The 56,217-nt window shown below is 58.5% G+C and carries 58 protein-coding genes; 28 read left to right on the top strand and 30 right to left on the bottom strand.

Features of this window, described 5'->3' with window-relative positions:
* Positions 1-39: 39 nt before the first annotated feature.
* The 3 genes from Q8N04_09620 to Q8N04_09610 all read left to right on the top strand — a co-directional run bounded on the left by Q8N04_09620 (position 40) and on the right by Q8N04_09610 (position 1,720).
* A complete protein-coding gene (locus Q8N04_09620) occupies positions 40-609 on the top strand; it encodes a hypothetical protein (protein ID MDP3090925.1) in 570 nt (189 codons plus the stop codon).
* Between the two features lie 119 nt (positions 610-728).
* Entirely contained in the window at positions 729-1,376 is a 648-nt protein-coding gene (locus Q8N04_09615) for a DUF3365 domain-containing protein (GenBank protein MDP3090924.1), read from the top strand.
* Positions 1,377-1,456: 80 nt separating this feature from the next.
* Entirely contained in the window at positions 1,457-1,720 is a 264-nt protein-coding gene (locus Q8N04_09610; GenBank protein ID MDP3090923.1) for a hypothetical protein, read from the top strand.
* Positions 1,721-1,750: 30 nt separating this feature from the next.
* Here Q8N04_09610 and Q8N04_09605 read toward each other — a convergent pair whose 3' ends face one another.
* Positions 1,751-2,773, bottom strand: a complete 1,023-nt coding sequence (locus tag Q8N04_09605; GenBank protein ID MDP3090922.1) for a TIM44-like domain-containing protein — start codon at positions 2,771-2,773, stop codon at positions 1,751-1,753.
* 197 nt (positions 2,774-2,970) lie between these two features.
* Between Q8N04_09605 and Q8N04_09600 the strand changes: the two genes are divergently transcribed.
* The 3 genes from Q8N04_09600 (at position 2,971) to Q8N04_09590 (ending at position 5,319) form a co-directional block, all read left to right on the top strand.
* Positions 2,971-3,699 carry an MBL fold metallo-hydrolase gene (locus Q8N04_09600; protein MDP3090921.1) on the top strand — a complete coding sequence of 243 codons (729 nt, stop codon included), beginning with the start codon at positions 2,971-2,973 and terminating at the stop codon, positions 3,697-3,699.
* A gap of 190 nt (positions 3,700-3,889) precedes the next feature.
* Complete coding sequence (locus Q8N04_09595) at positions 3,890-4,171, top strand: hypothetical protein (GenBank protein ID MDP3090920.1); 282 nt, start codon at positions 3,890-3,892, stop codon at positions 4,169-4,171.
* A gap of 2 nt (positions 4,172-4,173) precedes the next feature.
* Positions 4,174-5,319, top strand: coding sequence for a glutathionylspermidine synthase family protein (locus Q8N04_09590; protein MDP3090919.1), 1,146 nt, complete (start codon positions 4,174-4,176; stop codon positions 5,317-5,319).
* A gap of 12 nt (positions 5,320-5,331) precedes the next feature.
* Here the strand turns inward: Q8N04_09590 and Q8N04_09585 are convergent, their stop codons facing one another.
* Positions 5,332-6,354 (bottom strand): zinc-dependent peptidase, encoded by a 1,023-nt coding sequence (locus Q8N04_09585; protein ID MDP3090918.1) that lies wholly within the window; start codon positions 6,352-6,354, stop codon positions 5,332-5,334.
* Positions 6,355-7,087: 733 nt separating this feature from the next.
* On the opposite strand from Q8N04_09585, the gene Q8N04_09580 reads away from it, so the two are divergent.
* The 3 genes from Q8N04_09580 (at position 7,088) to Q8N04_09570 (ending at position 9,398) form a co-directional block, all read left to right on the top strand.
* Positions 7,088-7,225, top strand: a complete 138-nt coding sequence (locus tag Q8N04_09580; protein MDP3090917.1) for a hypothetical protein — start codon at positions 7,088-7,090, stop codon at positions 7,223-7,225.
* A 947-nt stretch (positions 7,226-8,172) separates the two neighbouring features.
* Entirely contained in the window at positions 8,173-9,123 is a 951-nt protein-coding gene (locus Q8N04_09575; protein ID MDP3090916.1) for a hypothetical protein, read from the top strand.
* Positions 9,124-9,230: 107 nt separating this feature from the next.
* Entirely contained in the window at positions 9,231-9,398 is a 168-nt protein-coding gene (locus Q8N04_09570) for a hypothetical protein (GenBank protein MDP3090915.1), read from the top strand.
* A 102-nt stretch (positions 9,399-9,500) separates the two neighbouring features.
* Here Q8N04_09570 and Q8N04_09565 read toward each other — a convergent pair whose 3' ends face one another.
* Positions 9,501-9,809: a hypothetical protein gene (locus Q8N04_09565; protein ID MDP3090914.1), complete on the bottom strand. Its 309-nt coding sequence runs from the start codon at positions 9,807-9,809 to the stop codon at positions 9,501-9,503.
* 125 nt (positions 9,810-9,934) lie between these two features.
* Here Q8N04_09565 and Q8N04_09560 point away from each other — a divergent pair, with 125 nt between their 5' ends.
* Positions 9,935-10,225, top strand: coding sequence for a hypothetical protein (locus tag Q8N04_09560; protein MDP3090913.1), 291 nt, complete (start codon positions 9,935-9,937; stop codon positions 10,223-10,225).
* A 181-nt stretch (positions 10,226-10,406) separates the two neighbouring features.
* Here the strand turns inward: Q8N04_09560 and Q8N04_09555 are convergent, their stop codons facing one another.
* From Q8N04_09555 to Q8N04_09490, 14 genes are all read right to left on the bottom strand, one after another.
* Positions 10,407-11,846, bottom strand: a complete 1,440-nt coding sequence (locus tag Q8N04_09555; GenBank protein ID MDP3090912.1) for a sigma-54 dependent transcriptional regulator — start codon at positions 11,844-11,846, stop codon at positions 10,407-10,409.
* A 117-nt stretch (positions 11,847-11,963) separates the two neighbouring features.
* The gene (locus Q8N04_09550; GenBank protein ID MDP3090911.1) at positions 11,964-12,479 is read right to left on the bottom strand and encodes an ATP-binding protein; all 516 of its coding nucleotides are present in this window, start codon (positions 12,477-12,479) and stop codon (positions 11,964-11,966) included.
* Positions 12,480-12,485: 6 nt separating this feature from the next.
* Positions 12,486-14,282 (bottom strand): histidine kinase dimerization/phospho-acceptor domain-containing protein, encoded by a 1,797-nt coding sequence (locus Q8N04_09545; GenBank protein MDP3090910.1) that lies wholly within the window; start codon positions 14,280-14,282, stop codon positions 12,486-12,488.
* Positions 14,283-14,294: 12 nt separating this feature from the next.
* Positions 14,295-15,110, bottom strand: coding sequence for an ABC transporter substrate-binding protein (locus tag Q8N04_09540; GenBank protein MDP3090909.1), 816 nt, complete (start codon positions 15,108-15,110; stop codon positions 14,295-14,297).
* A 163-nt stretch (positions 15,111-15,273) separates the two neighbouring features.
* The gene (locus tag Q8N04_09535; GenBank protein MDP3090908.1) at positions 15,274-17,694 is read right to left on the bottom strand and encodes a PAS domain S-box protein; all 2,421 of its coding nucleotides are present in this window, start codon (positions 17,692-17,694) and stop codon (positions 15,274-15,276) included.
* Between the two features lie 138 nt (positions 17,695-17,832).
* Positions 17,833-18,222 carry a hypothetical protein gene (locus Q8N04_09530; GenBank protein MDP3090907.1) on the bottom strand — a complete coding sequence of 130 codons (390 nt, stop codon included), beginning with the start codon at positions 18,220-18,222 and terminating at the stop codon, positions 17,833-17,835.
* A gap of 53 nt (positions 18,223-18,275) precedes the next feature.
* On the bottom strand, positions 18,276-18,539 hold the full coding sequence (locus tag Q8N04_09525; protein ID MDP3090906.1) for a hypothetical protein: 264 nt from the start codon (positions 18,537-18,539) through the stop codon (positions 18,276-18,278).
* Between the two features lie 79 nt (positions 18,540-18,618).
* The gene (locus Q8N04_09520) at positions 18,619-18,792 is read right to left on the bottom strand and encodes a hypothetical protein (GenBank protein ID MDP3090905.1); all 174 of its coding nucleotides are present in this window, start codon (positions 18,790-18,792) and stop codon (positions 18,619-18,621) included.
* A gap of 266 nt (positions 18,793-19,058) precedes the next feature.
* Positions 19,059-19,817 carry a DUF928 domain-containing protein gene (locus tag Q8N04_09515; protein ID MDP3090904.1) on the bottom strand — a complete coding sequence of 253 codons (759 nt, stop codon included), beginning with the start codon at positions 19,815-19,817 and terminating at the stop codon, positions 19,059-19,061.
* A 76-nt stretch (positions 19,818-19,893) separates the two neighbouring features.
* Positions 19,894-22,179 carry a CHAT domain-containing protein gene (locus tag Q8N04_09510; protein MDP3090903.1) on the bottom strand — a complete coding sequence of 762 codons (2,286 nt, stop codon included), beginning with the start codon at positions 22,177-22,179 and terminating at the stop codon, positions 19,894-19,896.
* A gap of 110 nt (positions 22,180-22,289) precedes the next feature.
* Positions 22,290-24,053 carry a ShlB/FhaC/HecB family hemolysin secretion/activation protein gene (locus Q8N04_09505; GenBank protein MDP3090902.1) on the bottom strand — a complete coding sequence of 588 codons (1,764 nt, stop codon included), beginning with the start codon at positions 24,051-24,053 and terminating at the stop codon, positions 22,290-22,292.
* Between the two features lie 13 nt (positions 24,054-24,066).
* On the bottom strand, positions 24,067-27,084 hold the full coding sequence (locus Q8N04_09500) for a filamentous hemagglutinin N-terminal domain-containing protein (protein ID MDP3090901.1): 3,018 nt from the start codon (positions 27,082-27,084) through the stop codon (positions 24,067-24,069).
* A gap of 551 nt (positions 27,085-27,635) precedes the next feature.
* A complete protein-coding gene (locus tag Q8N04_09495; GenBank protein MDP3090900.1) occupies positions 27,636-28,415 on the bottom strand; it encodes a hypothetical protein in 780 nt (259 codons plus the stop codon).
* Between the two features lie 2,552 nt (positions 28,416-30,967).
* Entirely contained in the window at positions 30,968-31,471 is a 504-nt protein-coding gene (locus Q8N04_09490) for a response regulator (protein MDP3090899.1), read from the bottom strand.
* Between the two features lie 90 nt (positions 31,472-31,561).
* Here Q8N04_09490 and Q8N04_09485 point away from each other — a divergent pair, with 90 nt between their 5' ends.
* Together Q8N04_09485 and Q8N04_09480 are read left to right on the top strand one after the other, a co-directional pair.
* Positions 31,562-31,942: a hypothetical protein gene (locus tag Q8N04_09485; GenBank protein ID MDP3090898.1), complete on the top strand. Its 381-nt coding sequence runs from the start codon at positions 31,562-31,564 to the stop codon at positions 31,940-31,942.
* 119 nt (positions 31,943-32,061) lie between these two features.
* Entirely contained in the window at positions 32,062-32,925 is an 864-nt protein-coding gene (locus tag Q8N04_09480) for an SDR family oxidoreductase (GenBank protein MDP3090897.1), read from the top strand.
* Here the strand turns inward: Q8N04_09480 and Q8N04_09475 are convergent.
* The 6 genes from Q8N04_09475 to Q8N04_09450 form a co-directional block, all read right to left on the bottom strand.
* Positions 32,919-33,833, bottom strand: a complete 915-nt coding sequence (locus tag Q8N04_09475; protein MDP3090896.1) for a hypothetical protein — start codon at positions 33,831-33,833, stop codon at positions 32,919-32,921. The genes Q8N04_09480 and Q8N04_09475 overlap by 7 nt on opposite strands.
* A 74-nt stretch (positions 33,834-33,907) precedes the next feature.
* Positions 33,908-34,357: a hypothetical protein gene (locus Q8N04_09470; protein MDP3090895.1), complete on the bottom strand. Its 450-nt coding sequence runs from the start codon at positions 34,355-34,357 to the stop codon at positions 33,908-33,910.
* Positions 34,358-34,402: 45 nt separating this feature from the next.
* On the bottom strand, positions 34,403-34,834 hold the full coding sequence (locus tag Q8N04_09465; GenBank protein MDP3090894.1) for a cytochrome c maturation protein CcmE: 432 nt from the start codon (positions 34,832-34,834) through the stop codon (positions 34,403-34,405).
* A 51-nt stretch (positions 34,835-34,885) separates the two neighbouring features.
* Positions 34,886-36,064: a hypothetical protein gene (locus tag Q8N04_09460; protein MDP3090893.1), complete on the bottom strand. Its 1,179-nt coding sequence runs from the start codon at positions 36,062-36,064 to the stop codon at positions 34,886-34,888.
* Between the two features lie 27 nt (positions 36,065-36,091).
* Positions 36,092-36,310, bottom strand: coding sequence for a hypothetical protein (locus tag Q8N04_09455; GenBank protein MDP3090892.1), 219 nt, complete (start codon positions 36,308-36,310; stop codon positions 36,092-36,094).
* A gap of 195 nt (positions 36,311-36,505) precedes the next feature.
* Positions 36,506-37,228, bottom strand: a complete 723-nt coding sequence (locus Q8N04_09450; protein MDP3090891.1) for a chlorite dismutase family protein — start codon at positions 37,226-37,228, stop codon at positions 36,506-36,508.
* A gap of 159 nt (positions 37,229-37,387) precedes the next feature.
* Here Q8N04_09450 and Q8N04_09445 point away from each other — a divergent pair, with 159 nt between their 5' ends.
* Genes Q8N04_09445 through thpR form a run of 3 tightly spaced genes read left to right on the top strand, consistent with a single transcriptional unit; the run spans position 37,388 to position 39,895 of the window.
* Complete coding sequence (locus Q8N04_09445) at positions 37,388-37,972, top strand: hypothetical protein (protein MDP3090890.1); 585 nt, start codon at positions 37,388-37,390, stop codon at positions 37,970-37,972.
* A 16-nt stretch (positions 37,973-37,988) separates the two neighbouring features.
* A complete protein-coding gene (locus tag Q8N04_09440; protein MDP3090889.1) occupies positions 37,989-39,290 on the top strand; it encodes a competence/damage-inducible protein A in 1,302 nt (433 codons plus the stop codon).
* Complete coding sequence (gene thpR, locus Q8N04_09435) at positions 39,287-39,895, top strand: RNA 2',3'-cyclic phosphodiesterase (protein ID MDP3090888.1); 609 nt, start codon at positions 39,287-39,289, stop codon at positions 39,893-39,895. Before Q8N04_09440 ends, thpR begins: the two co-directional genes overlap by 4 nt.
* Here thpR and Q8N04_09430 read toward each other — a convergent pair.
* From Q8N04_09430 to Q8N04_09420, 3 genes are all read right to left on the bottom strand, one after another.
* Positions 39,892-40,530 (bottom strand): hypothetical protein, encoded by a 639-nt coding sequence (locus tag Q8N04_09430; GenBank protein ID MDP3090887.1) that lies wholly within the window; start codon positions 40,528-40,530, stop codon positions 39,892-39,894. The genes thpR and Q8N04_09430 overlap by 4 nt on opposite strands.
* A 210-nt stretch (positions 40,531-40,740) precedes the next feature.
* Entirely contained in the window at positions 40,741-41,067 is a 327-nt protein-coding gene (locus tag Q8N04_09425; GenBank protein MDP3090886.1) for a PilZ domain-containing protein, read from the bottom strand.
* 75 nt (positions 41,068-41,142) lie between these two features.
* Positions 41,143-41,469 (bottom strand): PilZ domain-containing protein, encoded by a 327-nt coding sequence (locus Q8N04_09420; protein MDP3090885.1) that lies wholly within the window; start codon positions 41,467-41,469, stop codon positions 41,143-41,145.
* Positions 41,470-42,235: 766 nt separating this feature from the next.
* On the opposite strand from Q8N04_09420, the gene recA reads away from it, so the two are divergent.
* The 9 genes from recA (at position 42,236) to Q8N04_09375 (ending at position 50,743) form a co-directional block, all read left to right on the top strand.
* A complete protein-coding gene (gene recA, locus Q8N04_09415) occupies positions 42,236-43,318 on the top strand; it encodes a recombinase RecA (protein MDP3090884.1) in 1,083 nt (360 codons plus the stop codon).
* Positions 43,319-43,329: 11 nt separating this feature from the next.
* Positions 43,330-43,821, top strand: coding sequence for a regulatory protein RecX (locus tag Q8N04_09410; GenBank protein ID MDP3090883.1), 492 nt, complete (start codon positions 43,330-43,332; stop codon positions 43,819-43,821).
* Positions 43,818-46,472, top strand: coding sequence for an alanine--tRNA ligase (gene alaS / locus Q8N04_09405; GenBank protein ID MDP3090882.1), 2,655 nt, complete (start codon positions 43,818-43,820; stop codon positions 46,470-46,472). The genes Q8N04_09410 and alaS overlap by 4 nt, the downstream gene beginning before the upstream one ends.
* Positions 46,420-47,061, top strand: coding sequence for a Holliday junction resolvase RuvX (ruvX, locus tag Q8N04_09400; protein ID MDP3090881.1), 642 nt, complete (start codon positions 46,420-46,422; stop codon positions 47,059-47,061). Before alaS ends, ruvX begins: the two co-directional genes overlap by 53 nt.
* Positions 46,976-48,010: an endolytic transglycosylase MltG gene (gene mltG, locus Q8N04_09395; protein MDP3090880.1), complete on the top strand. Its 1,035-nt coding sequence runs from the start codon at positions 46,976-46,978 to the stop codon at positions 48,008-48,010. The genes ruvX and mltG overlap by 86 nt, the downstream gene beginning before the upstream one ends.
* 17 nt (positions 48,011-48,027) lie before the next feature.
* Positions 48,028-48,699, top strand: coding sequence for a deoxyribose-phosphate aldolase (gene deoC, locus Q8N04_09390; protein MDP3090879.1), 672 nt, complete (start codon positions 48,028-48,030; stop codon positions 48,697-48,699).
* A gap of 10 nt (positions 48,700-48,709) precedes the next feature.
* Positions 48,710-49,024 carry a PilZ domain-containing protein gene (locus Q8N04_09385; protein ID MDP3090878.1) on the top strand — a complete coding sequence of 105 codons (315 nt, stop codon included), beginning with the start codon at positions 48,710-48,712 and terminating at the stop codon, positions 49,022-49,024.
* Positions 49,025-49,103: 79 nt separating this feature from the next.
* Positions 49,104-50,261 (top strand): phosphopentomutase, encoded by a 1,158-nt coding sequence (locus Q8N04_09380; protein ID MDP3090877.1) that lies wholly within the window; start codon positions 49,104-49,106, stop codon positions 50,259-50,261.
* Positions 50,262-50,281: 20 nt separating this feature from the next.
* Complete coding sequence (locus Q8N04_09375; GenBank protein MDP3090876.1) at positions 50,282-50,743, top strand: RidA family protein; 462 nt, start codon at positions 50,282-50,284, stop codon at positions 50,741-50,743.
* 230 nt (positions 50,744-50,973) lie between these two features.
* On the opposite strand, the gene Q8N04_09370 is transcribed toward Q8N04_09375, so the two are convergent.
* The 3 genes from Q8N04_09370 to Q8N04_09360 form a co-directional block, all read right to left on the bottom strand.
* Positions 50,974-51,816: a hypothetical protein gene (locus Q8N04_09370; GenBank protein ID MDP3090875.1), complete on the bottom strand. Its 843-nt coding sequence runs from the start codon at positions 51,814-51,816 to the stop codon at positions 50,974-50,976.
* A 325-nt stretch (positions 51,817-52,141) separates the two neighbouring features.
* On the bottom strand, positions 52,142-52,381 hold the full coding sequence (locus tag Q8N04_09365; GenBank protein ID MDP3090874.1) for a type II toxin-antitoxin system HicA family toxin: 240 nt from the start codon (positions 52,379-52,381) through the stop codon (positions 52,142-52,144).
* Positions 52,365-52,610, bottom strand: a complete 246-nt coding sequence (locus tag Q8N04_09360) for a type II toxin-antitoxin system HicB family antitoxin (GenBank protein ID MDP3090873.1) — start codon at positions 52,608-52,610, stop codon at positions 52,365-52,367. The genes Q8N04_09365 and Q8N04_09360 overlap by 17 nt, the downstream gene beginning before the upstream one ends.
* Before the next feature lie 247 nt (positions 52,611-52,857).
* On the opposite strand from Q8N04_09360, the gene Q8N04_09355 reads away from it, so the two are divergent.
* Positions 52,858-53,064, top strand: a complete 207-nt coding sequence (locus Q8N04_09355) for a type II toxin-antitoxin system HicB family antitoxin (protein MDP3090872.1) — start codon at positions 52,858-52,860, stop codon at positions 53,062-53,064.
* 577 nt (positions 53,065-53,641) lie between these two features.
* On the opposite strand, the gene Q8N04_09350 is transcribed toward Q8N04_09355, so the two are convergent.
* Positions 53,642-54,898, bottom strand: a complete 1,257-nt coding sequence (locus tag Q8N04_09350; protein ID MDP3090871.1) for an integrase — start codon at positions 54,896-54,898, stop codon at positions 53,642-53,644.
* A 167-nt stretch (positions 54,899-55,065) separates the two neighbouring features.
* On the opposite strand from Q8N04_09350, the gene Q8N04_09345 reads away from it, so the two are divergent.
* The 3 genes from Q8N04_09345 to Q8N04_09335 form a co-directional block, all read left to right on the top strand.
* Complete coding sequence (locus Q8N04_09345; protein ID MDP3090870.1) at positions 55,066-55,305, top strand: DUF433 domain-containing protein; 240 nt, start codon at positions 55,066-55,068, stop codon at positions 55,303-55,305.
* Positions 55,302-55,658 (top strand): DUF5615 family PIN-like protein, encoded by a 357-nt coding sequence (locus tag Q8N04_09340; GenBank protein MDP3090869.1) that lies wholly within the window; start codon positions 55,302-55,304, stop codon positions 55,656-55,658. Before Q8N04_09345 ends, Q8N04_09340 begins: the two co-directional genes overlap by 4 nt.
* 317 nt (positions 55,659-55,975) lie before the next feature.
* The coding region (locus tag Q8N04_09335; GenBank protein ID MDP3090868.1) for a hypothetical protein at positions 55,976-56,217 on the top strand (242 nt) is incomplete at its 3' end.

Raw genomic sequence — 56,217 nt, 5'->3', positions numbered from 1 at the left:
GGCTTGGGGAACGCGGTGCCGGGTTATTCGATAGGACACATGGTTATGTTTGACGGGTTGGATCAATTTCTCGCGTTCATCGGGACGGTGGTCTGTCTGGTTGTGGTGATCGGTGGCGCATACCGGCTCTGGCAGCTCGGGGTGCGTGGATGGTTGAATGCGCTCAACGCGCGCATGGCGCGGGTGTATTGGAAGGTGCCGAAGCACACGCTGGTGGTCTTGCCGGCGCAGGCGGCCAATGTGTGGTGGGAAATGGGGCAGAAGGACGGCACGCCCTGCATGCAGGTGGTCGGGGAGTTTTTCTTTACGAATATCAGCAGTGAGCCGGTCCTGGTGCCCAAGACGTGTTTGGTGGTGTATGGGGCGCGGTATTGGTTCATCCCCACGTCCCATCGGGTGGAAGGGAATATCCTGGTGCGGCAGGCGCAGGGCTATCTGTTTGGCCACACCGATATCCCGTCGCGCGGGTTGACGGAAGGGCGGGCGGATTGGTTGATTCTTCCCCCGGTGAGACAGAAGGGGGAGCTCTTGCAAGGGCGGGCCTGTTTTATCGACGGATATGGGAACGAGCACTGGACCCCGATGATTTCGTTTGCCTATCGGGAGTGACGTGAACTCCGATCGCGTTCGATCGGCAGCCTCGTTGCTCTGAGATGATTCCTTCCGCGGCAGTCGGTTTGTCTGCCGTTCGTCCTGTCCTTTGTTGGATTTGTCGAGAGGGTTGGTTGATGTCCACGCGTCACCTCGGTCTCGCCGCGGCCCTGGCCGGTTGCTTCATGGTTCTGGCGGCTTCTGTCACCTGGGCTGATCCGACCTATGAGCAGACGGCCCGCTATGTGCTGGATGTGGTGAGGGCGTTTCGCACGGCCTATGTGCTGCACGTCGTGGAGCATACGCGCGGAGCGGGCCCCGAGCCGCGCGAGGACTGGGAGCGGGACGCGCATTTCATTCCGCTTCCCGCGCAGTTCGTGAAGGCGGCTGCCGGACAGGTGACGTCGGTGGAGATCGGTCTGATCAGCCTGACGCCGATCAATCCGGCGAACCGGCCGAGAACTCCGGCGGAAACCAAGGCGTTGATTCAGTTGGAGAAGGACCGGCAGCAGAGCTTTCTCAGTTTTGCGGACGGGGATCAGTTCACCGCGGTCTCGGCGGATCTGGCGCTGGTCCGGTCTTGCGTCGAGTGCCACAATCAGCATCCGCAGTCGGCGCGAAAAAATTTCCGTGAATGGGACGTGATGAGCGGGCTCGTGATGCGATTCAGGCGCCCGGGATCCACGCCGGGACTGCCGCTGCCTCTGGGACCATCCCCGAGTCCTTCTGACCTGTTCGAGCAGCCTGTGTCTCCGCCCCCGGTCATGCCGCCCTGGGTGCGCTGACCGCTCCGCTCGATCGACAACCGCTTCTACGGCTCCCGGCTCGGTGGAGACTCGCGTCCGGGACGCGCCTGCTGTCCCGCATGCATTGGATGGGAGCGTTGTTCTATACTCAGCCTATGCCGAGTCCTTCCCATCCTTCTCTCATGGATTCCTTCAACTCTGAATACCGCCGGCGGTTCTATGAGGGCCATCGGTCGCTTGCGCTGCTGATGATCCTCATTGTGTTTCTGTCCCCCTTCGCCGGGCTCTATGTGGCAGGTTTGTTCGGGGCGGTGAGCGGGGTATTCCTGTCTTTCGCGGCCTACTATCTGACGCCGTATCTCTGGCTCACGATCGGCGGGTGATCCGCCGATCGTGCCGTGTCCCGTTGCTGGTTACTGTTGAATCGCCGACAGGAGCCACTTGCCATCCCCGAATCGCATGAAGGTCCAGACTTCGCTGGATTCGGCCGGCTTTTCGTCGCTGCCGTCGATGAGATAGCCCGGTTCTCCGCGTTGCTTCTTCATTGACACGGTATAGTCGCGGGCGCTCCAGTGAAGCCCCACCGTGGCGTACTGCGTCGCATGTTCGATCCAGGCTTCGCGGACGTCAGCCCGTCCGAGGACCACATCGTCGACATGGTTCTCAATGTCCTGACTCGTGTTCTCTGCCAGGGCGGTGGTGAAGTAGGTGAGCATCTCCGGTGTGACGAACCGTTTCAATGCCGCCAGGTCCTGTGTGCTCCAGGCGGTCTGAATGTCGGTCAGGAGCTGCTGAAACGCGGCTTTGTCCGCGGTGGTGATGTCGAGGTCGGTCGTCGCGGGCCGGAGGGCGGTCGCTGAGGATTCCGCCAGCAGGCTTCCGGCGACGGCGCTGCTTCGCGTGATGCCGGACAGCACCGGGGCGGGAGTCCGCCGGACTTTCAGAAAGTAATAGGCGGCGCCGGCTCCCAGGATCATGAGAAACAGGAGGAGGCCGCTGTTGCCGGCTGCGCCGGCTGCCTGGCCGACAGCCTCACCGGCTTCGTTCGTTTTGGCGCTGCTCTCGGTGGCGCCGAAGAGCATGTGGCCGATCCAGGATCCGGCGAGGCCGCCGGCGATCCCGGCCAGAAGGGGATTGCGCTGTAAAAAGGACGGTTGCGAAGCCGGCGTCGGTTGGGCCATGGGGGCCTGACCGGCTGCCGCTGATTGCGGGGCCGTTGTGGCCGGCTTCGGGGTGGTCGATTGTTGGATCGGCTGGGCGCCGTTCTGGTCGTGGGTCCGCGAACCCCGGCTGCCGATGTTGCCGGAGGCACTGCTGCTCCGGGATCCGCTGGAATACCCTCCGCCTGATCCGCCCCGGGCTTTCGCCAGGGAGACGGCCGGGGTTCCGATGAGCGCAAGTACGATGCCTGCTGCGATGACCTGTGTTGTATTCACGTGCAGTTCCTTTCAATCGATGCGAGAGGCTGACTGGATGAGCCTTGTTATCCTACCAGAATGGGTTCAGGAAAGCGGATTATTCGAGAACCTGCGGGCGTGCGTCCGCTCGTCCCGCCGCTTCTTAATGGTTTGCGTGGATTGACCCGTCTTCACAGGACTCGTACGATATCTGCCTCACTCTATGAGGAGGATCTATGGCGCAGATTACTGAAGTCGCTCCGGACCTGTTCCGCATGACGACATTTCTCGAGCCGTTCAATCTGCAGTTCAGCCAGTTCCTCGTGCGCGATGCCGAGCCGCTGCTTTTTCACACCGGTCCTCGCGCGCTGTTTCCGGCGGTGAAGGAAGCGGTGGGGGCGCTGATCGATCCCCAGTCGTTGCGCTGGATCGGGTTCAGCCATTTCGAGGCCGACGAGTGCGGGTCGCTGCCGGAGTGGCAGGAGGCGGCCAGGCATGCCACGGCGGTCTGCAGCCTGGTGGGCAAGCTCGTGAGTGTGGATGATTGTCTTGCGGTCCGGCCCGCCAAAGGGATGGCGGACGGCGAGGTGCTGCAGACGGGCAAGTACCGATTCCGGTTTCTGGCGACGCCGCATGTGCCGCATTGCTGGGACGCGGGGCTGTTGTTCGAAGAGACGCAGCGGACGCTTCTCTGTTCGGATCTGCTTCACCAAGCCGGCAATGGGGACCCGGTGACGGAATCGGATGTCGTGGGCCGCTGCCGGGACGTGCTGGTGGAATATCAAAAGGGCCCGCTGGCGAATTATCTGCCCTATGGCCCGTTCATGGATGCGACCATGCACCGTCTGGCGGCGCTCCAGCCCAAGACGCTGGCGACGATGCACGGTTCGGTCTACGTCGGCGACGGGGGAAAAGCGCTCCAGGACCTTGCCGGAGTCTTCCGGGAGGTGCTGGGCGCTTCGTAACGGTTTCCCCACCGGAAGAACCGGATGATCGGGTCTGTCGATCTCCCTGTTCACGTTCGCGTATTTGGCTCACCTCGCCTGCCCGGAATCCGTGTAAGATGTTCGAGCGTTCGTTTCCGGCAGGCCGTGAGCTTCAGCCCGCCTCCCTGTCCCTTCCTTTTTCTCCTGTTGGTGTATGTGAAAGGTCCCCATGGTAAAGAAATGGCCGGATGGGCCTGTGCCCGGCTCGGTGATTCCTCGTCTGCGGCAATCGACTGAGGTGCGGGTAAGTCTGGCGGCGATAGCCGACGGCATGGGGGAGATGGTGTGGATTGCGGCCGGTCAAGGGCCGGACGTGCCGCTGGTAGCGGACACAGTGCCGGATCACGATCGGCCACACTGTTGCCCTGAGGAAGCCGCGAAAGACGCTTGCGAACGTGGCGGATTTGGCGTGACCGGCGGTCAGTTCTATAAGCCGGAAGAGGGACCGTAGCCATGCACCGTCGCGCGATGGAGCCGCGATCTGACTGGCCCGCGCAACTCGACCGGGTCGGCCTCACGTATCACAGTCTGGACGGGGGCTACTGGCGCGAAGATGCGGCCTATGAGTTCTCCGACTCGCAGATCGATTGCCTGGAATCCGCCACGGCTTCGTTGCATCGGCTCTGTGTCGATGCGGTCGAACGGATTGTCCGCGACGATCGTTTCGCCGATCTCAGGATCCCCGATGGTTGGCGGCCGCGCATCATCGACTCGTGGGAGCGGCAGGAGCCGTCGCTCTATGGACGCTTTGATTTCTGGTATGACGGGGCGGGGGCGCCGAAACTCCTGGAGTACAACGCCGATACGCCGACCTCGTTGATTGAAGCGGCGGTCGGGCAATGGGGATGGCTGCAAGAGGCTTGTCCGGCGGCCGACCAATTCAATCGTCTGCATGATCGATTGATCGGGCAATGGCGTGAGATCCGTCGGCAGGCTTCGACCGATCTGCTCCATCTGGCCTGCTTGGATGGGAGCGACGAGGATCGGCAGACGGTGACCTATCTGGCCGATACGGCGAATCAGGCCGGGTGGCGGGTGCAGACGCTGCCGATTGAGCGGATCGGGTGGGAGTCGGGCAGTCGGCGGTTTGTGGATTGCCGGAACGAGCCTATCTCGGTGCTCTTCAAGCTCTATCCCTGGGAATGGCTCTGTCAGGACGCCTTTGCCGTGGATCTATCCAGGTCTTCGATGCTGGTGCTGGAACCGGCCTGGAAACAGCTGCTCAGTCATAAGGGGCTGCTGGCATTATTGTGGGAGTGGTATCCCGATCACCCGAATCTGTTGCCCGCCTTTTTTTCAGGACCGGGGGGTTGCCCCGCCTATGTTCGGAAACCCTTTTGGTCGCGTGAGGGCGCCAATATCTCGATCGTGAACGGAGATCAAGTCCTGACAACGTCCGGGCCCTATGATGCGGGAACCTCGGTCTTTCAACAGTACATGCCGTTGCCGGTGTTCGATGGATGGCATCCGGTGATCGGGTCCTGGGTGATCGGCGATGAGCCGGCGGGGATCGGGGTTCGTGAGGATCGCGGGTTGATCCATGGGAATCAGAGCCGCTTCGTGCCGCATTCTGTGGTGAAGGGCGTGTCTGTGCTCTGAGGGGGCTTACTCCTAGGTGCCTGGGGCGCTGCCCGTGGTTCCTGTGTTCCTGCCGGTGGCTTCCGTCTTCTTCAAACAACAGTGTGCATACTTTCTCCCGCTGCCGCAGGGGCAGGGCGCGTTGCGGCTGAGTCCCCGGCGCCGCCAGGGCAGGGAGGGGAGGAGTGCTTCCGTATCCTGATGAAAGAGACTCCGCATCAGGGAGTAGAGCGCGGGATCGCGGCGCTTCAAGAGTTCGGGCGAGGTGAAGAAATACTCGGCCAGCACCGCGAAGAATTCGTGTTCGTTGGTATAGGCGTAATCGCTGATGTGGGTACGGCGGGAGGAGGGGTGGGCCAGTTCCCGCGCCACGTATCGGACCCACTGGCGGACCGCCATCCAGGGGACTTCCGGCGGCAGTCCGTATTCGCCGGCTTCTTTTTCGACCAGGTGCGCAAATTCGTGCACGCCCACGTTGTGGGTGCCGGGATGCGGGGAGAATCCTGCCAGCAACGCCGGCTTCGAGAGAATCATCACCCCGCTCAAATGATGCAGGCCGACCATGCCGAGTAGATGTGCTTCCGACCCACCACTAGTGCGGTAGGCGTCATCGAAGGCATCCGGGTAGATCAGCACTTCATGCAGCCGATGATATTCCCAGTCATGGAACCCGAAGATCGGGATAACGGCACTGGCCGCCACCAACACTCGAGTGGTCTCGTCCGCCTCGGTGCGAATGCCGGTGATCCGGACCTCGTCGAGAAAGATCTGCATCAGTTGCCGGAACCTGGTCTTGCCCGCCTCATCGAGCGCCAAAAAGAAGGCGACATGTTTGCGAAGGATTTGTTCCCGTTCTTCGGGAAACGGTTGGCGCATCATCTCCATCCGACGAAGGCAGGGCCGCCGCACCCATCTGTAGGCCAAGGGACAGAGTCCGAGCAGGGGCCACAGCAGAGGGAAGAGCCAGGTCATCCATCCTGCCGTTCCTGCTGCCAAGATGGCGGCGATGAGGGCTTGCTGCTGATTCCGACGTTGAGCCTCTGGCGTCACGAGCATCGAGTTGATCTCCCGGGAGTAGGCACTTGCCCTGTCGCGATTCTACTCTGAACCGCCTCGTGGTGATCTCGGTCTGCGTTTTACGGATGCCGATTCAGGCTTCTGCGCTCCGGATCGAACTCTGGATTCAGTCCCTTGCTTTCTCTATGTCCAGGACGGAATGTTTGCGATATTGAGCATGCAACTTGTTGAAAACACGTTAGAAAATTAAGTATTTTTCTATCGTGTTTTCTATGGCTTGTTCGTGCTAAGATCCCCTTGCTGCTTTCTTGGTCGCCTTGGGTCTTCACCCAGCGGTTAGGAAGTCGGGGAGGTGATGTGGCCATCACCTCCCCTTTTTTTTGCCTTGTGGCATTCTTGCCTCAGTGTCTTCAGACCCCACCCCATCAATCGTGATGGGTTTCTCCTCTCCAAGCTGTGCGTTTGCCCTCTGGTCTTTCCCCCTGTCCCCCTCCTTCTGTATGCCGCTGCATCGGAATGTTCTGGAGAGCGATGAGACCTGCTCGCGAGTTTTCGATTTTGAATGGGTCGGGAACTCGGGGGGCGAGGTGGACGGGATGGGATATGGAGGGGGAGTCACTGATGGGGCTGTCTCATCGGATCGTAGGAACGATGATGGAGCCGGCGGACACCCGACGATGAAAAGTGAATGGAGAAATCTTGTTCGAGCTGTGAGTCGGAATGACGGGAGTGGGATGTGAGTGTGAGTGAGGGAGAGAGGCGAGGAGGCGACGTGACCGTCGCCTCCTCATGGTGCGACTACTTCTTCTTCTTCGCGGCAGCCTTTTTTACAGGCTTCTTCGCTGCTGCTTTCTTCGTGGCCATGAGTACTTCACCCCCCTTCGGTGTAAAAAGTTGTGATTCGATGTGACAGGTATAGCAGAGATTGCGCGGCGAGTAAATTACTTCCGTGCGGATTTTGCTGGTCGGTCAGAAAACGGACGGGGCTTCGCTATCCCGTGATCCGCCCCTTTGCGAGGCGGGAAGGTTGGCTGGGGCAGGGTGACGTATCTGAGTTGCTCCGTTGAAAGTCAGGTTGTCGATGATCGCCTTGCGTATGCGACATGGAATGCGATCGGCGCAGATTGTTTGCTGGCAATAGTTTCCGGCCATTCAGTTGTCCGCACTGTGAGGTGTGGCAAGTCGATGACCGTCGTCGATCCGGCTATTTTGAGTTTCCGATACTCCGTCGAAGGGGTGCGTGAGGGGATGAGGCGGGCGTGTGGTCCGGGTTGCGCGGCTGATCCAATCACGTGGGCTCATGAAAATATTTTTCATGGAAGACCCTTTCCACCCCCAACATCGGTGTTCGATGGAGTCCTGATTCCAGATCGCGAACTCTCAGCTGACGATGCGCAATTTATCTCCTGATTCGATTTCAATGCCGACACCTCATTCAGTTGCGTGTTGGATTCTCCTCGATGCCAATGAGGTCGCGAGAACTTTGGCGCGGTGAATGGAGCAACGGGCGGAGGCTTTCGCGCAGATCGGCTAGCAGCAGGACTCTGCCCGCCCTTGCGTCCGACAGTATCGGGGCGTAGGCTAATAATATCTTCGTGCAGCCGCCTCATTCTGTAGGTGGTGTTATGGTCCTCCGTGGAGCTTCAATCCATCGGTCCGGACCTGCCGGGTGTTTTTCTCTCACCAGACGGGCGGTCGACTATACCCCAACGGGGCGAACGACCGGTCGTTTAGCGACTCTCGCGTCGGGCACCGTCTCCGGTGCCGCTTCTTCACATCAAGCCACCCGAATCAGGCACGAACTGTCGCGGCTAATCTGCCGTTTGTCGGATTGCCTGAGACGGAAAGGAGGTTGTCATGACCTATCGCTATAGCGGTATCGACATCATCGTTGGATTCGGCATGTGCGCCATTGTGTTCGGCGCGCTGTTCCTCTTCGTGGCCACCACCGGCACTTTCCTCGTCGCCACGCCACCGGCGATGGGTGAGCCATTCTCCAGTTCAGCGAACGGAATGGTGTGGTTGCAGCCTGCTCTTGGGCGCGCCATTGTCGAGCGCACGTTGTTGCAGCGGCAGAGCGATCGCATGACGGCTCAGGCGACCTTGGAATGGGATCAGGCGTTACTCGCGCACTATAGCCTGCAATCCCTTCCCGGCGGTCCCTTCGGATTTATCATGGACCGTGCAGCGACGATGCCCGATGACCATGCGGCCCGCGTGCAGGCAGTCATGGGGCGTTCCATCGTGAATGCCACCAGGCGCGGATTGCGCAGCGGCATCCTTTCGGCGGATCACTATGTCTCTGATTACAATCGCGACGCGATCGCTGCCGCGGAGCAATTGGGCGGGCGCATGCAGGGGGCATTCGCAGCGACCTGGCAGCCGTTGCTTGGTCGCTGGATTGTGGATGCCAGCCGGGACTATGCCGCTCGGGCGGCCGTGGTTCAGGAGCAGTTGGGTGTGGCGATTGTCCATGTGGCGCAGGCCAGGACCGGGCTGGAAGAGGCCTGGGGGGCGAATCAATATCAGTTGGGGACGTTGCTGGCGGCGGTGGATCGCACGGCGACGATGACGGAACAGGCCGATCAGGTTATGGTGGCACGCGCGATGCCGACGGCCGCTACGATGGTGTCGGATCCGGCGATGGTCTGGCCCGGGATTCCGCTCGGGTATCTTTTTGCTGCGATGATCGGAATGGGCGCGGTGTTTTTCAGCGGGTTGAGGCTGTCCGCCATGAGCCGGGAAGCAAAGGCTTCAGCCGATCTTCGGCGCGAGCGTGATCGCTGGGTCTATCGCCTGGCGGCGTAGTTGTGTGACGGGGGCGGCTGATTCCCGTTGCCGGTGTCAGCCGCCCGTTGAACGCCGGTTGGTTCGTGGAAACAGGATGAGTCTATCGGAAGATTGTGAGGGGGATCATGGTTATCCTCATTGGTCTGGTGACGGTAAGTGCGCTTGTGGGCCTGCTGGTCTGGTCGCTGACGGGAGAAAGTGATGCGGAGCATCGCCATATGGCTGAGATGAAAGGCCCGTCCGGGCCGTCCTCCGCACCTGAGTCAGGGGTGCCGTTCAGGCGAGCGGCCTGAGTCGCCATTCCGATCGGTGCGCTGGCGCGCCGGACCGGCGAATCTCAAGGGAAAATCTGCGTACGCCGTACGGGATAGATTCGTGTAATGACGCGGGATGGGTTAGAGGGTGCCGTCGCTATTGGGCTTCAGGGTCGCAATAGCGGCCTGTGCGATCCCACCCAGGCGTTCGGCTCCTGATCGGTCGAGCAGTTCCCATTTCCCGCCTGGCGACTGCCTTCTGAACGAAGCCACCAATCCTTCCCCAATCCGGCGTTGTGCGGTCGCCGTGAAGGCAAACACCTGATCGCAGAACCGGCAATAATAGAACCGGATGAGCGGCTGAGACTTCGTGCGATGTTCGCCAATCAATGGGATTGGTCCGGCATCCAGCGGGCAGGGTGTGTATCCGGGGGCGTCAGGGTTTGTCATAGACGCAGTATATCAACAGTCAATCGGGTTGTGTGGGGGATGGGATTGCGCCTCGCCGGGGGGCCGGATACAATCGCGCGCTCAATCTGTGCGGCAGGGGCCGCATAGCGGTTGCCCGGGGATATATGGCTGAACCTGAACCGAAATCGAATCCGCCCGAGTCGGCTGAATTGATCGTGAGCGCCGAGCGGCATCAGCAGCTTCAAGATATTGTTTCCTATGTGAAGGGCCTGCATCATTTTATCGATCCGGATATGTATGATATTCTGTTGAAGCAGCTGGAGGAGTTGGAGTGGTGTGTCGAAGGAGTTGAGTGCGAGTCGAAGGACTTCAAGGAATGTTTTGGATTCACTATGCAGGTGACATGGAACGATCTCATGTTTCTGGAGACCGTCGTGATGGCGGCGGATACCTAATTCTCACCGCAAGACCACCGGCTATCGAGTCGAGAACCTCACCGATCAGGGATTCGATGATCTGCTGAAGTGGCTGGCGAAGGCGGAAGACGATCTGTTCCGGTGCAAACTCAAGTACCCATAGGCTCGGGATGTTGCGGAGTCGAAGTGTTGGCTGAATACGCACGCTGTCGATCAGTAGCTATTTCGCCTCATTGTCAGAATGAGGTGAGGGAGGATGGCCGGAGATCTGTTTCTGGCGAAGCAGTTTGGTGAAGTAGGTGCGCTGGAGCTTCAGCGCTTCAGCGGCTTTCGTTTGGTTCCATCCGTTCTGCTGAAGCGCTGTCTCCAGCACTTTCTTGCTGTAGGTCTCCATCATTTCATGATAGGCATGCAGCGACGGGTTCGGTCCGGAGTCCGGATCGGGTGTCGATGCGACCGCCATGAGCGACATCTGCGATGGCTCAATCGTCGCGCTCGTGGAGAGGATGACGGCGCGGGTCAGCACATTCTCCAGCTCGCGGACATTTCCCGGCCAATGATATTGGCGCATGAGCGTGAGCGCGCGGTCGCTCAGTGTGTACTGGCGATAGCTTCCGAGTCCGGCGGCACGCCGGAGGAAATGCTCGGACAGAGCTACTAGGTCATCCAGGCGCTCCCGCAGTGGGGGCAGCGTGCTGGCGATGACGGCAAGTCGGTAATACAAGTCTTCCCGAAAGATCCCCTGGCGGATGGCCTGCCGCAAATCTTTGTTCGTCGCGGCAATAAACCGGACATTGGTCCGAATGAGCTGCGTGCCGCCCACCCGGTAGAAGGTCTGATCCTGAAGCACGCGTAAGAGGTGGCTCTGCATGAGCATCGGCATATCGCCGATCTCGTCCAGGAAAACGGTGCCTCCTTCGGCGATTTCAATTTTTCCGGGTTCACGCTTCAGTGCGCCGGTGTAGGCACCTCGTTCATGTCCAAACAGCTCATTCTCCAGGAGGGTATCCGGTAAGGCCGCGCAGTTCACCGCGACGAACGGCTTATCCCGTCGTGGGCTCCAGCGGTGAATGGCGCGCGCAATCACTTCTTTCCCGGTACCGGTCTCGCCGAGCAACAGGACGGTGACCGGCGTGGCTGCCGCTTGCTTGGCGATGGCGAGTTGTGCGGCCATTTTCTGATTGGTTCCGATGATAGGATCGTACTGTCCCTCGACCTCCTTGCGGAGGACCTCGACATGGCGATCCAGCGCGAGGGTCTCAAGCGCTTTCTTGATCACGACCGTGAGGTGGTCGGCCGTGAAGGGCTTGGTCAGGAAGTCGAAGGCGCCTAAGTGCATGGCTTGCACCGCGCGCTCGATCGTGCCGAAGGCGGTCAGGATAATAATCAGCGGTGTGGTATAGGTGGGTAAGGGAGTCTCCGAGTCGGGCGCTGAGGCAGCGGTGGCGGTTTCCCGAACCTGTTGTAACACTTCCAGCCCGGAGCGATGGGGGAGTTCCAGATCGAGGAGGACGAGATCCGGTGCCTCCTGTTCAATAAGTCGCAGCGCCTCTGCCCCGTCGCTCGCGGTCAGGGGTTCATGCCCCATCCATGTGATGCGGTTTTCCAGACCGAGCAGAATATCCCGGTCATCATCGACGAGGAGGATTTTGGCGCGCATAGCGTGCAAGCCCCCTGTTCAGTCTTCGGAAGTGTAGTGACTTCATAGAGAAAAATATATGGCCTGTTGATGGCCTATACGGGCAAAGAGCCTCACGGTGGGCCAACCTGTGCCACCTCATTGCGGTTGCCGGTACGTCTCCGGAGTTGGCGCGATCGGCAGCGTAAAACAGATACAGGTTCCTCGACCGGGGGTGCTCTCCGCCCAGATTTCTCCCCGGTGCATCGTGATCAAGGTTTTGGTAATGAACAGGCCCAATTGAGCCCCTTGCGACGACGGCATCGACGACGGCACTTTTGAAAATTCGTTGAAGACGCTCGGTAAGTGGAGCGGATCAATCCCGCATCCGGTATCGGCCACGCAGGTCTTGACCATCCCGGCAGCATCACAAGAAAACGTGACGGTGACAGCCCCGCCGGGAGGGGTGAACTTGATGGCGTTGCCGATCAGATTCCAGAGAATTTGCTCCAGCTTGTCGCGGTCGCCGAAAATTCTGGGGAGGGGGCGCTTCGGCTGGATCCGCAGGGCGATCTGTTTTTCTGCTGCGACCGTCTGCAAGCCCTCTGCGGCAGTGGCGGCAATCTCTGCAATGCAGACCGGTTCAGGCCGAAGCACATCTTTGCGGGTATCCAACCGCGATCAATCCAACAGCTGGTTGATGATGCGGGCCAGCCGAGCCACGTTGTGCTCGATCCGCGTGAGGTAGGTCGTTTGTTGGCTTGTCAATGGACCGGTGACACCATCCAGCATGTTTTCGGCAAAACTGCGAATGGCGGTCATAGGCGTGCGCAATTCATGGGACACGACCGACAGGAAGGTCGTGCGCCGTCGATCGTGGGCTTGGAGTTGGTCATTGGCGCGAGAGAGTTCCTCCGTGCGCTCGTGGATGCGTTCTTCCAGATGCTGGGTCAACTCGGAGAGGTGGGCATAGGCGCGGGCGTTGTCAATTGCGGCGGCCACATGGCTGGCGATCGTCAGAAGAATATGAAGATCTTCTTCGGTGCATATCTGGGCGCCGCGATCACCGGCAATGTATCCCAAGGTCCCGTGATGACTCTGGAGTGGAACGGCAATAAACGACGAGATGCCGGCCCGTTGCAGCAAGTCCATCACCGGCGGATAGATCCGGTCGGCTGCGGCCTGGAGGGCCTGGATGAGCACCGGTTCGCGGCGAAGAAACAGATCAGCAGTGATGCTGCCATCGTCGCGTATGGGGATCTCCAGGTTATAGGCGAGCTCGGCAATCTCGGGCGAGATCCCCGTGACGCGGGCGATGTAGGACACGTCACGCTCCTCAAGCCGCAGGACCAGCACCATGCGCAGGAAGCCGAGATTGCCGACCAGGAGTTGGAGCACCGTGTCGAGGAGGTGGTTCATGTCCAGGGTGCTCGCAATGGCGGCGCTGGCTTGATGGAGGGTGGTCAGCTGACTGAATTGTTGTTTGATCGTCTCGAGGTTGGTGGTAATGGCCTGATTCCGCTCTTGAACCGAGCGGGCCATGACATTGAAGAGCCCGGTCAATTGGCCGACCTCATCGTTCGTGGACGGGGACAGTTGAACCGGCGCCGTACCCTCAGTCACCTGGCGGGCCATCCCGGCCAGGCGTCGCAACGGAGTCGTAATGCGCGAGGTCAGCAGGTGAGCGCCGAGTATGCCGGCTCCGATAATGAGGGCGGTCAGGGCAAAGACATTCTGGATCATGGTCAGCACGGCCTGACGCACGAGCTCATCGGTGAGGCCGATTTGAATAATGCCGTACACCGGGGGCCGTTTCATCATAGCCCCGTCGATGGCCGTGGATTCGGGGTCGAGTGTAAACGGGGTGATGGGTGCGGGTGATGCCCGAAGCACCGGCAAGGCAAAGTCATAGAGTGTCTCGGACAGAGTGGGGAATAGCTGAGTCATGTAGGAGCCTTGATTCTGAGGGGCGAGCGTGAGCTGATCCGAGACGGCAAGCGGGGTAATTTGCGGAACCGTCGCTGGCGTTTGAGCCAGTCGTTGGGCGATGTCTGCGGGAGGATAGATCGGATGGGAGGGAGATCGTTGTGGATCTGTCAACGACTGGCGCGCTCCCTTGCTGTACCGGGCGATAGCTTGGCCGTTTGAGCCCATGACGACGACGTAGACAACTTCATCGATGGAGAGAAGACCTTCGATGTACTGTTGAAGGGTCGTTTGATCTTCCGCGACCAGGCCGGCAAATCGGAAATGGTTGTTGTGCGCGATGTTGGTCAGGAGAATTGTGCCGAGGCGATGGAGATTCTGCAGCATGGCATCGCGTCGAATCTCAACAAAATACCAGCTCAACGTGGAACAGGTCAGGACCAGAATCAGGCTGAAGAACACGACAAATTTCGTCCGCAAGCTGACGAACGGCCCCGTCGGTGCGCCGGGAGGCGGTGTCGGACTCTGGAGAGAGAGCGGTTCGGCTGCCATAGAAATCAGATCCTAATATTTCTCATCAATCAGGCGCTCGATTTCGCTGGGAAAGGTGATCTCCAGGAAGTTGGCTGTCTTTTGGTTCACCGTAATGCTCAGGCGTTCGACGGGTATCGGTTTCATCGGGAGTCTCCTGTCTCCATCGAGGAGTCGTCTGGCAAGTAGACCGGTTTCCCGGCCGACATCGCCGTAGGAGACGGAAATGCTGAGGAGCGCTCCGAGCCTGGTTATCTCCGGCGAGAAGCCGATGACAGGGACATGGCGTGCCATGGCCGATTCGAGGATGAAACCGACGGACTCCGCGGTCAAGACCGTTGAATCGGGTACCAGCCATAGCCCGTCGGCGGTCTCGATGAGCGCGCGTAGCTGCTGCGGCACCTCTCTTTCGCTGCCGACGGGAAATTCCGTCAGCTTGAACCCGCTGGCAGCCGCATAGGGAGTCGTTTCTTTGATACGGGATCCGTTCTTCGCGGGGTCGAACAGGACTCCGAGCTGATGGAGCGACGGCAGAAACGAGCGAAGAATCTTGAATTGACGTTCGGCGGGAATCTCCAGCAGCGTGCCGGTCATATTCGGGGCGGAGAGACGATGCTTTGAAGGATCAAGAATCATCATATACACGATGGGCATATCCATGATCTCCACCTGGGCGGCCAGAGCGGCTTTGAGACCGACGGCCAGAACGAGGGACGCGTCGGAGGCCCTGATTTTCCTGGCCAGCTTTTTCCCGAGCTCTGGATCACCGCGCAAATCGTATTCGACATAGGTCATGGAGGCAGGGGCCGTGACTTTGAATCCCTCGATCGCCTGTGCATAGGCCGACAAGTCGGAGGATTGCAGTATGGCAATTTCTCCGGCAAGGGCGTGGGCTGATCCGAGGAGACAAAATATGATGAGCAGAGCGAATCCCCCCAAGTATCTGCCAGGTGCGCGGCATTCGGCGAAGGGGGGACACTCCGTGTGGTGTCGATGAGGCGTCATCATAATATCACGATCGCAGATTGTCGTGTCGCGGTTTCTCTGGGGCGTTGCGACCTGTCTGCGTGGGCTCTGACGGCGGCACCTGTCCGGTTGAAATGGATTGGACGGTCCCCAGGATGCGGGTCGCTGTCCCGGTCGCACTCCGAACCACATGGCCCGACCATGAGAGCCACTGGAGAGTGCCGTCGGCTCGGCGCACGCGGTGAGCATAGGCGAGCTCAGGCTGAGAGGATTTGGGCGCCTCCAGCAGCGCCGCCAGAACGGTAGCCTGATCCTCTGGGTAGACTCTGGCCAGAAATTCCTCCCTGGAGAGGGGACCAGCACCGACCGGGAGGTCGAGCAGATCATTGACGATCGGCGACCAATAGCAGTGGTCCGTCTGCAGGTTCCAGTCCCAGATGCCGACGCGCGCAGTCATGAGCGCGAGCTGAACCCGCTCCTCGTTGATGCGGAGAGCATCTCCAAGTCGTTTGCGTTCGGTGATATCGGTGGAGATTCCGCACACGGCATAGGGGGTCCCTGTTTCGTCGCAGAGCGGAAATTTGATCGAGATGTAGTGGCGCAGCCCATCCCGGTGAGGGGCGGTTTCGTCGTACTCCACCGGAGCCTTGCGTTCCAGCACCTGGCGATCGTTGGCACTGAATGCGTCGGCAATTTCGCGGGGAAAGAGATCATGATCGGTGCGCCCGACGATCTGATCGGTGGTCAAGTTGAACATCTGCCCGAACCGGCGATTCGTGAGCACGTAACGTCCGTCCAGCCCTTTCACGTAAATGACGGCGGTCGTGTTATCGATCACGTCTTTCAGCAGCCGTTCACTGCGTCGGAGGGCTTCTTCTATCCGTTTGCGGTCGGTGATGCACTGTAAGGAGCCAGCCATGCGGAAGGGCCGTCCATTGTCGTCCCACACGGCCTGGCCGCGCGCGCGGAACCAGCGGTATTCGCCCTGTTTCGTGAGGAGCCGGTACTCCACGTCGTAGGGCTCGTGCTGTTCCATGTGCGCGCGCAATGCGGCCAGGGCTCGCTCACGATCTTCAGGGTGCAACCGGGACATCCAGCTCTCCAGGATGTCCGGAAACTCCTCCCGGCTATATCCTAACAACTCGCGCACCCGCGGAGACCACCAGACCGGCGTGTGAGGGTGATGCCACGGCTGGCCGGGCAGAACCTGTCCATCCCAGAACCCGTCGCTCGATCCGCGGATCACGCATTCCAAGCGGTTTTCCCGTTCCCGCAATCCCGATTCGACACGCCACTGTTTGGTCGTATCATGAAAGACCACGACCGCCCCGGCGACGGTGTCGTCCTCCCACAGCGGAGAACTGACGTATTCGACGGGGAAGCTGGTGCCATCACGTTTCCAAAATACTTCATGGGTGACGCGATGGATCTCACCGTCGTGCAGGGCGGCGTAGATCGGACAGGCGTCGTCGGGGTACGGGGTCCCATCGATTCTGCTGTGGTGCAGGAGCGCATGCATAGGCCGCCCGATCAAGTCCTCCACAGCATAGCCGAGCATCGCGGCCGCGCGCGGATTCACGAACGTAGCGAGCCCCTGGCGATCGATGCCATAGATGCCCTCGCCGGCCTGCGTTAGGATAAGACTATGCCGGCGACGCAGTTCATCCAGCGCCCGCTCCGTCTGCTTTCGTTGGGAACTGTCGCGAATGATACCGCTATAGAAGTTGCCGGTTTCGGTTTTCCAGGTAGCCAGCGAGAGTTCGATCGGAAATTCGGTGCCGTCCTGCTTGAGCCCCTGGAGTTCGACGACCGATCCGATGAGACGCCCCGATCCGGTTGCTTCCAGACGGGCCAGGCCGGCGTTGTGGCGATAGTGATACCGTGACGGCATGAGAACCGTGAGCGGTTTTCCGATCAGATCATGGTTCGAATAGCCGAACATGGTCGCAGATGATCGATTGTGCGAGAGGATGATGCCCCGCCCATCGGCCACCACGATGGCATCGCTGGCTGACTCCACCAGTGAGCGGAAGCGGTCTTCGCTTTCCGTCAGGAGATGTTCGGCGCGTTGGGCTTTCACCGCCAGTTCCTTGACCCCGATCGCGCGACGGAGCGTCTGGCGGAGTTCCTCGCGATGGTAGGGTTTGGTTAAATAGGCGAAGGCCCCCCGCGTCAGCGACCCCACCGTTTTCTCCGTCGTCGTGCTGGCCGTGACGATGATTACGGGTAAATGCGGGTCCAGCTGTTGGATCGTGGCGAGCACCTCGAGGCCATCGCCGTCCGGCAAGGTCACGTCGAGCAAGACTGCATTGAAGCGATGGGCACGGAGCTGGGCGAGCGCGCCGTGACAAGAGGGGGCGGTATGGACGGTATAGCCGTCGTGGGTGAGCAGGTCCTGCAGGCTCACGACAATATCAGGATTGTCTTCCACGACGAGCACGGTATGGGAAGGGGCTTCGCCGGCCATAGCTCCCTCAGTCAGTGAAGCCTTAGATATAGGACACGGCCTGACTCACCGTGGCCCAAGGCTGAGGGTCGTGTGTTGCGCCGTACAATAACGAGAATGGCGCAAGAATAGTACAGATATACCACTTAAGGAAACCATTTAGAATCTCATCGGCAGCCAGCCCATCGCCTGGCTGCCGATCGTTTCGCCAAGAGGATACTCCTGGTGCTTGTCGTAGAGTGCGTTGAGTGCGGATTCTGCCACTTCAGCTTTGTCGTGCCAGAGCCGGTTCATCGTGCCTTGTACGTCGTTATAGACCGAGCGGCGATCTGCGTTCGACGGGGCTCGCGAGATCGGCGGTCCATAGCGTGAAGCGATGCTCACGCTTTCTGCTTCTTTGATCAATCCCATGGCGTCGATGTGGGGAGCTGAGTCGGTCACGTTGGTTGGGTCCGCGGCGGGGGATTCCGTCTGCCCCAGGCTGCTCATAGTGATGGTCAGCAGGGTGGCCAGCATCGGATGGTCTGATCGTCTCAGCTCTGCGGTCATTGCAGTTCCTCACTTCGGCATCGAGCGCTGATGGTCGAGTCCACCGGCGGCGCCTACAGGAGCGGCTCGGTAATGGAAAGGCGTTGTGCAGGGGGAACACGGCGAGGTCGCCCTCGTTTCAGCGGAGCGAGGCGAAGAGGAAATAGGCCGCCGTTGGTCTGCTCCATCTCGGCCGCCGCATCATCAATGGCATCAGCAATGACCCGGGCCATCGTGCGCTGTTCGGTCCAGTAAATGGCGTTTCGCAGGCGTTCGATCAGAGTCGTCGGGAGAAGGACGGTGATGCGCTGATTGCGAGAATCTGCGGTGGCAGTCACCCCGTTGAGGGATGGTGCGTGAAGATCAACAGCGGCAGTCTGACTCGATAGGGGCAGGAGACGATCGTCTGATTTCCGATCAGACCGCCATCCCTCGGTGCGAAGGTGTCCCGTTTTTTGAGAGCTCTTTTGTCTCATGGGTATGAACCCCTTTGTCAGTGCGGCGATCGTCGCCGGTGATCGTGATGACCATGAGCCACGAGATTCCTACCAGCCCCGCTAACAACACCCAGTTGATCAATTCCTGTGTCACGGTGTGGACTCCTGAGGAGTGGCGCCTCAAGTTCTTTCTGGAGGAGTTCGCAAGCCGTATGCCAGTGGCCCTATCCGATTGCACGGGCATGTTTGGGAGAAGATTGTTGGAAAAAGCGGAGCTGAGCCGATCCCCATCGCGATGTATGACGGTAGGAGCCGACGAGGGTGGATCAGATGTGATCCGTAAGTGAATCGGAAAGGATTCGCCGGTGGGCGAAGGAATCGCGGGTTGTCATGGCAAAGAGGGAAGGAATCAGAGGAGCGCTATCGGGTTGAGGTCGTGAGGGAGCGAAGATCCCACTCAGCCACTCCGTGTAGACCGACTTGTTTCAGCAGCGCAGCGCGCATGCGTCGGAGCGGGGCGTCGGTGGGGCGGGCATCGATGAGCGTGCAGAGACAGGCCATCGCGTCGTACCAGAATCCCTGGCGGGCGTTGTCCTGCACGCTCTGCGTGCTGCAGGTGAGGTGCGGGCCTGCTTCGACAAGACAGGCATTGAACTCACAGCGCTCAATGACTCCCCCCGCCACGATGTCCTGCGATGGTGAGTCGGGGTTACGGATCACAGAGACGTACCATCGATACTGCACGTCCGGTTCGAGTGTCACTCCCATCTCCTTCAGACTAATCGTCTGAATTCCTGCCTTCGTCGGAGAAGGGATGGGTGCTTCATGCACCGGCTTGATCGAGCGATTATCGATCAGCGTGAAACGAACGGTATAGGCCGTGGGTTTGGACAGAAACCAATTCAGCGCCGGCGTTTGGTTGATCGTCAGGCCGACATGATCGGGGACGAGAGCTTGAATTTCAGGGTCGCTGCCGCCGGTCCCGCGCATTTCCCCGCCGACACGCGCTCGAGGCGAAAACTTTCTGGGTGGGGTATAGATCGGCAGCGACAGGTCATCAGGGGCGGCGACGTGAGGGGCTGCGGATTGCTCGGATCCTGCCGTGGCCTGTGTCGGCTCCACAAGTGTCAGGCCCAGGGGCATTGTACAGATGATGCAAAACAACAATGTGGGTTTCACCGTGCACCCCCTCTTGCTGAGGCTCTGTGGTGAATATCCATGCATGAAGCGTACTCTAGCATACGGTCGCGACCCTTTATAGCCAGTTATTGAGCAACAAGAAAGGGGACCAGTAAGCCGGATGCTCGTAGACCCGATCAGCCAACAGCTTCGTCTGAGCTTGTTGCAACGCGACCGCTTTGGACATCGATGGATTTCTGAGCTGCCGGTAGAATTCGGAAATCAGCGCAGCGGACGCTTCATCGTTGATGAACCACAGCGTGGCGATCGCGCTTCTCGCGCCGGCCTTGATGGCGATTCCCGCGAGGCCGAGGGCGGCGCGATCATCGCCGACGCCGGTCTGGCAGGCGCTGAGGGTCAGGAGTTCGAGCGGTTCCTGCCGGAACCGGTATAAGCCGACCAGCCGGTCCAGCTGATTCACGGTGAGTCTGCCGTCGAATGTGAGCAGAAAACTCTCATTCGCATCCGTCGAAAATTTTCCGTGCGTGGCAATGTGCAGCACGCCGAACTGACCGTCTCGCAATTCCTGCTCCAGCCGGGTTGTCTGAAACTCGCTATTGAGCAGTTGATCGCCTCGATAGAGATCGTGGATCGCTCCCATTTCTTCGGCTACATACGGGAGCGCCGGAAATCCCTGGACGGCATGTGTCAGTCCGATGGACAGGAACCGGACCGTCTCCCGGTTAATCGGGTGGGGGTCCGTGAGATTCAGCCCAGGGGTCAGCGCGACGGCAAATTTCTGAATGAGGAAGCCGGTCCCATCGTGCAAGGCGGCCAGGGGAATGGTGCGGAGCGATCCGTCGGGGACAAACACCAGCGTATTAATGTGCAAGCGGGTCAGCTCTGCCTCGATGGGGCGAACCAGCCAGTCATAGAGCTGTTGAGCATGGGGGAGATATTCCCTGGTCGTCCGCTTCTCGACCGTGCGGCGGAATGCGCGCACTTCCTGCGCCAATGTCACGGCGGGGACCGGCACTGAGATCCGCGTCATCCCGGTCGGGAGGCTGACGAGCAGGTCCAATCGGTCTGCGAATATGATCGGATAGATCACTGCGGTAGTCGGGGAGAGCGTGTCGGGTTTTGTGATGCGGGACTGCAGGGCATCGACGCATTCGTCCTTGAAGTATTCCCGCAGCTCAGCCGCTTTGAAGGCTTCGATCGCGTCGCGCGCAGTCAGGAGATAGGTCTGTGCGGTGTGGGTGTCGTCCGTCATCCCGGCGCGTTGGAGCAGGAGGTCGGCCAGTTCGAAAAACAAGGGGCGCACCGATTCCTGGTCCGGAGTCGACGCCTCATAGGAGGCGCGGGCCACTTCCGGTCGGATGGGCAGCAACGTGGCGGCGGCTTGCCGGTAGGAGACGATGGCGTCGTCGAGGTGGCCGCTCGACGCCAGCAGCCGGCCCACCTGCCACTGCCAACGGTAGAGCGCTTCCGGTACGCCCGCGGATTGCGCTGAGAACGCCGCGCGTCGGGACAACTGCAGCGCTTCCTCGGTGCGGCGTTCTGTTTCGTAGAGATGCCCGAGATAGCCCAGCGCATAGGACAAGGTGCGCGCATCTCCCAATCGTTCGGATAGGGCCACCGCTTCTTGCAGCGCGCCGGCGGCTCGTATGAGCAGCGCATCGCCGATGTCTGGCAGGAGCGGCCGCAGGTACCCGTAGCCCAGTCCGATATTAATCAAGCCCACGGCCTTGTTGTAAGACGGGGACAGTTCACGGGTTTGGTCGAGTGATTGATCGAGCCAGAGCCGGCTGTCCTGTGGCTGGCCGAGCCGCAACGCCGCGCGCGCGGCGTTGATTCTGGCGGTAATCGCGACCATGGGAAGCCCGGTGTCCTGCGCAATCGTCGTACTTTCATGAAAGGCAGCCAGCGCCTCGGTATCTTCGTGTCTTAGGGCGTGGAGAATGCCCAGATCGTTCAGCGTGGCGGCGGTGAGCGCGGGTGATGCTTCTTGACGGGCGAGCGTCAACGCGTCGGTCAGGCGTTCCTCGGCTTCATCGAGCTGGCCGACCGCGAGATAGGTGCGACCGAGTTGGGCCAGCACGCCCGCTGTGGTCTGCGGATCGCCGCTGTTCTGTGAGAGCACCAGGGCAAGGTCGAGTTGGAGCAGCGCCTGCTTGGACTGCCCGAGGGCCTGCGCAGCCTGTGCGGCGCCGAGGAGGGCCTGGATGTGTTCGCGGGTCGCGCCGCGTTCGCCGGCAAGCCCGGCAGCGTCCTTCCAGGAGGTGAGGGCTTGTTCAAACGCACCGCGGCGAAACGCGTCGGTGCCCTGCGTCATGAGCGTGGCCGGATCATTCGCGACGTCGGCTGCGGAGCTCCGGTCGCTCTCGACGCATAGGGAGGTCAGCAGCACGAGTAGTGACACAAGATACAATGGTCTGTCTGGTCTGTCTTGTCTGTCTCGTGTGTTTCGTCCCAAGCGAGACACCGCACCAGATAGACCTGATAGACCAGACAGACGAGATAGAGGTGTCATCACAATACCTGTACGACAAACTGCAGGTGGATGCCGTGATCCTGCAGATTGCCCGGCGGATGTGGGACGTGATTGAGCGGTTGTCCCCAGTAGAGTTCAAACCGTGCCCGTTCCTGCGGCAGCAGGCTCCAGCGTACGCCCAATCCGATGCTCGCCAGGGTCTGAGGATCGGGGGTGCCGCCTTTGGCATTCCAGGCGCGGCCCACATCGGCGAATTGCGCGAATTGGAGGCGGGGCTCGCCGGAGGGAAACGCGAGCAGCGGGATGCGGGATTCAATCGAAGCCAAAAACGCGTTGTCGCGAATGAGCGTGTTCTCGCGATAGCCGCGGACGCTGAAGCGTCCGCCGACCGGCATCTGTTCCAGCGGGAAGAGGCGGTCGTTCGCGAGCTGCAGGCTCATCTGTCCCAGCAGTTGCACGCCACCCCACTCATCGAGCCGTCGCAGGCCTTGCACTTGGGCTAACCACGAGAAGAATTGCGTATCCGGGAGCGGACCGGAGTTGTTGGTGGCACCAAGCACATCGAGCCCGACGGAGAAGCGGGAGCGGACAGCGATGACCGAGTTCGGCGTGCGATGGACATACTCTTGAATGAAGCGGAGCGCGCTGACCGTATTGACGCCGGTGTCCGACGAGCCGGGAATGAACAGCGAGGGGAGTCCGGCCTGGTCGAACGCGGAGGTGACCTTGTTATAGAGCCGTTCCCCGGTGATCGCGACCGCAAACTCATCGGTGAGCGTCTTGTAGAGCGGCTGGCGGAGTGTGATGCCGAAGATCTCCGCGTCGGCCTTCAAGTCGAGAAAACGGAAGCTCTGATCGACCACGAGGAAATCGTTGCGCCGGTAGTAGGCCGACAGGGTTGTATCGTACCGGGTTACCGGAATCGTATAGGAGGTGTCGATGATCGGATTCACGCCGCGCGACCGGCCGTAGGTGAAGCTGAAGGCATCGCCGTGGCCGGTGACATTTTGGTGTGCGACGGTCGCCAATCCCCGTTCGGCGCCCACGACCGGTGTCTGATGGTTATTGAAATCCAGCCATGCTTTCCAGGGAGAGGCCTCCTTCACCCGCAGATTCAGCACGCTCTCCCCGCGGCGATCGCCGGGGCGGAGTTCCGCGTTGATGCGCTCGAGACGCTGGTCCTGCTGGAGCAGTTGCAGTCGTTCCTGCAGCGGCGCGATGGCAAAGGGCGTCTTGACGCCCAGCGCCACCCGGTCGCGCAGATAGCCGTCACGGAACCAGTCGGTCCCCGCCACATCGATCCGCGCGACCGTGCCTTCGACGATGTGATAGGTGATGACTCCGAGCGTCACGTCCTGATCGGGAATGATCGCGCCCGACGTGATGTAGCCTCGATTGACGTAGAGCAGGGTCAGCGCCAGCCGCAGCCGCTCCAGGTCATCCGTCGTGAGGGTGCGGCCTTTGAATGGCTTCGTGACCTGGTCGATCTCCACCTCTGTAAAAACGGTGTTGCCGGTCACATGAATATCGTGGACGAAGACGCGGATCTGTCCCAATTGCCGCTGGATGTCGCTATCCGGCGCCTGTGGGACCGGCGGCAGCACCATGCTCGGCGGGGGAGCCGGCGGCCTGAACTCCTTCTTGAGCGGACCGGGCGGTTCACCGGATCGGCCGGTCGGATCGAAGACCGGCGGGAGGGCTTGAGCCAGGAGTGAAGAAGGGGGCAGCGTGAGCAGCATGACGAACCCCGCAGAAAGGGCAATGCCTGCGCTCGCCCGCGCAAACGATGTGTGATTCCTCATCCAATCCTCGACCTTACGCGCGGCATCCAGTCAATCCACTCTCCGCAAAGCGCTGTGTCAGAAAGCCTGCGGGGGTCAACCGACGCAACGAGACCGGGGCATCGGCCGATGCAGTCATGGCCGCGACCAGTGGGCTGCTTTCCTCACTGGCGAGGGCCAGCGGTTCGGTCTGTTCCATGATGAGTGCGAAGGGACTGGGCGACCAACCGCCCGGCTCCGCCGGAAGAATATCGCGCCCGGCGACGATCAGGCTGCTGGATCGGCTATCAGCCAGTGCCGCGCAACGACCGGTCTGGAGTGACTGTACCTGGCGAAGCGAAGAGGGGAGTGAGGAGACGGTGCCTGCCAGGTTCGAGGTCGGACTCTGGATGTTCACCGTGCCGTTCAAGCCGAATTGCGACGAGGCATCCACCAGGCTGCTGGCATCGGCGAGGAAGAGTGGCGTGGTGATGGAAATATTCCCCCCGGCGCCCTGGACGGCCTGGGCAATCACCTGGCTGTTCTGCAAGATGACGACATTCGGATCGATCGTAATATTTCCACCGCTGCCGCTACCGCCAAGTACCGATGTGCTGATGGAACTATTCACCAGTCGGATACGGTCAATGGCTTGAATGTCGATATTCCCGCCACTGGCCTGCGCGGCTTCCGTCTTCACCGAACTGTTGCGCATTTCAAATTGCTGGCCGGCATTGATCGCAATGTTGCCCGCGTTGCCAGGCCCTGTACTGCTGGCGGACACCGACGCGCCGTCAGAGATAGTCACCGATTGACCGGCAGTGAGAAAAATATTACCACCTGAGCCCGCATCCGGTGCTGTGCCGATTGTTCGGCTTTGGATTCCGCCTGGCTGGCTCGTGGTCAGAGTGCCGGACATGGCTATCTTGTCTATTGCGGCGATTGTGATGTTGCCACCTTGTCCGTTGCTGCTGGTGCCACTGTCGATCTGAGAGCCGGTACCCATCGCGAGCGATCCCGTAGTGATGGCTATATTACCTGCACTGCCGCACGGTCCTGAACATTTGCCGCCGATCGTTGAAGTGAAAATACCGCTCGGATGGATGGTGCCGAGAGAGAATAACGGTTCTGGGATATCCTTGGGGAACTCGCCCGAGATTAAAATAGGACCCGTTGTCGTGATCGCAACATCGCCGCCCCGGCCGCTGCTCTTGGTGATGGTATTGATCCTCGAGCCATTCAACATCTCCAATCGCGGGGTTGTGATAGTGACACTTGCAGCATCGCCGAAACTGCCAGATCTCCCAAAAGAGTTGCTGAAGATACCGCTCGGCCGAAAGAAAGGAGGTTGAGCAGAGAGGGTGATGTGATCGTTTGCCACGATGATGATTGAGCCGGCGGCTCCGTTGCCTGCAGTATCGCTCACGATTTGGCTCCCATTCGTAAGTTCGATCGTATCGGCTGAAACCGAGACTCCTCCTCCCGCAAGAGAAGCGGTATTGGCGTGGAGCATGCTTTCATTGGTTAATAAGTGGTTTGCAGAGATCCTTATTTGACCGCCTCGCTCAAAACTAAGAGCCGTCATATCGCTGTTGTCCAACATGATCTCATGAGCTGTAACTGTGATATCTCCTGCTCGACCAACATCAAAGAATCCACCGTCTGTCACAATGGGCGATAGGGTCATGTGGAGACTGTCTGCCGAAATTCTGACATTGCCGGCAGAGCCGGTAGCGTCTTCGCCGCTCTGAAGTGCAACTGATTGACCAGTGCTGATTGGTGCAGTGTTGACGTCAATAGTGCGAGCGGTGATGGTCACATCACCGCCGTGGCCGCCGTCTAGGCCTATTGTTCCAGAATCTATAAAGTAGATGAGACCCAAGGCGTTGCTTCCATCGACTTGGAGATTGCCGGTCGTAATAGTGACATTGCCTGCTCTACCCGATCCTGTAGTGTGGGGGTCGATGACAGCCAAGATATCTTCTGTAGTAGCCGTAACAGACATGTTGGCCGAAGAAATTAGAGTGTCTCCGGCATTGCCTGAGCCGGTTGTTCGGGCAGTGACGGCAGGGTTCAGATCAGCCGAGATCAACAGATCGCCGGTGAGTTGAATGTCTACGGCGGATAAAGCTCCATTTGCATTAACTGTGTCAGCCGAGATCGTCGCATTGTCCATCACCAAGCTTCCGCCACGGATACGCACGGTGCCTCCTGCATTTCCGCTGACGTCCACCAAGGTTCCAGGGCCAAGGGTGATCGAACCACCTGCCATTCCGGGTGTTGGTTGAAAAGTTGAAGCCATGACTTCCCCGGTTGACGCGCCGCTGACCAAATTAATCCGTCCTTCCGGGGCTGCGATGTGTGCAGGTTGAGGTGGGTTTCCTGTTGCTTCGCTTGGGCCGATGGCAATATCTCCAGCGATGAAACTGAGGGATTGCCCGGTCGGTACGGACAAGTTGCTGCCTTGGACAGTGATGGCTCCAGGATTGGAACCGAGAAACCCAAAGGCCGCGACGGGCGCGCTGGTCAATACGCTTGTTGAAGTGGGATCGGCGTGCAATATTCCCGTGTCTGTGAGTCGTATGCTATTGGCTGTGGTGAATGTGACCGATCCGCCGACATTCAACGTGGCGGTGGGCCCGAAGACGATACCGGCTGGATTCATGAGAAAAAGATTCGCGTTGCCGAATCCGGTGGTCTGAATGGTCCCAAAGAGATTCGAGACATTTCCGCCAGTGACACGTCCAAGGATATTCGACGTCAATGGCAAGCTACCGTTGACTGGAGTATTCAAGAAGTTGGCGATGTCGCCTGCTCCGACACTGAAGTTTCCAAAACTGTGAAACAGATTCGTGCCCGCTCTGGTCCCATCGGTAATGTTATACACGTTCCCGTTCTGTGTGACGGTGGTGTTGGGAATCCCGGCGCCGGTTGTGGGCGTAATTGAGGTCGCGACTGCGGCTCGGGCATTTCCAGGAATGACAGAAAGGAACGAAATGAAGGTGGCAAAGATCAACGCGATGATGCGCACGAAGCCAGGAATAGTGCCGGAACGACCCACCTTGTGTTTCATGATGAATCCTCCCGTCGCGTCGCTTAAGGGGCTCTTATTGTTTGGCATGGTAATGGTAAACCCAATCTCTTCCATGCTGACATGGCGCCTCACCGCTCATCCTCTATAAGCACATGTCCAGCATTCCGCCACCATGGATGTGCTCCCTGAAACGAGAGGCTGGTTTCGTCCTGCCGTATCGGGGAGTCTACGGTTGGCAAGAGCAGTCACAATTCCCCCCACCCTTAGGAATCGTTGTGCAATGTGCATTAGAATTATTGGGATCGCATAGGGCTCCAATAACTTTACAGACATAGCCACTCGTGCAGGCTGTGCCATCGTTGGCGTAGTCACCTGCTCTCGCGGTACGCTTAAAACAACCTGCAGGGTCATCTTCCCCTTCGCTTGCCTTTGCGCATTCTCCTGTCTTCACTTGCACGTTCACCCTGGTACATCCAGGGATAAAGAGAGTGATGATGATACCGGCCAACAGTGCTCGCCCATATAAACCCAGATCCTCAAGCAGAAGTCGCATAGCGTATCCCCCCTTCTTTTAGAAACATTGCGGTTGTTCAATAGGGTGCGTTCATCTTGTTGACAGTATCGGCTAACGTTCGCATCAGGGAAAAAGCTTGCCAGGCATTTATGGTATCCCCTTCGGCAATGTGAAGAATGGCGTCGTCTTCCAGCGCTCGAAGAGTGAGTAGATCTCCCCGTATTTGTTGTGGCCCGCAATCTCCCGCTCCCGCTGGCATGCCAGCCAGAAAATGCCGGTTCAATCCAAGGATAGAAACAACCAAACACTCGCCTTTCCTCAACTTCATCATTTTCTTTATGAGACGTTCGGAACCCCACTCTGTGGTCAGCCATGTGTGATGATCCTGAGGATCCGGTCGAACAACCGTCAACGAGGATCGTGGGAAGATTCCTACCGAAATCGGATAGATAAATTCACGGAAAGGTTCAAGAAGTCTAATAACTGCCTTGGCTCGTTGGGGGGCAGTAGGGCAGGGTGCACCAGGCAGACAAAATTGTGCCAGTTTATCCAGGCGGACCCAATAAACAGGCAAAGGCAGGCCTAGGTTATTAGCTGGAGTCAGTCCCATAACCTCTGCTGCGGAAACGAATCCCAGTTGCATGGCATGTGGGTCATCATTTTTGACGATTGCCTTCAGGGTAGCCAAGCCATCCACGGCTGCATCCTTGGCCTCGGTTGGTGGAGCCTCAATGGTAACAAACTGTCCATAGGCAATCGGAGAGACCGTCAGGCTTACCATGATTGCCATCGCAGGCACGAGTGCGATGGCCGGAGAAACGCGGGCACGGTGTTTTATCCAGCAGCGGTTTTTCATCGGATCAACACACTCATATGAGTCCATGCGAAGTAGAACGCATTATTTTTTATGTCGAGATAGTCGCGAAACTGAGTCCACTTACCAGCGCAGTCCTGGACAAAGCAGTCATATCGTATATCCGTAATGCCGGATTGGTGACTGTCACTGACAACAATTTTTTCAACCATATCTACGATGGTCGATCCTAGAACGGCGGAAATTGTCGTTTCTCGGTACCCGCTTGCTGCCAGTGAATGTAAACCTCCGCCGGTCCACTTGATTATGTAGAGGATTGGACGGTTCTGACAAAGCTCGTCCGTAATCTGGTACCAAGACAATGGCCCGTCTCTTCGAGGATCGTACATGTTCGGCTTGATGCCGAGAGGCCTCAGGATCATTTCCGGCCATCCAGGTTGCTGGCATTTAGACTTGTTAATGTTTGCGGGATTACAGCAAGTCTTGAGTGCGGGGATGTTTTTACCTTTATCGTAAAGTTCGCACTGTTTGTATGGAGCGGACGTAGTCGGGTTCATCATCGTATAGATATTCGCCACGACTGTTGCGCTCGCGACCCAGCACCAAGAAGTTTGTTCCTGTTTCACAGATATTTTCGTGAGAGAAATATGATCATCTTTACAAGCCGATGCTAGGGGGGTATTCATTAACGACAAAACGATTGCAGGAGGTAGGACAACGGGAGGGTTATAGATTGCCTCAGATGGTTTTGGGGTCTGAGGAGGAGCCTGTTCCACGAGTACGCTTGTGGTCGTACAGGCAGTTAAGCTAAGGGCTAGGAGGATAAGTTTGGATAGCGGTAAGGTGCCAGACAGGGAAAAGGTGTCAGGAACCTTTCCGCTCTTTCCACGAGTGCTTGTACAGAGACCGGTCTGATCTTGAGGATAAGGAAGGAACTGATGTGCCCTGCGAATTTGAAGCGCCATCCGTGGCATCTCCTTCTGTCGCATTCGACCAGACTACCCGGGGACTTTCGTACCGTTCGGCTGCTGGTTCCTTCTAACTAGGCTTCCCACATACTGATGAGACCGTCAAAGTGTGCGCGTACAACTTTCTAGAAAGTGGCATTTCTACGGGAAAACAAGCGATTATTGAACACACGCTACGCACTATTTGATGGTCGGCTCAGTAACTTGTGCAATGCCCCTTTAGAATGGGGCCGATAGGCCCTGGCTAGGAATATCGTTATAGGCCTGCGTTTCACCCTGATTCCCCTCATTCAGGCATCAGGAAAACCCTGACCCTCACTATCCGCTTCAGATCTTCCACAGGCTTCCGATATGGAATCTATGTCTATTTTTGAGCGCATGTGTCTTCGGGCTCTTCATCGATCAAGCGTAATCCTCATAGGCCTCTTCTTGCTTACCGGCTGTCTCCAACTGGATCGGCGTGAGGTGCTGCCTGCCACGGTTCTTGGCTTCGTCTCGTTGCCCGTCGTGATCCCTGTTTCATCGAGGCCACTCACGGAAGATGAATGGGAGTCGACCAGCGTCCTTCGTTCCGCAACGGGAGCCGCCTGGCAGGTCTCGTCGATTCGTCTGGTCCAAGATGACGGTGGCTCCATCCTGCTCCACTCAGACCACCGCTCCGGGTCTCTGCTTCAGGGGCTCGACCCTTCGCTTGTCCATCCTGCTGTCCGTCCATTCCTCTTTCCTTCCTGTGACGTCTCTGCCTTGCCTTAATCCGGTTTGAAGGAGCCGTCTCTCCGGGTATGAATCGAAGAGGCGGCTCCTGTGTCCTCGGCCTGGAGGCGACGGCTGCAGCGAGGAGGGGGTTGGATCCTGGCTGCGTGGAGCGATTCGACTCCGCGTATGCGTCGGATGACACTTGGTCGGCTCCATGCTGAGGCGAGGGGTTGTCCCAAACTGAGTCATGTTTCGCTGATTCTCCCTTATCGGTTACGTTGCGTCATTGCACGCAGTGTTTAGGCTGTCCCGACCTGCGCGCTACTCCTGCCATATCAGCTTCACAACTAGGTAGATGAAGAAGGCCATGAATATGTTGGAAAGTAGGAGGAGAAGTGTGAAATCCATGATGTGCTCCTTTCTATCCCTTCACGGCCGCTTGGCTGCTTTCTATTTTATTTGCGTCTCTGATGGCTGAGACCTTGTGCAAACGCTGAACCATCAACGATGGAATGTCGCTTCCGTCTGAACACGAGTCGATTCGATGATTGGCGTGGGAATTGTGAGCAATGATTTGCTCAGAGGTTTTCTGTTTCACTGTTGAGCCATGCGGCAATGAACCCAAAATAATTCAGGCTGAATCACTTTCGATTCAGTGCCAACGGCACTAGAAGGTTAATGAAGGCTTGGTGTTGCAGGGCCGAATGTCTTTGATCCGTTTGCGGCCAAGACCGCTCGATCTGACGGATGCCGGATCAATTGAGCGAGCGCGGCGGTGGTCGTCGAGCAGGTAGGCCGCGAGGGGCTTCGCTATTCGTAGGGCATGGGAGTTGATCGCACGCGGGGGATGGTGTCTGGCTGGAATGGGAAGGGCTTTCAGTCTGCTGCACAGGCGTTCGGTTCTGTCCCGGCTTCAGCAGGCTCTTGGCCTCACTGGTCGGTGGTCTTGTCGTGAAAGTCCTGTACTGCCTCAAACTCTGAGGGGGAGGCCGTCCTAGGACTTGCGTCTGAAGCATATGAAGGTCTGTTCACCGAGTCCTGCCTGGTTCTGAGCGTGAAGAGATGGACGGCGGTTCTGACTTTTTGCACAAGGACATCCCTCGACACGGGTTTCCGCATCCAGTCGCCCACTCCTTGCTGGATAATGCCTTCAAGGAATTCTGTGTCGTCGGCCCCGCTGCAGACGATGATCGGGATGGCCGGGTGATGTTTCTGGAGGTGGGCGATGAGATACATTCCGTTGCCATTGGGCATGGCCAGGTCGCAGATCACGGCGCAGACTTCACTCGCCAGCACCGGTTGGTTCATTAGCTGTATAGCACTGTTGCCGTCCGGAGCCAGCCAGACTTCATAACCTTGCCGACTGAGCGTCATACGGGTAATTTCTCGAATGTCGGGACTGTCGTCGACCACCAGGATTGTTCCGTATGTCATGGTGCTGTTCCTTTTTCCTTTGAGTATGTCAGGTGCTGATCGCTGGTCGGCTCCATATCGCGCGATTTATTAATGCCCGGTATCTTATTCATGGGTCGGTTGATTTCCCCCAACGTTTTTTTGCATGTTCTGATTCCGCTATTGCTTCCAGATCAGGTTCAGAACAAAAAAGATAAAGATGGCCATGAGAGTGTTGGTGGCGATCAAGATGAGTCCGAAGTCCATGGCGTTCTCCTTTTTTTCGGAGTGATGCTAGACACCCTGTGCAATGTGCGAGCCATGTGGATGCCGGGCCCGCACGATCACTATGGCAGTGAGCAAACATCAATACTGGTAAGACGTTTGGAGTTTTGTTGCGTCGGCACCATGCTGGGGCTGCCGGCGCATGAGGAGGGATGGATGGAATCCAATGCAATTCCCCTTGAATCCAGAGTGATCCACCTTGAAGAATCAGTGATGCGTGATGAGTGACGCGTGACGCGTCTGGACCTGATGGCTGGAACTTATGGATCATGACGAGTAAAGGGCAAGAGATGACCCTGCTCTGCAAAGCTGTTATTGTCGGCGTCACGTACTGAAAGGACAACGGGATGTTGAACAGCAATGGCAAAACAGTGGTGATCACCGGAGCCTCGACCGGAATCGGCGCGGCCTGTGCGTGGCATCTCGATCGGCTTGGCTTTACGGTGTTTGCCGGGGTGCGTCGGATCGAGGATGGTGAACCTCTGAAGGCGCAGGGATCGGTTCGGCTCCAGCCTATTTTGCTAGATGTTACCGATGCGGGCTCGATCGAACAGGCGCGGCGGCAGATTGCCGGGCAGGTCGGGCCGCGAGGGTTGGCCGGACTGGTGAATAACGCGGGCATTGCCGTGGTCGGTCCGTTGGAGGCTGTGCCGATTGCCGATCTGCGTCGGCAGTTTGAGGTGAATGTAATCGGGCAGGTCGCGGTGACCCAGGCGTTTCTTCCGCTGCTCCGCAACGGGCGTGGGCGCATCATCAACATGGGGTCGATTGCGGGGCGCGCCGCGATGCCGGTGATGGGGCCGTACTCGGCGTCGAAGTTTGCGTTGGAAGCGTTGACGGATGCCTTGCGTCTCGAAGTGCAGCAGTGGGGAATTCAGGTATCCATTGTGGAGCCGGGGGCGATTGCCACGCCGATCTGGACGAAGTCCGGTGCGAAGGCGGAAGAGCTAGAGACGGTCACGTCGGAAGAATTGAAGGCTTTGTACGCCGGAGTAATCGCGGGGGTCAGGGCGCGCGTGGCCGAGGCGTCGGCAAGGGCGATTCCTCCCGATGCCGTTTCGAATGCCGTGGTCCATGCTTTGACGGCCTCCCGCCCGAAGACCCGGTATCTTGTCGGAAGAGATGCGAAGATTCGCGCGCTGATGATCAAGGTGCTTCCGGACCGGTGGTCGGACCGGCTGATGACGTGGATTTTGAATCTGCCTCACTGAATGCCGGTGCCCGGTTTCATCCGGCTCAATCCTAAATCTCCCTTTGAAACATCGAACGAAAAGCGCAGTTGCACGGCCAGGTATTTCTGGACCAGGCCGGGTTTGTCGAGCGGCTGGTCCTGCTCCCGATAGATCGCCAATTCCATATCCCTCCATCGAAGGGCCAGCCCGACGATCCAATCCATTTCCGTCGGCCTGGCCTGATTGCTCCCTTCGCGATCGGTAAAGAAATTCACGTCCCCATAGAGCACGACTTTGTTCTTATAGAGGTCGAGGTCGGCGTGGGCCACGTAGCGGAAGAGGGCGCGCCCGGTATTGTCGGGCCGCGCGAAGTAGTTGCTGTTGTGGAACAGCCAGCCGGCGCCCCCGTACATCGTCAAGCTCTGATTGGGAAAGAGATTCCGCCACCAGGCCAAGTCCTGGGCCGACTGGAGTTTGGCCGTGATCATGCCGTCGGCATAGGCCTGCTTGATGCCCCGGCGATCGAGCGGCGCGTCCTGCTCATACTGGAGGCGCCAGCTGACGTGATCGACCACGCCGGTGAAGGCATAGGTGCTGTCCCACTCGCTGAGTTCAATCCAGCCGTTGTTCCGGTCGGAGAAGAAGTTCTGATCGGTATAAAAGGTCAGGTACTGTTTATAGAGGTCGGTTTCAAGATGGACCATATGGCGCAGGCCGACCAGGCCGCTGTTGTCCGGCCTGGCGGCGAATGAAGGATTTCTGACAAAGGCTCCGGTCAGGAGATAACCGGCGAAGAGACTTTCTTCGGACCCGCGGTCCGTGTCGTCGGGATCGTCCATCGAGGGCAGGGGCCGGCCATATTTTTCCAGTGCCCAGGCGCCGGCGGGCAGACCGCACGCGAGAAGCGACAGGATGAGCACGCAGGAAATATGTTTTTGCAGCGCCATGATGGGGTAGGAGTACCATTATTTTTGGCGTGCGGCTAGGCGGAAACTGAAATGTTGAGGAGCGGGTAAAGAACCTATTGCACGCAGGGGTCGAAGATGGCTTCGCAGTCGTTGGAGGCGTCCATGCTCGGGGGCGCGAACCGATAGCGTATATCGGTGACTCGATCCTCCGTCAGCACCACCGTGGCCCAACAGCCATGCCGGTTCGTCGACATGCTGCCTTTTCCCACCGGCTGGGATTCTTCGAGGACCGGCGCTTCCCGATAATATTGGAGGAGGACAACATCGTTGCGGGTTTGTTCTTTGACCGGTTTGCCAGCGCAGGCCAGGACATCGGCTTTCGACTTGCCGATGACTTTCTGTTGATTCGGGTATTCGCCGACGGTAGCCGCGCCTGCGCAACCGGCGATGGACAGTAGTCCCAGCAGGCTTGAGGCAATCGCCAGCAGATGGAACGTGCTACGCTCGGTCTGGGGTGATTTTCGTTCAGGAGATGACGTCTGGTCGGATGGTTTTTGTGCCATGGATCGTGGACCGGTAAGGATTTTTGTGCGTGAGGTGTCGATCAACTATCCGACGAGGTCGGGATTCAAGCGGTTGAGCGGCTTCACTGACAGCGCTTTGATTTCATTGTAGACGATCGAGCGGCCGACTTGGCGCAGGCGACTGAAGACGCCTTCGACGATGACTTGGTCGCCTTCATGGATGTCTGCTTGTCCGAGGCTGATCACTTTGAGCGTCCCGGCCTGGTCTTTCAGGAGGAACCCATACGCCGGTTGTCCTTGGCGGTTAGTGGCGAGTTGCACGTTGGTCACAGCTCCGCTCACCACGACGTCCTGATGATCGTATTGCTCGGGGTGGGCCAGCAATTCGGCGATTTCAAGGAGACCCGCCGCCGATGTCACCGAAAGTGTGCTGACGGTGACGACAGAGAAGACTGCCGGCAGCAGGACTGCAAGCAGTACGAAGAAACCGCGACGTCTGACAGGTTGTGTTGCCATGGTTGAACCTGATTATACCTGAGCGAATGCAATTCGCAAGATCGCCTGTCTCTACCACTTGTCTGAGGCTTTGCCGCTGACGTCTTCTCCGATAAAGTTGTGCAAGATCTGTTTCTGAAGGTCGGTGATCTCCATCTTCGGCTCAGATGAGCCGTCCAGGGCGGCGGTTTCTGCTTTCGGGCGCGGGGCCGTCCGTTTCAGCAGCTCTTCGTCGAGTGCCGCGGGGCTGGTGTCGGTGTCCTGTTGAATGGACACAAGCCGCTGCAACCCGAATAACGTCCGGGTGTTTTCGCTGTGCATCGCATTGGAGCTCGCTCCGTAGACCAGCGAATTCCAGAACTTGACTTCGATCGGCTCAGGCACCGCGCCGACGACATAGGCCGAAAGCTTTTCGATCAAGGCGGACTCGGTTTGCTCCAGACCATCGTAAGCGGCGATGGAGCGTTCGATCGGGGTGCGGGACAGGGTCGCCAATGTGTCTTTCCAGAGATCCAGGGGGGGGATGCTGTTCGGGTTGGCCGGTGTGCCGGTCAAGGCGGCCTGGAGTGCCATCAGATATTGCGACAGGAATTTTACTTTCCTGGCGGCCAACGTGCCGGCAGGAATTCCCCAGATATGGCCGATCTCATGGTCCTGCAACGTGGTCTGATCGGAGGTCTGTCGTTCGCGCTCCGCCAGGGCGAGTCTGGTCTTAAAACGTTCGGCCATACGAATGTGCAGTTGCATTTCAATGGCCAGCCGATAGGTCTGATATTCTTCCGCTGAGATGTCGTTCTTGTCCCATCGTTCTTCCAGCACGCGCAGTGCAGGGCGCGGAACGGCCACACGGGCTTGCGTTTTTAGATTCGCGATGGCCTCAGCGGACACGCCACGGGTGGCCAGGAGTGCCGAGGTTCGGTCAACCAATTTCTCGGCGGTCGCAGCCAGCGTCGTCAGGGCGGTGCATTGGAGTCCGGTGCGTTCGCGGCGGAGCCTGGCGCGACGGCGATATTCATCCCGCCGGCTGATCATGGCCGAGATCGACTCTTCCGTCATCGTCGTAATCGGCTTCTTGCCGGAGACGCAACGGGGATCGGGGCGGTCCGAGACCATGAACAGGATTTCTTCGTGTGTCACGTCCAGGTGTTGGATCAGAAGCAGCTTGAGCATGATGCGGCCCTGAATCGGCAGGTTTGCGACGACGTCCTGGATCAGCTCAGCGGTGAGGGGAGAGGCCATAGTTGAAGGCATAGCGATGGTGTGTCCTGTCTGCGTAGGTTAGGCGTTCCCGGCTTGCTGTTGGTGTGTCTCCAAATAAAGCGCAACGTATTCGCGAACCTCCTGCACGCTGCCGTTAATGAACATCTCTCGCGGAATCTCGATGCGGACCAGTTTGGAAGGATCGATTCCACGGTCTTGGGCGTAGTGCTCGTCAATATACAAGCTCACAGATCCGTCAGGAAATCTGAGGGCATAGAGGGCAGTGGTATCAGCCATGATTCTACCTATTTGATGATGAACGAAGACCTAGTACAGGTAACATATGCGCGAATTGGCTGTCAAAGAGGAATCCCGGCTCCAGCGGCCCTATCTCTAGTTCTGCCGCGGGTTTGGGTGGGGAATCAGGGGCACAATAAAAAACGGCCTTCGATCTGTTGATCGAAGGCCGTCGGGAATCCTCTCAGCGGGTTCTTAGCCGCCGAGTGTATCGAGCGTTTCTTTCACGGTTTTACGGATACAGGTGAAGATCGGCGTATCGCGTAACGTGTAGCGGGACCCTTCGGTTTCGCGCAACGCCATCACAAGGTCGAGGAAGTCTTCCGGTTTATCGCTTTCAAACGCCACCACCCATTCCTGGTCGTCGAGACCGAATGAGTAGGTCGTGTTTAACTTGACTGAGGGGAAGCGATGGCCGACTTCAATATGTTCGTCCATCATGCCCTGGCGGGCCGCCTTCGTCAGCAGGAACCACTCGCGGGTCTTGAGGAAGGGATACACGAATATGTACTTGCCCTTGCCGGGGACCACGGTCAGGCGCTTGCTCTCCTGTCCTTCATGGGTATGATGATCCACGTAGATCGAACGCTTGGTCATGGCCAGGTAGGAGTAGGGGGTCATGATGTACTGGCCCAATCCCGACGCGAGAATCTTCGTGGTCATTTCCTGAAACAGTTCCAGCTCGTAGCTGATGCGCCAGAGCATGATATCGCAATCGCCGCGGATGCCCACCGCAGAGTAGGCGACGACGAGCACGCGACCGGCATATTCTTCGACGGCGCGGAGAAACTCTTGTTTCCCCTTGGTGCGTTCGGCTTCGGGAAGACGGCGCCAGGCAGGATCGACTTTATAGAATGTGAAATTGACGAATTGTCGCTTGGGTGGCTGTGCGGGTGCGGTTTGTTCGGGACTCGACATCGGAACTCCTCCGTATAACGTCTTGAAAAGGCAGGTATGTAAAGAGCGGTTTCTTTAGCACTTCGTCTTTTGATTTGTCAACGGGCGAGAACCGGCCGCGGGGTTCGTTGACAGTGAAAAACCGATCTGTTAGGGCTTCTTGTTACGGAGAGAATTCATATGAAATGCCCGGCAATCGGCTTCATGCTGTGCTCGCTCCTCTCTGCGGTTCCGGCCGGCGCCATTGAGAGCCTGCCAGGTCCCGAACAGATCGCCGCCGCCCTCGACGCAGGCCGGGCTGCGGCCAAGGAGGGGCGGGCGCCGGATTCGTTTTATGTGCGGTTCGGCGCCGAAGATGAGCTGCATCCGAGTGGATTTCTCATCACCAAGCTCGGGGCGCTTTCCGTGATGGCGACGCATATGACGCTGCGGGGGCTGCAGCCCACCGAGGCCGATGTCGCACAAGTCGTCTCGACGAAGACGATGCTGGTGAGCACCGTGATCTTCGGGGATGTGCCGGCCTTTGCTCAGGAGAGTTACATCGTGTTCGATCAAGCCGGGCGCACCATCAAGCCGGTGACGGTGCGATTCGACGGGCAGGCGAACCGGAGCGCCGCCTGGCCGGAACGGCCGCGCTTTAAAGCGAAAGTCGTGGCGTCGTTCGACTACAACGATTTTGATCTCCGGGCGAAGACGACGATCACCGTGTTCCCCGCCTCCGGCGGCGCGGACAGTTTCGTCATCGATTTTGCCGGGATTCAATAACAGGAAATGACATCATATGCATGCTACCCGGTCCGCCCATCGCTCGGTCATTGCTGAAACCATTGCCATCGGGTCTGAACTGTTGGTCGGCGGACGGTCCGATAGCAATTCGATTTTTATTACGGAGGTGCTGGGGCGACTGGGGATCGAGGTCCGTTTCAAGTCGATTGTGGGAGACGATCAGGCCGATATGGTGCGGGTGCTCAAGACCGCCGTGAGCCGGGCGGGGGTGGTCATCATGACCGGCGGGCTTGGGCCGACGGTGGACGATTGTACGAGAGAAGCCGTGGCGAAGACGACCGGGCGGCGACTGGCGCGCCGGAAAGCGGCGCTCGACGGAATGACGGCGCGGCTGGCTCAGTGGGGTCGGACGCCGAACAAAGGGCAGTTGCGGCAGGCGATGATCCCGACCAGCGCGACAGTGGTGGCGAATCCGGTCGGGTCCGCGCCGGGGTTTCTGCTCACGTGGAAGGGGGCGACGATCATCTCGCTCCCCGGTGTGCCGCGCGAGATGGAAGCGATGATGACGGAATCGGTCATTCCGTTCCTGGCGGATCAACTCGCTCGGTCCACAACAATCCCTCCGCAGCCGATCATGCGACTCATTTTTCACACCTGGGGTGTGCCGGAAGCGGATGTCGATGCCCAGTTGCTGGGGGTGATTCCCCAAGGCCTTCCGGTCGACTTGGGGTTGCTGGCTTCGCCGATGGGAGTGCTGGTATCGCTGACGACGAAGTCCGGCGGGGCCAGGCCGGTCTCGGATGCAGTGCTGTCGTCTCTGGCGCAGAACGTCCGTACCAGGTTGAGCGACTGTCTCTTTGCCGAAGGGCGCGAGACGATGGAGGAGGTTGTCGGGCGTTTGCTCCATGAGCAGCGGTTGACGGTGGCGCTGGCGGAATCCTGCACCGGCGGGTTGATCGGTCATCGCCTGACCCAGGTGCCGGGATCGTCCGCCTACGTTGACCGCGGGGCGATCTGCTATAGCAATCAGTCGAAGATCGACATGCTGGCGGTGCCGGAAGACCTGATTGCCACCCATGGCGCAGTCAGTAAAGAAGTTGCCGCCGCCATGGCGAAGGGGATTCGTGAACGGGCCGGAGTATCGGTCGGACTGAGTGTCACTGGCATTGCAGGTCCCGGCGGCGCGACCGCAACCAAGCCGGTTGGATTGGTCTATGTCGGACTCGATGGCGGGGCAAGGGGAGCCATCACAAAAGAGTTTCGCTTTCACGGTGATCGATCGGTCATCAAGCAGCGGTCGTCGCAGGCCGCGCTCAATCTTCTGCGTCTCTGGCTGATCGACCGTGGTCGGACATGATTCGCGCCTTTCTGGCCGTCGAATTGTCCGAGGACGTTCGAGCCCAGATCGAGCGAGTGCAACAGGATCTCAAGTCATCTCTCGCCCGTGAGATGCCGAGGGCCGTGCGCCTCTCGTGGGTGCAGCCAGCCTCGATCCATCTCACGATCAAATTTCTTGGCGATATCGACGAGCAGGGTATTGAGCCATTGCGCGAAGCGCTTGCTGCGGCCGTGCACGCTCAGCGAGTGCTGGCCGTTCCGCTCGAGCGGCTGGGAGCCTTTCCCGTTTTGCACGCTCCCCGCGTCCTGTGGGTCGGGGCTGCGGAACGGTGGGAGCGAGGCGATGAGGCTCAGCGGCTGGCTGAGTTGCATGCGGCAGTCGAAGCCCGGTGCGACTCATTCGGTTTCGCGCCGGACAGCCGACCCCTGAGCCCGCATCTGACGTTGGCCCGGATCAAGGCCGGGGCGCATGAGTTCGGCGACACCCTCGCGTCGAGCAAGCTGTTGGATCGCCCGCTGTCATTGGGTGCCCTGGCGGTGGAGTCGGTTGCGCTGATCAAGAGCGACTTGAGGCCGACCGGTTCGGTCTATACGAAGTTGTGGGACGTGCGGCTGAATGGTTAATGGTTCGGGGCGGGGGCTGGCGATGGACGACGGATCGCATCGGAAATCTGTCGAAGGGCTACGGTCATGTTGCGAAAAGTACGATCGAGGTTGGCCATGACCTCAGGCTCATTCTCTCCCCAGGCCCAAAACGACAACATGAGTTGCTGCCCCCGTTGCCGTTCAGGCGGCCCGGGCAGGGTGGTGAATCTGACTGACGTGATCGTGGCACCGACGGCCCCCCATTCAAATCCCGGATCGATTTCTCCCACGGCGTGAGCGGTGGCGTTGGTCAGCCAGTCGATCTGCTCGGTCGATGTGTTCCACGCCAGGTTCCGGTAGAGAATCATCAGGCGTCCGGAGCACTGCAGGCGTTTGGAGCGCTCTGTACTGAAAGTGGCGGTTGCCCCGTTGAAGGCGCAGTCATTGGACTCCATGGCGGATTCTGGTCCATTGAGCCATTCAAGGAGCCGGTAAAAGGTTTCGGTCGCCGCATAGGCGCTCCACTCCTGCAGATCCTCAATCGACGACCGGATGAGTTCAGGCCTTGTGCAAAAATCATAGTACTTGTGAGCAGGATCTGACTCACCGTCGGTCCAAGGGTGGGACCGGGGGCGTAAGGAGTTTGGATCGTTGTGTTCATACACCTTCATCATCTACCCCATGCCAGGAATGCCCGGCCGCCGATAGGCCCAGCATAGCAAGGAAGGGATCCCAGATGCCCGGGTTAAATGGGGATGCGCCTTACGTGGATGGTTTGAGGTCGAATCCCTTGTGCTGTGAGCAGCGACCTTCACTCGACCGGGTAGGTCTATACGAAGCTGTGGCAAGTGCGGTTAAGCGTGCGGGTAGATATGGCGCGAGCCTCAAGCTTTTTGCGATGCCTTAAACGTCGCAACCAGGCGACGCAGTCGCTCGCGATGAACCGGCCGCAAGTCCTGGAATTCCAGCCCGAAGGTCTGCCCCTGGATCCATCGGACAATCGAGCGGTCCAGATGTAGCTGCCAATCGTAGTCCGGCAGGAAAATGGTGAGTTCGAGAACCATTCCAACGGTCACCGCGGTTTCTGATTCCGCCGCGCACCCGGACTTGGAGAGATCGACGATCACGCCTTCTCCTTCGTGATAATTCTCGCCGGAGAAAAAGAGCCGGCATCCCAATCGAATGCGAGGGGCTTGTCGCGGTTCCTTCATGGCGACCTCTCGAAGGTGTGTGTTGTTGATCCTTGATCGACTGCGCATTGTCCTTCCGCTTTCCCCTTCGGATCCTCAGTCGCGATTCGGAACGGAGGGAAGCTGTTGAATGACCGTAGTCAATCGCTCAAACTGCTCGGGGGTTATCGAGGAAAATTCGAGTCCGAATTGCTCGCCGGAGACCCACCGGACGATAGCCTGGTCGATTTCAATGACAGCATCGGGCTTCCGGACATCGATTGAAACCTTCATGTGTAAGCCTGGAATAACCGGGATGAAACTCTGGACACGGCAGCCGCGAATGGAGAGTTCCACCGCCGTCCCGTTTCCTTCGGGAAGGTGTGTTGACGAAAGTGTGCTTTGGAAGTGCACAGGGTATCGGGCGCAACGGCGCTTATACATCAGGACGCTCCTGGTTGACTGAGTCGGCCTTCCTGACCAACTCCTTTGACTGTGTGCGCAACAGCGCGCGTGATTCACGACGAACAGAAATCCGGCCTGGGGCCAGCAAGTGAATCTATGCGCTCGGAGGATGAAATAGTCCGGAGACAAGAAGGGAGCCATGCAAGGGTGAGTGGAAATCGGCAGTGAGGATTCTGCCGGACGCTAGATAGAGAAGCGAAAGTGCGGATGGAACCGAGAACGCTTCGAGGATCGAAATGGTCAGGGGGTCAGCACTATCGGCGGTTTCGACCGGGTTCCATAGGGTGACGGGCGCTCCGAGGGTTTGCGCCAACACGCTGATGCAGAGCAGTAGCATCAGCCCAAGGGTTACATCGCCGGGGTGTTGATGCGAGGGGCCGGTGTGGAGGCGCCTAATCATGATGAATAAAAAATACTCCCGTTCGGATTTCCAGACAATATGAATCGTGCAAATAGCTTTGTGAAATACGTGTATTGTCACCGTATGTGAAGGCGTAGATTCAGCAGCGTTGAAGTCGGGCTGAGGGAGAACGTGTCAGGTCCGACTTCCAGATTCCAAATGGCAAAGGAAGCGTCGAGCAATATGGTTCTGTGTCCCCCGGGTGAAGATCTCTTTCCCTCCAGCTTTTCAATCGCGGCGATCAGGTCGCCGCGATGCATCCGCAACAACGGGAGGCTAGGTTTCCCCCTTCCGCTTGGGTATAATCCCCTTTCCTGAATCCTTCTTATAATGTAGGAGATTTGCATGTCAGAGAAAGACGACAAAAAACGCGCGTTAGAGTTGGCCCTTGCCCAGATCGAGAAGCAATACGGGAAGGGCGCCATCATGAAGCTGGGGGCAGACGAACGTCCTGCCGATGTCCCGGCCATCTCGACCGGGTCATTGGGACTCGATATCGCCCTCGGGGTCGGGGGCCTGCCTCGCGGACGGGTCATTGAAATTTTCGGCCCGGAATCGTCGGGCAAGACCACGATGACGCTTCATTGTATCGCCGAGGTTCAGAAGACCGGCGGTGTGGCTGCGTTTATCGATGCGGAACATGCCCTGGATTTGACCTATGCTAAAAAACTCGGGGTGCAGGATGACGAATTGCTCGTGTCCCAGCCGGATACCGGCGAACAGGCCCTGGAAATCGCCGAAACGCTGGTCCGGAGCGGAGCCATCGACCTGATCGTGGTGGACTCGGTGGCCGCGCTCACGCCGCGGGCTGAAATCGAAGGCGAAATGGGTGACTCCCATATGGGCTTGCAGGCCCGGCTCATGTCGCAAGCCTTGCGCAAGCTGACTGCGGCTATCTCCAAGTCTCAGACGACGCTGATTTTCATCAACCAGATCCGCATGAAGATCGGGGTGATGTTCGGCAATCCGGAAACCACGACCGGCGGCAATGCGTTGAAGTTCTATTCCTCGGTTCGCCTCGATATTCGTCGCATCGAGTCCGTGAAAGAAGGCCAGGATGTGATGGGGAACCGGGTGCGCGTGAAGGTCGTCAAGAACAAGATGGCGCCGCCGTTCCGCCAGGCGGAGTTCGACATCATGTTTGCCGAAGGTATCTCGAAGACTGGTGAATTGGTCGACATTGGTGTGGAAAAGAAAATCATCGATAAGTCCGGGGCCTGGTATTCCTATAAAGGTGAACGGGTCGGCCAGGGCCGTGATGCAGCGCGAGATTTTCTCAAGAATAATCCCGCTGTAGCGTTGGAAGTTGAAGCCAAACTTCGCGAACTGGCCGGGGTGCCTGCCCGCAATGCGAAGCGGCCGGAGCCCAAAGAAGAGAAGCCTGTGGCAAAGACGGAAAAGGGTGAGGAGAAGCGGGCGCACAAGTAGGCGGCAGACCTGTGGGTGGGAAGAATCGGACGTCGCCATCGTCTCCCGAAGAGTGGATGCATCTTGCCGTGCGGTATCTGGCTCGCTGGGATCGGACTGCGGCTCAGGTGGAGCAGTTTTTGTTGAGCAAGGGGGCGGCGGCGAATCAGGCGAAACAGACGATCAGCCGGTTGTCCGATCTCCGGTATCTCGATGATCGGGCCTACGCCGAGCGGTGGCTTGAGAGCCGGTTGGCGCGACAGCCGATGGGGCGTGAGCGCCTGTTAGCCGAGTTGCAGGCCAAAGGGATTCAGGACGCCGTTGCTGAAAGGGCTGTCAAGAAGGCCCTTCCCGATGTGGATGACGATACCCTCGCTACACGGGCGCTGAAATCCTGGCAGCGTAAGGGGCGGCCAGTGACGTCCGTACAGGCCGTCCGCCTCCTACGTCAGTGGGGTTTCGAAGAAGAGACGATCGAGCGTACTATACGAGCTCGCTTTAGACATGAGGGACTTGAGTCATGAAGAATAGTGCGCGCGAGCTTCGCCAGGCATTTATCCGGTATTTCGAGCAGCAGGGGCACCAGTCGGTGCCGAGCTCGGCCTTGATTCCCCAGGCCGATCCGACCCTGCTCTTTACGAATGCCGGGATGAATCAATTCAAGCGCGTGTTTTTGGGCGAGGAGACGCGCGCCTACAAGCGCGCCGTGACGGTGCAAAAGTGTCTGCGGGCCGGCGGAAAGCACAACGATCTGGAAAATGTCGGCTACACCCGGCGGCATCATACGTTTTTCGAGATGCTGGGGAACTTTTCGTTCGGGGACTATTTCAAAGAAGACGCCATCCTCTTCGGCTGGGAGTTTCTGACCAAGACGGTCGGGCTCGACCAGAGCCGGATGTGGGTCACCATCTTCCGCGAGGATGATGAAGCGGACCAGCTCTGGAAGAAAATCGGCGTATCTCCTTCCCGCATCGTCCGGTGCGGTGAGAAAGACAATTTCTGGCAGATGGCCGATACGGGTCCTTGCGGACCCTGCTCGGAACTGCATTTCGATCAAGGGCCCTCCGTACCGGGCAACGATACGCCGAACGGCGAGGGCGACCGCGTCATCGAGATCTGGAACCTCGTCTTCATGCAGTACAACCGTGATGCCTCGGGGAAGCTCAATCCCTTGCCGAAGCCCAGCATCGACACCGGCATGGGGCTGGAGCGGCTGACGGCGGTTGCGCAGGGAGTCTTGAGCAACTACGACAGCGATCTCTTTACGCCGTTGTTGACGGCGGTTGCAAAACGGGCTGGTCCTTTGGGGAGAGATGCGGCAGATGGATACCTGGAAGGGCAGCCATCCACGATGTCCCTTCGCGTCATTGCAGATCATCTCCGTGCAATTACTTTCTTAATTGCAGATGGAGTGTTGCCGTCAAACGAAGGTCGCGGCTATGTTCTCAGAAGAATTCTCCGTCGGGCTGCAAGGCATGGTCGGTTACTTGATATTAGAGAACCATTTTTACACGAGCTCACCGCGGTCGTTGTCGAACAGATGGGCGAGGCCTATTCGGAATTGAAAGGCGCCGCCGGGACGATCGCGGAAGCCACTCGCGGTGAAGAAGAACGATTTATCGCCACCCTCGATCAGGGCCTGCCGATTCTCAACGACATGATTGAGAAGGCCCGGTCATCCAGTAAGACGGTATTGGCCGGAACGGATATTTTCAAACTCTATGACACGTACGGGTTTCCGATGGACCTCATTCAGGAGGCCTGTCGTGAACAGGACATGACGGTCGATGAGAAGGGGTTTGATCAGGCGATCGAGGAACAGCGGAACCGCGCTCGGAAGACCGGCGGGTTCGAGCAGGAGACCGCCAGGCCGGCGGTGTCGGAGTTGGCCGGGCGTCTGGGGGCGACGAAGTTCGTCGGTTATGACCGGCTGGACACCGATGCAGTGCTGCAGGCGATTCTCAAGTCGGACCGGATGGTGAAGGAAGCGGCCGAGGGCGATGAAGTTGAAGTGGCACTCGATGTCACGCCGTTCTACGCCGAGGGCGGCGGCCAGATGGGCGATCAGGGTCTGTTGGTCGGTCCGGAAGGCCGATTGGAGATCAAGGAGACCACGAGGCCTGCGCCGACGCTGATTCTGCACAAGGGAATCGTGACCAAGGGACGGATCAGGGAAGGCGAGCAACTGCGGATGTCGGTCAATGCGACGACCCGGCAGGACGCGGCCAGGAATCACACGGCGACGCACTTGGTGCATGCGGCCTTGCGGGACATGCTGGGTCCTCATGTGAAGCAGTACGGATCGTTGGTCGGGCCGAACCGGCTGCGGTTCGACTTCGCGCATTTCCGCCCGCTCGCGACCCGCGATATCGACGAAATTGAGACAGTGGTGAACAACGAGATTCGCAAAAATGAAACGGTCTCGACCGAAGTGATGAGCATCCAGGATGCGGTGGCCAAGGGCGCCTTGGCGTTCTTCGGGGATAAATACGGGGAGCAGGTGCGGGTGGTCACGGTCGAATCCTTCAGCAAGGAACTCTGCGGTGGCACGCATTGCCAGCACACCGGCGAGATCGGGCTGTTCCGCATCGTATCGGAGACCGGTGTCGCGGCCGGCGTGCGACGCATCGAAGCCCAGACCGGCAGTGGGGCCTTTGCGTTGTTGAAGAAGGCCGAAGGAGAGATGCGGGAATTGTCCGATCTGCTCAAGGTCGGGCCGTCTGAACTGGTGAGCAAGACCCGCAAGGTGCTGACGCAACTGAAGGACAAAGAGCGTGAGCTGGAAGAGTTGAAATTGAAGATGGCCAGCGGATCGGCGGTTGCATCGAGTGCGAAGACCATTGCCGGCGTGCCGGTGCATGTGCAACGAACCGACGGGTTGGATGTGAACGGGATGCGGGCGTTGGCCGATCAATTACGGGACAAGCTCAAGAGCGGCGTGGTCGCGCTCGGCGCCGCGACCGAAGACGGCAAAGTAGCGCTCTTAGTGGTGGTGACGAAAGATCTGATCGGCAAACTCAAAGCCGGAGATTTGATTAAGGTCCTGGCCGCGGAAGTCGGGGGAACAGGTGGCGGGCGCCCCGAGATGGCCCAGGCCGGCGGCAAGGATGTATCCCGTCTCGATGCCGCGCTGGAAAAGGTCTTTGGTCTGGTCGAATCTGCCCTTCAGCGGTAAACTCATGCCTAGCCGTATTCTTGCACTGGATCACGGCACCAAGCGGATCGGCGTCGCCTTGAGCGATGAGCTGGGCTGGACCGCTCAGCCGTTAGAAACCTACGAGCGGCAGACACTGGATCTGGACATCGCCCATATTCTGGAACTGGTCAAGGTTCATGAAGTCGGGAAGGTGTTGTTGGGCCTTCCGTTGCGGCTGAACGGCGAAGAGGGCCTGGCGGTGCAGGCGGTGCATCAGTTTCTCGAGCGGCTCGCCGACGCGTTGCCGGTTCCGGTGGTCACGTGGGACGAGCGGCTGACCACGAAGGATGCGGAACAGCTGCTCATCGCCGCCGATGTCGGCTGGAAGAAACGCAAAGGGATGGTCGACCGGATCGCCGCCGCCATCCTCTTGCAGAGTTATCTGGAGGCTCAGTCACCTTCTCCGGTTCAAGGTCGTCCGACGGAGACCGAAGAAGGGGGTGAGCCGGACCACAGGCACCACGAAGTAGCCGGACGCCATTATGAAGCTGCGCGTGATCCTCATCGTGCTCGTCCTCGCCGCCGGACTCGCCGGGGTGGCCGCGTATCAGATGATGAAATGGGCTGAAGCGCCGGTCGTCACGGAAGCCGAGCATCCTCCCTCCAAAGTCGTCGTCATTGCCGAAGGCTCCACGTTTCAGCATGTCGCCGGTCTGCTTGAGCGTGAACGGCTCATTAAGAGCCGCTCGGCGTTTGTCTTGCTCGGCAAGGCCCTTGAAGCGGAACGCAAAATCCGTCCCGGCGAATATGAGCTGAATCCGGCGATGCCTCCGGCCGACATTCTCTCCAAGCTGATGGCCGGGCGGGTGGTCCTGCATGCGGTGACGATTCCCGAAGGCTATACGATGGTGCAGATCGCCGACGTCCTGGCGCAGCATCAAATCACGGATCGTGCCGAGTTCCTGCGTCTCGTCAAGGACAAGAGCTTCATCAAGACGCTCGGGATTTCAGCCGAGACGCTGGAAGGCTATCTCTACCCCGATACCTATCGATTCCCCAAGCCGGTGTCGGCCAAGGACGTCATCAGGACAATGGTGGAGCAGCTCAATCAGGTCGTCACTCCGGAATGGCAGGCGCGGGCGAAGGATATTCATCTCACGCTCCATCAGATCCTGACGCTGGCCTCGGTCATTGAAAAGGAAACGGGATCGGGGGAGGAGCGGCCGCAAATCTCGTCGGTGTTCCACAACCGGTTGCAGAAGAAGATTCCCCTCCAGAGCGACCCCACCGTGATTTACGGATTACCGAACTTCGACGGCAATCTCCATAAGAAGGATCTCTCGCATCCCAGCCCCTACAACACCTATCGGTGGGCCGGTCTGCCACCGGGGCCTATTGCCAGTCCGGGAGCGCAGGCGATCAGGGCCACGCTGTTTCCAGCGGTTTCGCCGTACCTGTACTTTGTGTCGAAGAATGACGGGACGCATCAGTTTTCCGCCACGCTGACGGAACATAATAAGGCCGTCGACAAATATCAAAAGCAGTTTTTCTCCCGCGCCCATCGCGGCCGAACGTAGAAGGAGTGTCCGCTGTCATGACTCGATGGAATCCTCCCGCGTTACTCGATCATACGGTTTTGCGTCCTGACGCGACCAAGGCCGATGTGTTGCGGCTTTGTCAGGAGGCCAAAGACCTGGGCTTCGTCGTCATCTTTGTGCCGCCTTGTTACGTCGATGAAGCAGTGGCTGCCACGGCAGGATCAGCCGTGCGGGTCGGCATTCCGATCGGCTTTCCGCTCGGGGGCCATACCACGAAGTCGAAGGTGGCGGAGGCCACGGAAGCCGTCGCTCGGGGTGCGCGGATTCTAGATATGGTGATCAACGTCAGCCGCCTGAAGTCCGGCGATCACGCCTATGTCCGGCAGGATATTGCGGAAGTGGTGAAGGCCACCCCGTCGGCCGAACATAAAGTGATTCTGGAGACCTGCCTGCTGACACAGCAGGAGAAGATTACCGCCTGTCATCTGGTGGTCGAAGCCGGGGCTGAGTATGTGAAGACTTCGACGGGATTTTCGACTGCCGGGGCTACGGTCGAAGACGTCCGGTTGATGAAGCAGTCGGTGGCCGGAAAGGCGAAGGTCAAAGCCTCCGGCGGGATCAGAGACTGGAAGACGACGCTGGCGATGCTCGAAGCCGGGGCCGATCGAATCGGTACGAGTGCGAGTCTGAAGATTCTAGAGGAGTGGAAGGTGCAGGGGAATCGATAGGAGGAGTACCATGCCGGAATTGCGCCGTCAGCCGAGATTCCAAGTGAATTGTCCGGTCTCCTTTGTCGTCGAGGATTTGGCGGGAACCGGCGCTATCTTCAATCTCTCGGAAGAAGGCTGTGCCATTGAAAGTGACGTGAGTGTGCCACAGGAAGGATATGCCTCGGCTTCTCTGACCATTCCGGGAGCATCTGATCCGGTTGTGGTCGATTTGGCCCGGGTCCGGTGGGTGACACGCCGCGAATTCGGACTGGAGTTCCGGATCATCAGCCAGGCCGCGCGCAAACATATCCGGCGCTATCTGCTTCTCGATCAGGCTGCGTAGCGGGGCCCTCCTCACTCGTCTCCATAGCGACACATGGAATGAGCTTTGTCCTCCCGATCCTTTTTGCTATAGTGCGCACATGATAAATCGAGTCATCCTTCTGGTCATCGACGGGTTTGGAGTCGGGGCATTGCCCGATGCGGCGGACTATGGCGATGCTGACGCCAATACGGTCGTTCATGTGGCGGAGGCGGTCGGCGGGCTGAGTCTCCCGAATCTGGAAACACTGGGGTTCGGTCATCTGGCGAAGATCCCCGGTGTGCGAGCCATGGCGCAACCGAACGGCTCGTTCGGGAAGATGGGCTTCGTTTCGCAGGGGGCCGATTCGGTTGTCGGGTACTGGGAAACCGGCGGGGTCATCCAAGCGCGCTCAGCCTCTCCCTTCCGCTCGGCCTTTCCGTTCGATGTCATTCAACAACTCGAGCAAAGCTTTGGACGAAAAGTCATCGGCAATCGTCTCGGCTATGCCCAATCGCTTATCGATGAATATGGCGCGGAGCATCTCTCCAGCGGCGCGCCCATCGTTTGGACCGACGGGGGGTGGACCTGCCATGTGGCGATGCATACCTCGGCCATGCCGGCCGCGGACTTCTACCAGTGCTGTCGGGATATTCGTAAAGCCTTCAAAGGGGTATTGGGACCGCAGCGAATCGTCGCCCATTCCTTCTCGGGTGACGCCGGTGCGTTTCAACTCGGCGGCGGCCGCAAAGATTATGTCGCTGAGCCGCCGGCCGTGAGCATGCTGGATGTGCTGAACCGCTCGGGCCAGATTGTCATGGGCATCGGCAAGGTGCACGACCTCTTTGCAGGACGTGGATTGACGCGGGCATTTCCCGCCGTCACTGCGATGGCGGCTCTCGAAGAAACCACTAAGCTGATCGCCAAGATGCCGCGCGGACTGCTTTACGCGAGCCTCGATCTGCTGACGGATGAGCCGGCGACGGCGGCAACGGCGCTGGAAGATTTCGACCGCCGGTTGCCGGATTTGTTTGAGAAGTTGCGCGTGGGCGATGTCGTGGTGATCACCGGCGATCATGGGCGGGATCTCACCAGGCCGGCCAAAGTGCCCACAAGGGAATATGTGCCTCTGTTAGTGACCGGCCCGAAGTTGTCTCAAGGCGTGAGTCTGGGTGTGCGGGCCTCAGCCGCCGATCTTGGCCAAACCATCGTCGAAGCGTTGCAGGCAGAACGGTTACCTGACGGAGAGAGTTTCTTTGAAGCCCTTCGCGCAGGATAAGCAAGAGAAGGATGTCGATCATGTCATTTGATGCCAAGCTGAAAGCGCTCCATATTGAGTTGCCCATGGCTCCCAAGCCCGTGGCGAACTATGTGCCGGTCGTGCGTGCCGGCGATCTCCTGTTTCTCTCCGGTGTGTTGCCGTCGCGCGATGGGCAACTCATCTGTACCGGCAAGCTCGGGCAGGGCATTACCATCGAGCAGGGGATGGAGGCGGCGAAGGTCGCGGCACTGAACGCATTGGCGATCGTGCGCAGCGAAGTCGGGTCTCTCGATAAAGTGAAGCGCATTGTGAAGATGGTCGGGCACATCGCCTCAGCTCCAGGCTTTACCGATCAACCTCAGGTTCTCAACGGGGCCTCCGATCTCCTCGTGCAAATCTTCGGCGAAGCCGGCAAGCACGCACGCGTCGCCGTCGGCGCCGCCGAACTCCCCCGCCAAGCCCCCGTCGAAATCGAATTGATCGTGCAGGTGATGTCGTAGTCAGCGGCGACTGAAGGCCTTGCCTAGCAACGGCTGCGAGATTTGAAGCCCCTGCAGTATCAGAGACTATAGCTCCCGATGGTATCTCATCGGTTCGTTCTCAATTACTTACAGAAGGGTCATAGGCAGGGGAGGACCCGATCAAACCTGATCGGACAGAATAGTTCTGCCACAATTTAGCCACAGCGTACATGGCGATTGTTTGCGTACGAGCAGTATTGAAGATGGTCTTACTGCTGCAATATTAATAGGTTAGGCGCAGAGGGAGGAGCGCAATCTGATAAGCGGCACACCAAAACAATGCCCATATGGTTGTTTTTTGACCACTCGTCTGGGGAGGGCAAGGCTCCATAGAAGGAGTCCCAGTCTTCCGGACGAATCGTCAAGCAGCCTTCAGAGTCCTTGTAATCTTTCTTTATCCGTCCGTCATGAACATTGATGCCGTCTGCAATCGTCTTCTGCCCCTGCTTATTGTTTCTATTCAGAGTCCTGATAAAACCGCCAGTAACGGTGGCCCTTGATGTTGACTCATCAACGGGGTCGTACGGATTGTCTTTCGTTCCCCCAAGTAGCCGTGGCACATAGGGCTTACCGTGGCGCTTATCTGGATTTCCGGCCTGGTGCACCCCCATGATAAACGGATAGTTTCCGCTTCTGATAGCTGGCACACGGTTGAGTACATCAAGAATATCATTGATATCAGCGAGGCTCGTATTGCCCAATTTAGCATTCCCGTTGCGCAGTGCTGTCGTTTCCTTCTCAAAGTGATTGAACGTGGAGACAATATCGGCATCGCTCGGCGGGCCTATATGTTTAAGGTCAATGTTCCAGCGCTGGTAGAATGCCCATGCGTCTGGCAGCGTTGACCCTCGCAGATCTTTTACTATGACGTTGCCATCCTTCTTCACGGTCACACGTGCCAAGTACTTATTGTTGACGTGTTCTGGAGTCAAGCTTGAGTCGTATTTGAATATTCCTTCCTCGAACACGATCTCGAAGTTTGCAGCGTTCGCTGTTTGAAGGACTGCTATAGAGATGAAAGCGGCGACGCAGTACCTGAGCCATCTAAACATTCTTGCCCCCTTCGGGAGAGTCAAACGCGGGTAATAAACTGCATTGAACTTTGCTTATGGATAGCGTTAAAAAGACCATGCCTCTGCTTATCGAAATCAGCCTGCAGAAACAGCCTCATAAGGAAGGCCCCTGGGGGGGGTATGATAATCGAAACTACTAAGAATGGTAATGGGCTATGGTTTGAATTGTCATGCCGGAAGATCGAGATTGCGGATTGCACATTCGCAGACTCTTCAAAGTTATTTGGGGGATCTCGAAAAATCCTGGTAGTCGATTGATGGCTGGCTGGCTGGGAGAATGGTGCAACGTATACTGACAGTATCGTCACGAATAGAAATGCGGGCGTAATTCGCCTTCTGAGACGAAACGACTGGCTTGGCGAAAGATGGCACGGAGTGTTCCGGAATCCAGTTCGGCATGGAGTGGGACGGTCAATACTTGGCGGACTCCGTCGACTTCGCGAACCAGTTTGACATGACTGCCCCGCTGGGAGGCCTGCTGGAAGCCGAAGCGCTGGAGGATGGTCAGAAGTTCACGGCCGCTGACTCTACGAAGCTTGGGCATGCGCCGGGTCCAGTTCCATTGTTAGTACTAGAGTTGGTTTCTGGCGCAGGCCAAACGCGGCAAGGTTTTCGCCTTCCAGATGGAGCGCTGTCGCTTCTTGCAGATGCTTGACGGTTTCGTCCAGCGTCCGCCCCTGGGTCACGACGGCAATCTCAAGACATTCGGCCACGTATCCGGATTCTTCACCAGGTCGAATCACTGCCTTGATGGTTTGTTGCAAGTAACTCATGCGGTCCTCCCAGTGCTGTTACTGAAGCTGAGAATACCCCCCTTGCTGGCATGAGGCAAGGGGGGAGCGACAATTGGACGCAAGTGCTGCGGGAGTGCCGAATGGTGGATAAATAGCGGTCATTTCAGTAGACTTACCTTCGATGGAGTGTGGCGTTGGTGAATGATAGGGGATTGGCGCAACAAGCTGGACGCTGCTCGTCGTCTAAGTGCTAGGGTTGAGGAATAGGGAAAGCTAAGAGGGACGCATGAAGTTTACGATTACCATTGCGCGTGATGAGGATGGGGTCTACATCGCTGAATGCCCGGCTATTCCCGGATGTGTCAGCCAAGGCAAGACGGAGGCAGAAGCGCAGGCGAATGTGCAGGATGCGATTAAGCAGTGCCTTGAAGCACGCGCTGAGATGGGGATGCCTCTGACGGTGCTCACTCGACAAGTGGAGGTCATCGCCTGATGCCTCCGGTTCCCATTCTTTCTCCGTCCGACGTCATCAAACTCTTTCAGCACCTTGGGTGGGAGGTGGTTCGCCAGAAAGGCAGTCATATTATTATGACGAGGCCAGGCCACACCACACTGCCACGCTCTCGGTCCCCAATCACCAGGAAGTCGCCCGAGGCACGTTGCGCAGTCTGATCGCAAAGGCAGGGCTGACCGTCGAGCAATTCCTCGCAGCCTCGAACAAGTAGCCGTTCTCCGCCTTGACACTCGAAAAAAATCGCTTGCTAGAGTCCTCTCGTCCCTCGCTTCACGTTGTACCCCGGTGGCTCCCTCCTGACACTTCGGTGCGTGGGGTTCTCGTGCCACGTGCAGGGAAGTTCCTTTGAAACATGCCAAGTCGGCAAAGACCTGATGCGCGAGCACGTATCGCGTAGGCCATGAGGAGAGCTGCTCGACCTTGGCTTTCTGCTCGGTTGTCCTACCCAGACGGTCTGCGACACTACGCGCCGCCATTCAGCTGAGTCATGCCTCTCACGGATCCGAGTATTTCCAATTCCGACATGAGCCTGAGCGACTCTTGCGAATGATGCGCGTCAGGTGGCGTATTGTTGGGATTTGTTAATCCGTTGAAACAGTTGTGTCCTGGCCTCGTTGAGGCGGTTGGCGGCCTCATTATCGCTGTATTCGCTGGCGATTGCCTCCAGATGGCTGAACGACATGCTCGGTTTGAGGTTGTCTGCGGTCTCTGATAACAACTTGAGCTTCTCGTACGGGGTCATCATATCCTCGTAGCGATAGCGCTTGCGCCGCTTGCCCTTTTTGTCAATGAACTCCGTGGGGAAATGGCACGGGCGGTGGAAGTTGAGATAGGGCGACAGGATGTCGGTCGTGAAGGCACTCACCACCTGGGCGCATCGTCCTGGAATATGGCTGTAGCCCAGATGCTTGCGCACGGTCGAAGCATTCTTGCTCTCCGCCAGCGCGTTGTCGTTGGTCTGCCGGGAGCGTGACTTGGTCTGTTCGATCCTAAGCTTCTCCAGTAACGTGGCGACGTGACGATTGAGGTACTCCGAACCGTTATCACTATGGAATCCCCGGATGGTGAACGGAAATGCCTCCAGCATCGCCTTCAGCACCGGCACCAGAAACCGTTCGCTGATCTTCTCCACGGCACAGATGCACTGGAACTGCGTCACCTCATCCACCGCATTGACGAGATACACCCCCTTGATGCCGTCCCTATCTCCCTGATGCACACTATCCATGCGCAAGTAACCGGGACGCCCGTCAGGGAACGGTTTCCTGCGTTCGCCGATGCTGTTCCTCACCGGACGGGTCTTGTCATAGGAACCGCGCACCGTCCGATAGGTCGTGTGGTGACGCAGGTTGTACAGGTGTCCGTTGGAGATCCGCGCCAGCCGCTCGAACCGGACATCGCCATGCACCCGGAGTGCCCGCTCGCACAGCTTGCGCGTGGTGGTGCCGGACAGGGTGCCGTGCAACGCATCGACCTCGGCCAGCAGACGAATATCTTCCGCCGTATAGCGCCGGGGAAAGGGTGCCGCAGGGGTACTGCGCCGATCTGAGATGCGTCCGCCGCCCAGAAACTGCGTGATGCGGCGTGTCACCTGGGCGCGGGAGAGGCCGGTGACCGTGGACAGATAGTGGCGCAGCACGCCACGGTCAGCACGCGATGCGTGCGTGTAGCCGAATCTCCGCAGCGTTTCGGCCATCCAGGCGTGGGCGCTGGCGCGGTCGGTGAGGGTGAAGGAAACCGGCGCGTTGCCCGCGCCGAAGCCGCGCACCTGTTCCAGTGTTTGTAATCCTTGGGTGTGTAACGTCACGATCATGCCTCCATGATCCCAACTTCCACCCCTTCAGGCTCACCTCACCTTGGATTCACAGCTCTCCGTTCAGGCTCGTGTGTCATTGGACAAGGCTCTCCGGTGACCTTAATGCGGGGGCGTGCTAGAATATTTGTGTGATGAGAGGCAAGGGAAAGCCTGGGAGAAGCCTTATGAACTACGAAGACTATATCCTGCGGGATGCTGCGGTTTGTGGCGGGGAGCCGGTGGTGAAGGGCACCAGAGTCACGGTGCGGACGATTCTTGCGAGTTTGGCCGAGGGAGCCAGCATCCAAGACATTCTCGCCGATTTTCCCAGCCTGACCGAGCTGTCTGTCCGTGCGGTGATTGCGTTCGCTGCCACATCTGCTGAAGAAGATTTGCCGCTTCCCAGTATTCCCCATATTGCATGAAGCTCAAACTCGACGAGAATGTACCGGCCCGCCTTGTCCGGTTGCTTGCCGCGTTGGGGCATGACGTCGATACTGTTCTGCAAGAGGGATTGACGGGTCAACCGGATGTTGATGTCTGGACTGCCACTCAGGCGGCTGAGCGGTTTCTTATCACGCAAGACTTAGACTTTTCCGATATTCGTCGGTTTTCTCCGGGTACCCATTGCGGACTGCTGCTTGTCCGACTACGGGCTCCAGGTCGAGCCGCGCTTCTGCAACGAATAGAGGCCCTTTTTAGGATCGAGTCTATTGAAACATGGAAGCGGGCGGTGGTGATCGTGACCGATCATAAATTGCGAGTTCGCCGCCCGTAGGTATAACTCACGGATTCGGGGGGTTCCCTCTCTCATTGGCTTGATGATTGTTCCTATTGCCTATCGGGACGGAGTGCGTTGTTGGATTGCGTCGTTGCATCCCTGGTTAATATGCTGTGATCCCTGCCTTGACACTCGAAAAATTCGCTTGCTATAGTCCTCTCGTCCCTCGCTTCACGTTGTACCCCGGTGGCTCTCTCCTGACTCCGGTGCGTGGGGTTCTCGTGCCACGTGCAGGGAAGTTCCTTTGAAACATGCCGAGTCGGCGATGACCTGATGCGCGGGCAATTCTTGCGCAGGCCATGAGGAGAGCTGTCATGACATTTCGACGAGTTTGTTTTGCACTGACCATTCTTGCGGTGTCGCTTCCTAGGTCTTCTTTTGCCGGGCAGGCCCCGATTGAGATTGCCCCGCGAACTGCGACCCCCGGATCGACGGTGGTCGTGAGCGGCAAAGGGTTGGGCGCGTTCAAATCCGTCCAGTTCAATAAAGTGACCTTTGCCGGGATGCCGGCGCTGATTCAGCGCTGGGAATCCGACCTGGTCGAGGTGAAGGTGCC

Source organism: Nitrospira sp., assembly GCA_030692565.1.
Taxonomy (GTDB): domain Bacteria; phylum Nitrospirota; class Nitrospiria; order Nitrospirales; family Nitrospiraceae; genus Nitrospira_D.
The sequence above is the reverse complement of the archived record's forward strand: the minus strand, read 5'-3'. Positions and strand labels throughout refer to the sequence as shown.

Coding starts and splice junctions, on each gene's coding strand:
- Q8N04_09620 (MDP3090925.1), top strand. CDS start 40: ATGGTTATGTTTGACGGGTTGGATCAATTTCTCGCGTTCATCGGGACG.
- Q8N04_09615 (MDP3090924.1), top strand. CDS start 729: ATGTCCACGCGTCACCTCGGTCTCGCCGCGGCCCTGGCCGGTTGCTTC.
- Q8N04_09610 (MDP3090923.1), top strand. CDS start 1,457: ATGCATTGGATGGGAGCGTTGTTCTATACTCAGCCTATGCCGAGTCCT.
- Q8N04_09600 (MDP3090921.1), top strand. CDS start 2,971: ATGGCGCAGATTACTGAAGTCGCTCCGGACCTGTTCCGCATGACGACA.
- Q8N04_09595 (MDP3090920.1), top strand. CDS start 3,890: ATGGTAAAGAAATGGCCGGATGGGCCTGTGCCCGGCTCGGTGATTCCT.
- Q8N04_09590 (MDP3090919.1), top strand. CDS start 4,174: ATGCACCGTCGCGCGATGGAGCCGCGATCTGACTGGCCCGCGCAACTC.
- Q8N04_09585 (MDP3090918.1), bottom strand. CDS start 6,354: ATGCTCGTGACGCCAGAGGCTCAACGTCGGAATCAGCAGCAAGCCCTC.
- Q8N04_09575 (MDP3090916.1), top strand. CDS start 8,173: ATGACCTATCGCTATAGCGGTATCGACATCATCGTTGGATTCGGCATG.
- Q8N04_09570 (MDP3090915.1), top strand. CDS start 9,231: ATGGTTATCCTCATTGGTCTGGTGACGGTAAGTGCGCTTGTGGGCCTG.
- Q8N04_09565 (MDP3090914.1), bottom strand. CDS start 9,809: ATGACAAACCCTGACGCCCCCGGATACACACCCTGCCCGCTGGATGCC.
- Q8N04_09560 (MDP3090913.1), top strand. CDS start 9,935: ATGGCTGAACCTGAACCGAAATCGAATCCGCCCGAGTCGGCTGAATTG.
- Q8N04_09555 (MDP3090912.1), bottom strand. CDS start 11,846: ATGCGCGCCAAAATCCTCCTCGTCGATGATGACCGGGATATTCTGCTC.
- Q8N04_09545 (MDP3090910.1), bottom strand. CDS start 14,282: ATGGCAGCCGAACCGCTCTCTCTCCAGAGTCCGACACCGCCTCCCGGC.
- Q8N04_09535 (MDP3090908.1), bottom strand. CDS start 17,694: ATGGCCGGCGAAGCCCCTTCCCATACCGTGCTCGTCGTGGAAGACAAT.
- Q8N04_09530 (MDP3090907.1), bottom strand. CDS start 18,222: ATGACCGCAGAGCTGAGACGATCAGACCATCCGATGCTGGCCACCCTG.
- Q8N04_09505 (MDP3090902.1), bottom strand. CDS start 24,053: ATGAGGAATCACACATCGTTTGCGCGGGCGAGCGCAGGCATTGCCCTT.
- Q8N04_09500 (MDP3090901.1), bottom strand. CDS start 27,084: ATGAAACACAAGGTGGGTCGTTCCGGCACTATTCCTGGCTTCGTGCGC.
- Q8N04_09495 (MDP3090900.1), bottom strand. CDS start 28,415: ATGAAAAACCGCTGCTGGATAAAACACCGTGCCCGCGTTTCTCCGGCC.
- Q8N04_09490 (MDP3090899.1), bottom strand. CDS start 31,471: ATGACATACGGAACAATCCTGGTGGTCGACGACAGTCCCGACATTCGA.
- Q8N04_09485 (MDP3090898.1), top strand. CDS start 31,562: ATGGGTCGGTTGATTTCCCCCAACGTTTTTTTGCATGTTCTGATTCCG.
- Q8N04_09480 (MDP3090897.1), top strand. CDS start 32,062: ATGTTGAACAGCAATGGCAAAACAGTGGTGATCACCGGAGCCTCGACC.
- Q8N04_09475 (MDP3090896.1), bottom strand. CDS start 33,833: ATGGCGCTGCAAAAACATATTTCCTGCGTGCTCATCCTGTCGCTTCTC.
- Q8N04_09470 (MDP3090895.1), bottom strand. CDS start 34,357: ATGGCACAAAAACCATCCGACCAGACGTCATCTCCTGAACGAAAATCA.
- Q8N04_09465 (MDP3090894.1), bottom strand. CDS start 34,834: ATGGCAACACAACCTGTCAGACGTCGCGGTTTCTTCGTACTGCTTGCA.
- Q8N04_09460 (MDP3090893.1), bottom strand. CDS start 36,064: ATGCCTTCAACTATGGCCTCTCCCCTCACCGCTGAGCTGATCCAGGAC.
- Q8N04_09455 (MDP3090892.1), bottom strand. CDS start 36,310: ATGGCTGATACCACTGCCCTCTATGCCCTCAGATTTCCTGACGGATCT.
- Q8N04_09450 (MDP3090891.1), bottom strand. CDS start 37,228: ATGTCGAGTCCCGAACAAACCGCACCCGCACAGCCACCCAAGCGACAA.
- Q8N04_09445 (MDP3090890.1), top strand. CDS start 37,388: ATGAAATGCCCGGCAATCGGCTTCATGCTGTGCTCGCTCCTCTCTGCG.
- Q8N04_09440 (MDP3090889.1), top strand. CDS start 37,989: ATGCATGCTACCCGGTCCGCCCATCGCTCGGTCATTGCTGAAACCATT.
- thpR (MDP3090888.1), top strand. CDS start 39,287: ATGATTCGCGCCTTTCTGGCCGTCGAATTGTCCGAGGACGTTCGAGCC.
- Q8N04_09430 (MDP3090887.1), bottom strand. CDS start 40,530: ATGATGAAGGTGTATGAACACAACGATCCAAACTCCTTACGCCCCCGG.
- Q8N04_09425 (MDP3090886.1), bottom strand. CDS start 41,067: ATGAAGGAACCGCGACAAGCCCCTCGCATTCGATTGGGATGCCGGCTC.
- Q8N04_09420 (MDP3090885.1), bottom strand. CDS start 41,469: ATGTATAAGCGCCGTTGCGCCCGATACCCTGTGCACTTCCAAAGCACA.
- recA (MDP3090884.1), top strand. CDS start 42,236: ATGTCAGAGAAAGACGACAAAAAACGCGCGTTAGAGTTGGCCCTTGCC.
- alaS (MDP3090882.1), top strand. CDS start 43,818: ATGAAGAATAGTGCGCGCGAGCTTCGCCAGGCATTTATCCGGTATTTC.
- ruvX (MDP3090881.1), top strand. CDS start 46,420: ATGCCGCGCTGGAAAAGGTCTTTGGTCTGGTCGAATCTGCCCTTCAGC.
- mltG (MDP3090880.1), top strand. CDS start 46,976: ATGAAGCTGCGCGTGATCCTCATCGTGCTCGTCCTCGCCGCCGGACTC.
- deoC (MDP3090879.1), top strand. CDS start 48,028: ATGACTCGATGGAATCCTCCCGCGTTACTCGATCATACGGTTTTGCGT.
- Q8N04_09385 (MDP3090878.1), top strand. CDS start 48,710: ATGCCGGAATTGCGCCGTCAGCCGAGATTCCAAGTGAATTGTCCGGTC.
- Q8N04_09380 (MDP3090877.1), top strand. CDS start 49,104: ATGATAAATCGAGTCATCCTTCTGGTCATCGACGGGTTTGGAGTCGGG.
- Q8N04_09375 (MDP3090876.1), top strand. CDS start 50,282: ATGTCATTTGATGCCAAGCTGAAAGCGCTCCATATTGAGTTGCCCATG.
- Q8N04_09370 (MDP3090875.1), bottom strand. CDS start 51,816: ATGTTTAGATGGCTCAGGTACTGCGTCGCCGCTTTCATCTCTATAGCA.
- Q8N04_09365 (MDP3090874.1), bottom strand. CDS start 52,381: ATGCCCAAGCTTCGTAGAGTCAGCGGCCGTGAACTTCTGACCATCCTC.
- Q8N04_09360 (MDP3090873.1), bottom strand. CDS start 52,610: ATGAGTTACTTGCAACAAACCATCAAGGCAGTGATTCGACCTGGTGAA.
- Q8N04_09355 (MDP3090872.1), top strand. CDS start 52,858: ATGAAGTTTACGATTACCATTGCGCGTGATGAGGATGGGGTCTACATC.
- Q8N04_09350 (MDP3090871.1), bottom strand. CDS start 54,898: ATGATCGTGACGTTACACACCCAAGGATTACAAACACTGGAACAGGTG.
- Q8N04_09345 (MDP3090870.1), top strand. CDS start 55,066: ATGAACTACGAAGACTATATCCTGCGGGATGCTGCGGTTTGTGGCGGG.
- Q8N04_09340 (MDP3090869.1), top strand. CDS start 55,302: ATGAAGCTCAAACTCGACGAGAATGTACCGGCCCGCCTTGTCCGGTTG.